We start from the raw sequence: 57,671 nt of genomic DNA on the forward strand, positions 1-57,671 counted from the left end.
GACAAGAAGGGCAGTCCCATTTACGTAGGTTTAGATTTTTAACGTCTTTGTTTTGATATCCACAACAAGAACATAATTGGCTTGAAGCAAATGTTTTCGATACGACAATGACTTGTTTGCCATACCATTTTGCTTTGTATTCTAACATGGCTCGAAACTGTGACCATGATACTTCACTAATGGCTTTTGCTAACTTATGATTCTTTAACATATTCGATACTTGCAAATCCTCTATACCGATAACATCGTGGTTTTTGATGATTTCAGTTGAGATTTTGTCCAAGTAATCTTTTCTAGCATTTGCCATGTATTCATGAATTTTAGCTACCTTTACTCGCTGTTTATTCCAGCGAGAAGAACCTTTCATTCTTCTAGAAAGAACATGCTGTGCTTTAGCCAACTTCTCTTCTAATGATTGAAAAAACTTCGGGTTTTTATAGGTTGTTCCATCTGACAAAATGGCAAAATCTTTTAGTCCTACATCCATTCCAATGTAAGAATGTGTTTTCGGAAGTTCTTGCACTTCTGTTTCAACTAATAGTGACACAAAATATCTACCAGAAGGGTTCCGCCTAACTGTAGCATTTAAAATGCGTCCCTTTACTTCACGACTTTTGGCAAATCGAATAAGACCTAGTTTTGGCAATTTTATTTTGTTTCCTACAACGGCAATGTTTTCATTTGTTTGTTTTGTGGTATAAGATTGTACGTTGTTCTTCTTAGATTTGAAACGCGGGGCATTGTTTTGTTTTTTGAAAAGGCGTGTATAAGCATCCGCAAGGTTGCGAACAGACGACTGAATCGCAATACTATCCACTTCTTTTAGCCAAACAAACTCTTTCTTCATGGAAGGGAGTTTGGCAGAGCATGTACCATATGTCAAACCTTTTCCGGTTTCTTTGTATGCATTATCCCATAGGGATAGGAAGTGGTTGAATACAAAACGAGAACAACCTATCGTTTTATTGATTAGGATCGCTTGTGCTTTATTTGGATAGATACGAAATTTATATGCTTTATTAATCATCATTCATTTCACCTCCATTTCGGTATGCGTCTATTATACAACGAACATACATTCGGTAGGTAGTGAAGTAACACTTTATGTATGTCGAACAATTAAGGTGGCTTCCTGCCATCCTTTGTCCGAGGCCAATTCATCTCCCACCTACTCACTTCGCGCTCCTTGAGGAAGGAGTCTTCTTGGCTAAAATGATAAATTTAGAAATGAACTATTTTTCAATTATATGCATAACGGCAATTGGTGGTAATAGTGAAGCCCAACCAACTGCATAAACGTTTAATTTTTTAACTAATTTGTAGTTTTCGCTATTTGAAATAGGTAATCCATTGTAATAGAAATTGCTGTATAGAGTGATGGAAACGAATATGTTTAAATAATTAGATAGAAAGAGGGGCTTATGTTAAGGATTACTTAAAGATAAGCCCTTTCTTTTTTTATTATTTCCTGACATTCATCCCAAAATTCTAAACGATGTGAAAGTAGGGGTAGTTCAAGATAATTTGTATTTAATTTTTGACAATTTCAATAAATTAATTTTTACTATCGTATGAATTAGGATAAATTATTAAAAGTTATGTTTATTACTTAACATTTTGTTTTACTTGATCTTTTAATTCATTAAGGGTCTTACCGCTAATATTGTCAGTAATAGTTTCATGTATTTCATTTTTCAATACAATTGTTTTACCTGCAATTTCTGCCTTGGAAGACATCTTACTTTCATTAATAGTTTCTATGTTTGTTTGAAGGTCAGCTTTGTTATTTTCATCAAAAGTAATTGCAAATGGTTCAATTGCTCCGTAGTAGTTTCCAAATAATTGATCTTTCTTTAAAAACATCATATATTTTTTATTAACTTTAGGTTCGATATATAAAGGATCCTTATTTTGAACCTCTTTAGTAGTTACCTTAGTAGCTTGTTTTGTAACTGTGCCATCTGGTGCAACAACTGCATTAGAATCTTCAAGCTTAACTGTTTCAGCAAAACGATGATTGATTTTTATTTGTTTATTTTCATTAACACCTTTAATTGTTTCGGAAATATTGAAATTATATAGATGTCCTTCAACATAATTTTCTGTATCCTCTTCCGATGGATTATTTGGATTACGTGCCATATTCCACTTAGAGTCAAGACCTCCATATTCACCAATTACAACTAGATCGGCTTCATTAATCATTTGATTTAAATCACTTGTAGCAGGGAAATCTTTACTGAGAATGATAGTTTCAGCATTCTTATCTTCGCCAGCAATATTGGAGAAGTGACTATTATATGCTGAATATCCTCCGAAACCAATCACTGCAGCTAAAGGAATTGCAATTACTAAATTTTTTGCTTTTTTATTTAACATTAAGAAATCATCTCCTTTTTCTGTTAATAGATTGCATTTACACCATTCTTATCGTCAGTTTGAGGAACATGCATAGTAGTACGATTACGATTGCTGTTCATAATTGAAGTGCCACTGTTGTGACCTATTCCTATTGCATGACCAAACTCATGTACTCCTGTACTTTTAGCAACATTAGATTTTGTAATATTTGTATTCCCTGCATTAATATCACCAGCGAATTTCGTTACTTTTTTAGTGGATGTATTATAAGTTGTGTTCATTCTTCCATAATAAGTAGAGGAACTTTCAAACCAAGAGTTTAATTTGTTCACAGAAGAAGAAGAAACTGTAAAGTTAATACGAGAAGCAGTGTACCAGGCTGAATCTGCAGCTTGCCAACCGGATTTAATGATACTGGAGCCATCGTCTAATCTGTCTCCCCACTTATATGTAGCTGATTTTGAAGGTAGCTTCCATCCTTCTTTTACATAAGCTTCTGAAACTCCAACGCTGGAAAAGACAAACACACTACCTAATAAAAATGCAGTAATCCCTTTTCTAAAATTCATATTATCCCTCCAAAGATTATTTTTAACAAGAGAATTATAGCATCATTATCTTGTTTTGAATTAATATTTTTTTAAAATTCGGAATATTTATATTGAGAAAATGGTATAAAATATCTTTTAAGGAGACGTTATTATAATGTATAAACATAAAGTAATAAAATGGAGTCTATGTTTATTAATATTTACTTTTTTAATTATTATTGGTAAAACAATTTGGTCAAATACAGACATAGCAGAAGTGTCTAATGTTTCATCGAATTCTGAAACTATAGTATTAAGTAAGACATTCAAAACTACAAATCATTTAAGTGAAATGGTAGAAGAAGCAGATGTAATTGTACTAGGTAAATATGACGGTTTACACTCTAAATGGAATATGGCAAACAATTCATCATATGAGATTCAAGATGAAGATGTCGAAGGCCATCTGTTTAGTTTTCATGTTAAAGAAATTTTAAAAGGGGACTCTGTAGAGAATAAAATTTTAATAAATCATAGATACTCAGAAAGTCTCGTATTAGAGGAAAGTAATGAAGTTATTGATGACAATGGAATAATTCTGAAAGGTGCTACGAAAGTGTTTACAAAAAAAGTAAAAAACAAAGATCCATTGTATATAAAACCTAAATCTGGTGACACATATATAGTTTTTTTAAAAGAGAATAGTAAACTTGGACATTTTTATCCAGCTTTAGAACCTTTTATGATTCAGTTTGATTTAAGGGATATTGCGCAACTAAAAAGCAATTTAATAGATTGGGATAAAAATAAATATAAATTTGAGGTAAAGGTTAAAGAGAAAACTTTTTATATTGAAAATGAAATAGATTCAACCATCAAAGATAATATTAGTGGAAAAAAATTAAAGGATATTAAGGATTTTGTGAAGAGGTCTTCAAAAATGAAATAACATTTTCACAGGCTATAAATCTACCCTGCATTAAAGGATAGAATTTGCGTAGATTTAAAATAATAAATTGCATTATGAAAAGAAAAGAGCCCAAAAAAGGAGTCTAATCTTTTTTTGAGTTCTCTTTTGCATTCTTTATGCAGAATATGAATTAAGAAGATGTCTTATTTGTTCTATAAAATAATGATGGTGTATATTATTTTTTCATACTCAACTAGCCATAATAGCTTCTTTCATTGAAGAAGAAAGGAAAGAAGCAAGTGACATAACATCTATATCATTTTTAATTTCATTTTTTTCGATTCCTTCTTTAATAAGAGATTCCAGGCTACAAGTTGATAGAAAAGCCGAAAAAGGCCAAAGGTAAGTATGTAGAAGGAGCAACGGAGGTCATTTACGTTTATGAAAAGGTGGAAGAGCTGAATGTCCCAATGGATTAGTAAGACTCAGCTAATCCTAAGTAACCATTAAAGGATGAGTATCTGAAAAAAGAAAAGCCTATATTACGAAAATGTAATGTTAGTGTAATGTTAATGGATTTTGGTAGTAAGAAGATTAGGATATAATTTTTGAGAGAAGAAATATGAGGTGAATAATATGAAACGAATAATGCTTATGTTTAGTGTTTTTGTGATGTTTACTGTGTTTTTATCGGGATGTAACTTAAATCGACTTGGTACAGATAAATATTATGTTCAAATTACTAAGGATGGCGAACAATTAAAAGAGAAAAATGTTAATGGTGATACGACTTACCAATATAAATTGTCTGGAATTGATAAGGACGGTAAGGAAAAAGAAATGGAGTTTACAGCATTAAAAAATCTTCGTAAAGAAGCATTTTTACTTATATATTACTCTGAGGAAAAAGGTGTGAAATCTTGGGAAGAGGTTAAGAAAGACGAACTCCCTACAAAAGTAAAAGAGAAATTAAAGGTGAATTAACATATAAAACACTGACAGTTATTGTCAGTGTTTTACAGGGATAAGCACGTAATTTTGAGGTGCTTAAGTACTAAGAAGGTTTAAATTTGTTTATGTAATTGTTGTAGATTAATGGATTTCGTAATGGTTATGATATAATAAAATTCAAGTATAATAAGGGGGATTAATTAAATGATTTTTCAAAGCATGATAACAGCTATTATAGAAAAATTACAAGAGACGGTGAATCCCTATTGGATAATTGTATTTGGATCAACGGCTGAGAACAGAGAACGGGAAGACAGTGATATTGATATAGCTTATTTAAGTGACACAACTTTAGGGAACTATGAACGTTTTTTATTAGCACAGGAGTTAGCTAACATTGTTCATAGAGATGTTGATTTAGTTGATTTATCTGAAGCTTCTACAGTTTTTCAAGCTCAGATTATACATACAGGAAAGACAATATTTTGTTCTGATGAAGAACGGAAAATCATTTTTGAAATGAAAACTTTAAAAATGTATTCAAAATTGAATGAGGAACGCAAGGTAGTATTCGATGATATAAAGAAAAGAGGGTCTATATATGAAGAATGAGGTTATTTTAAATAAAATTTCCACAATAGAGCGCTGTATAAAAAGAATCCAAGATGTATATGGAAATGACCCTGAAAATTTGGAGGATTACACAAAGCAAGATTCAATAATATTGAATATACAAAGAGCTTGTGAAGCGAGTATTGATTTAGCAATGCATATTGTTGCTGGGAAAAAATTAGGACTACCCCAATCTAGTCGAGAGGCTTTTGATTTATTGGTTACAGCAGGATTACTTAGCGTAGAGCTAGCAAATAAGTTAAAGGCGATGGTGGGATTTCGTAATATTGCTGTTCATGATTATCAAAGTGTAAATTTAGATATTGTTCGTCAAATTATTGAAAAACATTTAACTGATTTTAAACTATTTACGAAAGAAGTTATGGGGATATTGGAATTTTAAGCGAAAGAACAGAATAATAGAGCTAAGAAAGTAAGAAATCCTGAGAGCCACGAATTAGCTATTGATAGTAATGTTAAGAAAACGCTATATACAATTTTATACCTTACAATTTCAAAACCAAAAAGCAATGAAACTTATATGTAGAATAAAAAAGGGACCTATTTAGTAGGTCTCTTTTTTTATTTCGGAAGATATTAAATAAAAACCAGTCTCCATTCTTCACAGATAAACACACTAAAACAATATGATTTTAAAATATCAATAAAATAAATATCCTTTAACACCTATTTTTTTCCTTTTGCTGTTAACAAGTACTAAACATAATTTATAAAGTTCATTAAGGGTGGTTTTTGCTCATCCCCTCGAAAAGGGGGAATAAGAAAAAAGCAAGCTTCCCTTTTAAGAAGATTTGCTTTTTTCTAAGCTATATTCATATTCTTTGACTCTTCTACATTTGCTATGGTAAGCGCTTTTATAAATACAACATATTTATTGATTAACAAAAATATAAAACCCTTTTTCCCATCGATCTTTGAGCCATTGCAATTCTTCTTTCATATTGGGAACGTATTCGTTTGTTCGTTCCATCAATTTATAGGTTTCCACTAGTTCCAAACATCGATTTGGACTAGTAAGAGAATGTATAAAGAGCATATCACGTTTTGTTACCGATCCAAAAGAAATCCCTTCACGGCTCACCGATAATAACTCTTGAATTTCCTCTTGATCCATATTTGTTTTCTTTAGGTAATTATTCATATCGATGAATGTAGTGTAACTCCATTTCATATTGTCATAATCATTTTCTTGTAGGAGCATTTCACGATAGGATTCCATATCATGTATGAGGAAATTACGAATCGCGTCTATAGAAAATTGCATGTACCAAACTTCCTTTACTGTATAGGGTATGTGTGAGTTTTGAGGTTCCTTTAAAAAAAGTATTCTCTTAATATGTAGGGAAATACTTTTTTACTTTACCATATATTTAAGCTCTTAGCTGATTTTAAAACCTGGTAATTTTGAAGGGAGAATCTTCATCGCTTCTACTGTTTTTGGATTACGACCGTTACGCTCTACAAGTTCCTGGACTTCGGATGTCCTCAAAAACCAAGTAACTGTACTTCTTCTCCATGTTGTAAAGATTTTGCGATTTGGTCCACTTCTATTTTTATTGCTGAAAACGCATCTTTTATATTAAGTCTGTTTCTTGTTTAATTAGTTCCATTTTTTCATCTATCACACCTATTATATTCCGGCAAGATTTCAGTAATCATTATAACGTGTTTGCTATATGTAAAACGAGATTCTTGCTTGCATTATCATATTTATACTAGAGAAAGTTATGCTGTCTTCAAAAATTTAATCAATATTTAAAAAATGTCAGAGAAGGATTTATATCTGATATACTGACAGGCTTGTTGTTTTTTTTATATCTTCAATGTTCTTAATATAGCTACTTTACTTGTTTTATTAATAATTTGTATTTTGAAATTCAAGGCTGATATTGATGTACATTTGCGTAAATGAATAGTTATCTGTTGATTTTATAATAGGTGAAAAAAACGATCAATAGTTGGGGTACGGAAAGGATTCGAATTTACATCCTTTCTCAATACATATCATGGATAAATAAAGTAAAATATGGGTTGGAGCTATGTCTCATGTTGTGTTAATCCTAACAATAACTAAGGGTACATAATATGCTTTCATACCTTTGAATAATTTTGTTATAGAAGGGATGGAGATTTAACTGGCTCAAATTGTTGGTATTGATAGATACCTTTTAATCTATATGCGTCAGGGCCTTTCCCTAAGTCTTGTCAGGAAGTAAGGAACAGTAAGCAAACACTTATACAATATGAATAGAGGAGAGGAATGCCTTATGAAAACACGTAGTCAAATTACATGTGCAAGTCTTGCCCTTTTAATAGCTGGAAGTTCCCTGTTATATACAACACCAGCCTCAATTGTAAAAGCAGAGCCCACTCAAAATGTATCTAGTTCGTTACAAACAAATACTCAACGAGATCGTACTTCCGTCAAGCAAGCAATGCGGGATACATTGCAACTTGGATACCCGGGGATACTTGCTAAAACTTCTGAGGGTGGAAAAACGTGGGGGTATGCCGCTGGAATAGCGGATCTGAGAACCAAGAAACCAATGAAAACAGATTTTCGCTTTCGCATTGGGAGTGTGACGAAGACGTTCACCGCAACAGTTGTACTTCAATTAGCTGGAGAGAATCGCCTGAATCTAGACGACTACATCGAAGACTGGTTGCCTGGTGTCATTCAAGGAAATGGATATGATGGTAACCAGATTACTATCCGGCAGATATTGAACCATACAAGTGGTATCGCTGAATACTCAAGGTCAAAAGACGCTGATTTTACGGATACAAAAAAATCGTATACGGCTGAAGAGTTAGTGAAGATGGGGGTTTCTCTGCCTCCAGACTTTGCCCCAGGAGATGGCTGGTCTTATTCAAACACAGGATACGTATTACTGGGCATTCTTATTGAAAAAGTAACCAGAAACAGCTATGCGGAAGAGATTGAAAATCGGATTATTGAACCACTTGAATTGTCGAATACATTCCTACCAGGCAACTCAAGTGTTATTCCAGGCACTAACCATGCCCGTGGATATGTCCAACCAGACGGAGCAAGTGAGCTAAAAGACGTTACTTATTATAACCCAAGTGCAGGTAGCTCTGCTGGAGATATGATTTCTACTGCTGACGACTTAAACAAATTCTTCTCTTACTTGCTCGGTGGCAAATTACTGAAGGAACAGCAACTAAAACAAATGCTTACTACAGTTCCTACAGGAAAAGAAGGAATCGATGGATATGGTCTTGGAATCTATGAAACTAAGCTTCCAAGCGGTGTCTCGATATGGGGACACACCGGTGGCATTCTAGGGTTTACAACTCTTGTTGGAGGTAAACTTGGAGGCAAGCATACGTTGGTCGTCAATTGGAATAGTTTGGGTAGAACTGACAGTCCTAATCCTTTTAAAAATATTTTACTTGCTGAATTTAGCAAGTAGGAAAAAAGGAAAAATTTATCGTAGTTTTCATAGTTAAAAATATACTTTTCTGGTTCAAAAGCCCCAACTTATTTTCATGAAAAATTTGGGGCTTTTTTGTTTTGGTGGCGTTTATTCTCCTTAAGTTGACGGATGTGGGGTAGCACCACATTACTATCAAGCTAAGGTTTTAATATATCTCCTAAATGAACATTTTCTTTTTCTACAGGTAGTTACTTTGAGAAGGTAGTTTATTTTTTCGTTTTGAGGGCGTTTATTTTTCTTAAGCTGATGGATATGGAGTATCTGCCCTAAGTTAAATAAATTTTGACTTAAAAACAAGTGATTTTAACAACGTTAGGAGTGTTTCATGCAGCACAATGTCATTTGTGTTGTATTGCAAGAAGAAAAATTACATTAGAAAAGAGCCAGAATTCATCCTGTTAGGGGTAAATCGGCTCTTAATATTTAAAAGGATGAAAAAAAGAAACACAGAAGTAAAAAACCTCTGTGTTTCTTTTTGATTAATATATTTACTGAACCTTCCGGCACAGATGCTCCTTCTACCCTAGTATAAAAGCGATTTTGAACGTAAGTAATTTGTAAGAAATGGGTAAGAAAAAAGAAATTTTCATTGTGTATGATAAAAATATAAAGAGGTGTGAAAGGCGGAACAGATATGACTTATATATGAAAAACAGACCAGTAACAAGAGTGTTTCAAGGAAAAGAAGTAATTTCTGTGGTTAACATATATGTAGAAAAAGAGGGATTTACCCAGGATAGAATGGCGTTTGTAAAAATAATAATTATGAAGATGATTACGAATTCAATGTTGACCTTTTTTCATTGGTGGAGATGGTAGCTGTGTGGTTAATACGAAATAGCAAGAAACCAACTATACAATATGAATAGAGGAGAGGAATGCCCTATGAAAACACATAGTCAAATTACATTTGCAAGTCTTGCCCTTTTAATAGCTGGAAGTTCCCTGTTATACACAACGCCAACCTTAATTGTAAAAGCAGAACCTACTCAAAGTGTATCTAGTTCGTTACAAACAAGTACTCAACGAGATCGTAATTCTGTCAAGCAAGCAGTGCGGGATACATTGCAACTTGGATTCCCGGGGGTACTTGCTAAAACTTCTGAGGGTGGAAAAACATGGAGTTATGCCGCTGGGGTAGCGAATCTGAGCAGCAAGAAACCAATGGAAACAGATTTTCGCTTTCGCATTGGTAGCGTGACGAAGGCGTTCACGGCAACAGTTGTACTTCAATTAGCCGAAGAGAACAGCTTGAATCTAGACGACTCTATTGAAAAATGGTTGCCTGGTGTCATTCAAGGAAACGGGTATGATGATAAACAGATTACTATCCGGCAATTATTGAACCACACAAGTGGTATCGCTGAATACACAAGGTCAAAAGGCTTTAATCTTATGGATACTAAAAAATCGTATAGGGCTGAAGAATTAGTAAAGATGGGGATTTCGATGCCCCCAGATTTTGCTCCAGGAAAGAGCTGGTCTTATTCAAATACAGGATACGTATTACTAGGGATCCTTATTGAAACAGTAACCGGGAACAGCTATGCGGAAGAGATTGAAAATCGGATTATTGAACCGCTTGAATTATCGAATACATTCTTACCTGGCAATTCAAGCGTGATTCCAGGAACCAAGCATGCCCGTGGATATATCCAACTAGACGGAGCAAGTGAGCCAAAAGATGTTACTTATTATAACCCAAGTATGGGGAGCTCGGCTGGAGATATGATTTCTACTGCTGATGATTTAAACAAATTCTTCTCTTACTTACTTGGGGGTAAATTACTAAAAGAACAGCAACTAAAACAAATGCTTACTACAGTTCCAACAGGAGAAGCTGCATTTGGCAGATATGGTCTTGGAATCTATGAAACTAAGCTTCCAAACGGTGTCTCAATATGGGGACACGGAGGTAGCATTCCAGGGTTTGTTACTTTTGCTGGAGGCACACTTGGAGGCAAGCATACATTAGCTGTCAATTTGAACAGCCTTAATGCTGATAATCATGATCCTTTTAAAAATATTTTACTTGCTGAATTTAGCAAGTAGGCCAAAAGGAAGAACGGATAAATTTTATCATATTTTCATAGTTAAACAAATAAATGATGAAATTGATCACTTATCTAAGGAGGCAATTCCCTCATGAAAAATAAACTAACTGGTGTATTAGCCGCTACATTAGCGCTAACTATGATTCTACCAACAGGGGCGAAAGCATTTTCTGACGGTAAGACTACAGTTGTATCTAACGCAGAAGTAGCTAGCCAAGAACTGAAGAAGATTGCAGCAGAAAAGGCTGCGCTACTCACGAAGTCCCATGGGACGACTAGCGTGCAGTATGCGCTAATTGATAATGGCAAGCTTACTTTGTCGGGGCAGGCTGGAAAGAACGATATGGAAGGGGAACAGCCGCTAACCAAAGATACTCTATACGGGATTGGTTCAGTCAGTAAAATGTATGCAACAGCGGCTGTAATGAAATTGGTCGACGAAGGAAAAGTCGATTTGGATGCTCCTGTGGTCAACTATGTTCCTGATTTTAAGATGAAAGATGGGCGGTACAAACGCATTACCCCGCGTATGTTGTTGAATCACTCCTCCGGCTTGCAAGGTTCCACGTTAAGTAATGCATTTTTATTTAACGATAATGATACCTATTCCCATGATTTCTTGTTGCAGCAATTGTCCAACCAGAGCCTGAAAGCAGACCCTGGCGCGTTTTCGGTATACTGCAACGATGGCTTTACGCTGGCCGAAATTTTGGTGGAAAGAGTCAGCGGTATGAGCTTTACCGAATTTCTACATCAACGGTTTACAGAACCCTTAAAGATGAATCATACAAAAACGCCGCAGGACAAATGGAGAGACGAAAAGCGGGCTGGACTTTATTTTCCGGCGTACCAAGGGCAGCTTCCAATTGAATCGGTGAATGTGATTGGTACGGGAGGGGTCTCTTCCACGGCAGAAGATATGGTACGATTCTCACAATTATTTATGGGACAGGGAAAAGGGATCCTCTCTGATAAGGTAGTCAAGGCGATGGAGCAAGAGGAATATAAAAAAGGAATGTGGCCGGGGGATGGAGATAATATTTTTAACTATGGTCTTGGCTGGGATAGTGTGAAACTATACCCATTTAGTGAATATGGGATAAAAGGCTTGGCTAAGGGCGGCGACACGGCACTGCAACATGCTATACTGGTCGTGCTTCCGGAACAGAAAATGGCAGCGGCTGTGTTGTCATCCGGTGGACGAAGCTCTACAAATCAACTACTGGCAACTGAATTGCTGCTCGCCGTGCTTAAAGAGAAGGGTACAATTAAGAACATCAAGCCGAACAAATCTTTTGGCAAGCCGGTCAAGGTCAAGATGCCTCAAGACGTGGCAAAGAAAGCGGGCTTTTATGGCAATAGCGAAACTCATTTCAAAATTGAAATTACGAAGAATGGAGAACTGTTCTTACCATCTAATCGAGAAGAAAAATATGTATATACTGCGGATGGAAGCTTTATTAATGAGAAGGGTACTTCTAAGCTCAACTTTGTCACTGAGAAGAATGGAAGAACTTATTTGAGGGAGAGCACATATAAATCGACACCAGACTTAGGGCAAGGTGCGATGACTCACTATTTGGCCGAGAAACTAGAAGACAATGTGCTATCGAAGAAAACCGCTGCCGCATGGGCGAAGCGGGAAGGCGTCAAGTTCTATCTCGTGAACGAGAAATTTAGTTCTATTGAATATCTCGTTCAACCGAAACTTATTACCACACAAATTACTCGCAAGGAAGGCCTGGCGGGCTATTGGGATGGCAGAAAAATTACAGGTCCGAACACCGCGGCGCATCAGCTCCAGATTCCCGTGATGAATGGCCGTGATACGACGGAAACTCATTTCTATACAGAAGGCGGCAGTGAATATATGGAGATGGCCGGATTGTTATACGTAAGTGGATCCAGCGTAAAACCGCTTGATGCAGGCCAATCATCCAAAGTTACGCTGCAAGCAAATGGGTATGCGAAATGGTTTACGATCCCACAAGCGGCAGCGGGGAAAACGATGACCGTGGCGTTGCCATCGAAGAGTTCGTTCGCGGTGTATGATGAGAAGGGAGTATGTGTCAATTTTACCGTTGTGAGCGGCAATAACAAAGTAAAACTGCCGAAGAACGGAACGGTTGTATTTGCTGGCGCGCCGAACTCGGAATTTGCAATCACGTTGAACTAGCTACAATTCTAGATGGACTTCAACAAAACCAGTACGACACAGAAGAGGTGTTTTGCTGGTTTTGTTTGTATTTACGTATGATCTAGACGAAGAGGCTTTCCATGAATAATATCACGCTCAAACTCTGCAAGAACAGCCAGCATACCAGTTCTGGGTAATCATCTTTTGCCCCACTCACCTTCTCGGTGTAAATACGTTCGCAGCCGGTATTATGATGTACAAGCCCTATACGATACAGGAATTATCCGAGGTGTTTCAGCTACTAAGTTTACGCCATATGGCACACTCACACGTCAACAGGCTGCACTTATGTTAGAACGAACTCTAGAATATCTAGGTGTAGAAAAAGAGTCAAATATAGGGCCCTACCACATCGCTATCAAGCTAAGAAAAGTAAATACCCCCAGAACGAAATTTTGTGCTAACTTGTAGCAAAAAAGCTCATTTTTTGTTTTGGGGTAATTCTGAATTCTTAAGTTGATGGGCATGTGTAGAGAAGGCCATTTTGATTAATCTTTATTCGAGATGCCTTCTTTTTGTTTGTAAAGAACCCCTTTATAAATAGTTTTTATTTTCATGCATCTTAAGATAAAAAGAATCCTCAATACGTCTGTGAAGTGTTTCGAAAGATACAAATTTTAAAACATGTATAACTTTCATATAGTGAAAATTAGTTTTTTAAAAGTATGAAAATAACAAATTATTATTATATATTTGTGTTTTCCTGTTGCAGAATCCTTATTATAAGGGTTCTTTTTTGTATTAAAGGTCTACAGCTCTCGATAAACTCCCGATTATCTCCATGTACACTCCAGATGCAGGACTTATAGTGAAAATATAAAGATGGAAATATCCAAGTGATATTAAGGGAGAAAGGAGTGTTCAAAATGGGACACTATGATACAAATCAAACAAGAAAAAACATGAATAGAGACGGTAAAAAAACAGGTTATTTTTTTACTGGAATAATTGGTGCAATGATTGGTGCAATTACAATCAGCTTGACCACTCCTTATATAGATGAAATTAAAGGAGGTGCAGGTCAATTCACTAAAAATAACGAGGTGAATCAGGTTACTCCTGTCTCGCACAAACCAGAAGGTATGAGTAGTCTTCAAAATATGATTGAAGATGCAAAAGAAGTTGTAGTAGGTGTCATTAACTATCAAAAAAATTCAAATCCATTTGCTATGCAAGCACAATCAGAAGAAGCTGGTTCAGGATCAGGCGTCATATATAAAAAAACAGGTAATAAGGTTTTCATTGTCACAAATAATCATGTGATAGACGGTGCAAGTAAAATAGAAGTGAAGTTGAATAATGGTAAAAATCTTATTGCTAAAGTAGTAGGGAAAGATCCATTATTAGATTTAGCTGTACTAGAAATTGATGGAACAGATGTGAAAAACGTAGCAACTCTGGGAGATTCAGAAAAAATTCGTACAGGGGAATCTGTGATAGCTATTGGGAATCCATTAGGGTTAGAAGGAAGTGTAACAAAGGGGATTATTAGTAGCAAGGATCGAGTAATACCTGTTAGTACACTTGGAAATCAGCAAGTGGATTGGCAGGCACAGGTGATTCAAACAGATGCAGCTATTAATCCTGGGAATAGCGGAGGAGCTTTGTTTAATGAGCAGGGTGAGGTCATTGGAATTAATTCAAGTAAAATTGCACAACAAGCAGTTGAAGGAATCGGATTCGCAATTCCGATTAATATAGCTAAAACAGTTCTAGAGTCTCTTGAAAAAGAGGGGATAGTTAAACGTCCAATGATAGGTGTACAGCTATTTGATGTAGAGAAAATTACAAATTCTGCACGTGATCAATTAAAATTGCCAAAAGAGATAACAAATGGTGTTGTTTTGGGGAATATCTCAAGTCAGTCACCAGCAGAAAAAGGAGGATTACAACAGCATGATGTTGTGAGTGCATTGGATGAACAACAAATAGAAAATGTTGTTCAATTCCGCAAGTATTTATATGAAAAGAAAAAATCGGGGGACACAATTAAAGTAACAGTTTATCGTAATGGTGAAAAAATAACAAAAATGGTGAAATTAACGGATCAAAAATAGTCTGATTTTGATCAGACTAATCCGGTAAATTGATTAAACCTTTTTTGATTATATACACATGAATTCAATTCTAGTTCAAACTATTTTAGGATCATCTGAATCTGGTAAAGTTAAAACTCATAGCTAAGTTTGTAGGTTGGATACATCTAAAAATGGGTATTCGTATTTTTCCAATCGAGTAATCTATTCATCTGAAAATGTTCTTCAGAATGTACTAATAGCAATGGGAATTACAGGTGTAAAGGGTACAAAATAAAAAGGTAAGCGCACTAAAATTGTTAGAGAAACTAGTAGTAAGAGATATTAGCAAACTCTAATAAACAACCTCCCGAATTGGTAGGTTGTTTATTGCTCAGATATTGGAATGCTAACAACAAATTGTACACCTTGTTCTACATTATTAATAACGTACTCTAAACCTAGTGCTTCAAAAATTTGTTTTACAATATATAATCCTAAGCCACTCCCACCAGTATTTCGATTTCTTGATTTTTCAATTCGATAAAATGGTTCGAAGACATGTTGTATATCATTTTCTTTAATTTGTACACCTGTATTGATAATTTGAATTAAGATACAATTTTGTTTTGAGTCCTGAGTTAGCTGTATATACCTTCTCATTATTCGGTGAATACATAATTGCATTATGAATAATATTTTTAAAGGCTTTTTCTAAAAGAACCCGATCTGTATAGACAGAAAAGTGAGAATCAATCTGTTTTATGATTTGAATGTCTTTTTGAGAAGCAAAAAAACTGAGATCTTTTGTGATTATATCTATTAATTCGGAGAGATTTATTTCTTTTAATTGTGGTTTAAATGTATGTTGTTCTAATTTCGACATGCTTAGAATCTCACGAACCAGCTGTTCCATTCTTTCAATAATTTGGTGGTTTTTCTTTAAATATTGGTCACGATCCTGATAGGGACCAATATTATATATCATCCCTTCTAAGTACCCTTTCATAACAGTAAGAGGGGTCTTTAATTCATGTGATACAGTTGCAAAAAATTCTCTGCGTTTTGTTTCTATTTCTCTTTCTTTTTCAATATCACTTTTTAATTGCTGATTTGCTTTTTGCAAATCAAACATAGTTTGTTGTAAATTTATAGACATATCATTCAAGCTATCGGATAGTTCCCCTAATTCATCCATAGAACGAATCTCAATTTTTTCGGAAAAATCTAAGTCCGCCATTTTTTGTGCCCCTCGATTAATATAAATGAGTGGTTTTGTAATGAACCTTGAAAATAAATAAGCACTTCCTATCCCAATAATAACTACAATAATACTGATATAGGGAAGGAAACGTACCAATATTTTGGAAGCTTCATCAATAGGTTGAAATGTTGCGTAAACTACGACTGTTTGGTTACCATCCTGAAATGGAATATCATATGATTTGTTCAGGCTATTCGAACTTCCTATACGTGTTGCTTGAGTAGTACTTCCTTGAGTAAAAGAAAAAGGAGAAGAATAAACGATTACTCTTTCGTAATTTGGAAAGTTGAGTATTGCATTATTTTTTTGCATATACTCCTCCAAAAGTGGTTGTGCATTTTGAAATGTAAGATTCTTAGATTTATCAATTATTTCTTCCATCCCGTTTTCAAGTTGCTCTGTTTTATATTGCTCATAAAATGTAGGGAGAAAGAAGTATAAAGTTAAATAAATTAGGACTGCAAAGGCTAACAAAATGAGGGATGTAGTCATAAAGAGTTTATAAGTAATTCGCTTCATCTTCAGGATTTTTACGATCCTATTCATCGATTTTATAACCTATACCCTTTATGGTTTTAATATAAGGGATATCTAATTTCTTTCGTATGTTTTTAATATGCGTATCGATTATTCGTGATTCCCCAATATAATCGTAGCCCCAAACTTTTTCTACGATGCTTTCTCTTAGGAGTACTTTTCTCTCATTTTGTAGTAGTAGTTGCAGAATTTCGAATTCTTTCATTGTTAAGGAGATTTCAACTTCATTTACATATACTTTATAGGCGTCGACATCGACACGCAATTCTTTAAAGACGAAATGATTATCTAAGCTTTTATCATTGCTTCTTCTTAGTACTGCTTCGACTCGTCTAATCAAAACATGAAAAGAGAATGGTTTTGTAATATAATCATCGATTCCAAGATCAAATCCTTTCATTTGATCTTGTTCTTCTTCTAACGCAGTCAGCATAATAACTGGCACATTTGATTGACTTCGAATCATTTTCGCAACTTCAAATCCGTTAAGGTTTGGCATCATCACATCCAAAAGAATCAAATCAAAGGATTGCTTATTAAATTGTATCATTCCTTCTAATCCATCTGATGCAACTTCAACTGTATACTGTTGTGTCAATAAAAATTGTTTAATTAATTCCTGAATTTCTTGGTCGTCTTCTATTACAAGAATATGATGGTTGATCATTATATCACCTCTAGTTGCCATTATAACTTTACTATCTGGAGTTTGTATGGAGAAGTACTAGTAAACAATTTAAAGACTTCACAGGAAAACTATATATATTTCAAATTGGCTCCAGATTCAAGAGATATAATACCTACATAACCTATAAGAAAGAAGGAGGTAAGCAAAATGTCACTTGAAACAGACATAATTCTTTCTTTATTTGATATAAAACTGTGGATGGCCCATCATTCGGAAAATAGTCGCTTAAAAATAAAAAAACAAAAATTAAAATCAGAACCGTACCTCAATAAGTCTTCAAGTGTTAATAAAAGAAAACTATAAAAGCTGAGGGAATAAAGATTCAACACCAATGATTATCAATAATTCAAATGCTAATGATTATAATAAAAAAGAACCTTCAATAGGTTCTTTTTTATAATTGGTAAATATGTTATCAACAATAGATGGTAATAAAGATAGAAATTCAGACACTTTTTATTAATTGGCTAAGTTTTCTTAGGAAGAAATCTTTTTCTCATTACTGATCGCTAGATATAACAGGACATATCATTTATTAATTTGGGTGGGTGATTTAGCTTTTTGAGTTTACCACGCTAAAATGTAAATTTTGCTTAGGGACAAAATGTTAAAGTTCTACATTCTGAATTAACAGAAAATTTAGGTGGTAAAAATCCCATTGAATCTTTTATCAAGTAACTCATATTTCTTTGGCCTTATTTTCATGGTATTACCGAACGTTTATATGTCTCTAAGGGAAAGAAATACTATTACCATCTATTGTTTGATTAAGATGGTAACACGAAAATAAAACGTTTACAACAAAAAAATAAAGAAAAGATATGAAAATTCGACTTTTTTCGACAAAATGATTGAGTGAGAAAAAATCTAAATTAAGTAAATCTTATATGTAGAGAGATTCTTTATCTCATAAATAACAGTTATAACATATGTAAATGTTCTATAAGTAATTAAAACGTCKAAGATAAAATTATATTGTGACAATTATAAACAAAACATACTTAATAATTCATACTTACACTAACAGATCAATTCATAATAAGTTAAATACGCTATATTTAATAGAGTATAATATGGAATATTCAACTATAATATTCCATATTATATATAATTATAAATCATTTAACATATTAGTTGCGGGAAATTTTGACATAAGATATTTTAAATATTAAGCACAGAAACATTTTAAAGAAAAAGAGCTATTTTAAAATGTACCCTAAAAACGTTTTTCCTAAAAAGTAGTAAGAATTTTTAAATTGTTTCTGTGCCTAATTAGATGAAAATAATATAATAAATTGTTTAAAAAAGATAAAAGCAAGTTACTTTTACGGAGAAATATACATTCCATACCATTAGAATTATGTCAGATCGTAGCATACAAATTACATTCTTCTATCTTACAAACTGCACAACTACCATTATAGGTAACTTGTCTTAGTTTTAACATCACATTCATCATTATTTTGTCCAATAAGATTAATATGGTTAGAAAAACGTGCCGCCATCTACTATGAAAATATTAGCAATTAGGAAGAATTATTTATAAAGTAATATAGAAATAAAATTATCCGGTTGTTTATAAGTGAATTTTTAATATTTTTGGCGTTTTTCAAAGGGCTTTCACTTATATTTCATATCATGAGGACAATTGTTGTGTTGTTTGAAGGGAAGGGTATAGGTGTTAACAGTTCATTTGTATATAAAAAATAAACAACCTGTTGAGTGTATAATAAAATATTCTTTAAAATAATTTATGAATACACACAAGTGATGTTGAGTTATTTATTCAAAGTAGAACCTTTAATAATCTATAAATTGTTATATAAAGAAATAAGAATAGAGGTATTCATTATGAAATTTATAAAAGGGATATTTGTTTCTACGATTGCACTTACGGCCTTTACAGGATTAGAGCTAATTAAATTTCATGAAAATCCCAATGTAGTGTATGCAGATTCGAAAGGTCCTGTAAAAAATATAAGTCAATCTGAGGCAGATATTAAAGAAGAAGATCAAATTATTGTAAAGTTTAAAAGTGAAGTGAATTTCCCGTATAAGGATGGACTTGAAAAACAAATAAAAAACGAAGATAGCGATCTGGAATTAGTAAAAATCTTTTCTGAATTTCCACAGCTAACATTAAAACGTTTATTTACATCTGTGGACCCAAAAGAGATTGAAAACATCGATAAACATACGAGGGAAACTGAAAATAATTCATCTTCTAATTTACTAGATTATTATATTGTAGAAGTGCCTAATAAAGTAACAGCTGAAACATTGATGGACAAGTTTAAGAAATCTTATCTTGTTGAAGAAGTATATATGCAAGAAAAACCAACTCTTTTACCAGAAGTACAATTACCTACTGTATCGCTTAACCCTTACGACGATCCAAGATTTTTAAACCAGGGATATCTTAAGGAAGCACCATATGGGATTAATGCATCTTATGCATGGAGCATTAAAGGTGGAGATGGAAAAGGAACTACTTTTGTAGATATGGAGTATGGGTGGTTATTAGACCATGAAGATTTAGTAAATCAAAAAGTTGAGCTTATATCTGGTAGAAATATAGATCAACACGTTGGGCACGGAACATCCGTTCTTGGGATTGTTTCTGCTGAAGATAATAAGGTTGGTAACATAGGAATTGCATCGAAGGCTAAGGTTAAAGTAGTATCCCAAATAAGAGGTGATGGGTCGTATAATACGGCTGATGCGATAATAAATGCTGTACATAATTTGCAAGCTGGGGATATTTTATTATTAGAGGCACAAGCTTCTTATGATGGATATGGAGATAAATATTTACCTGTTGAAGTACAGCCAGATATCTTTGATGCAATACGAGCTGGAACGGATAAAGGAATTATTGTGATAGAAGCTGGGGCAAATGGTTCTAATGACCTTGATCAATTTAGAGATCGGAATGGAAAACAGGTATTAAATCGCAATAGTCCGGACTTTAAAGATTCAGGAGCTATAATGATTGGAGCCGCATCGTCAACTGTTCCTCATAAACGTTTATGGTTTTCAAATTATGGTAGTAGAATTGATGTTTATGGTTGGGGAGAAAACGTAGATACAACTCGTGCTGAGCCTAATAGGATTACTAAAAATCTCTATACAACAGGCTTTAGTGGTACATCTAGTGCTTCTCCAATTATCGCTGGAGCAGCGACTTCAATACAAGGTGTGGCTAAAGAACATTTAGGTCGTCCATATAAACCAGCTGAATTAAGAAATATACTTAGTAATCCAAATACAGGTACCAAATCTCAAAATCCGTTAACAGATAAAATCGGTGTTTTGCCAGATTTAAAGTCAATCCTGTCAAATTTGGGATATAGTCCAGATATATCAAATAATGTTTTAGAGGGAAACCAATTTGTATGGTCAATGAAAGGAATAGGAGATTTTGAGTTTGCAAAATTGGATTTTAATAAGACAAAAGAAGAAATGCAAATTCAATTAAAAGCAGGTGTACCACATCATTACTTTGATAGTACATATGCGAGTGTGAAAGTCCAAAATTCATCTGGAAAAGTGGTATATAATAAAGATATTTATGGAAACAGGCAACAAAATGCTGAAACACAAAAAATTTCGATGAAAGTCGGAGACTATATTGAGTTTACACATTTAGAGGGTGGAAACCGGGCGACTCTTATAAATGTGGATAAAAATATACAGGAGAGCTTTGGTAAGAAGATAGTGTATCAAGTTACAGTTAATGGTCTTAAGAAAGTTGATCAAATTATTAACCCTAGCCCAGATACGGAAGCTCCTACACGGCCTGAAGGATTACAAGCAGCCAACATTACTGCAAATAGCGTAGAGTTAAAATGGAATTCATCAACAGATAACGTAGGTGTGAAAGAATATCAAGTATTACGTGACGGGAAATTCATTCAAATGGTACAGGGAACCACATTTACTGATAGTAAACTGACTGCTAACATAGAATACAAATATACTGTGAAGGCTATAGATGCAGCTGGAAATCAGTCTATTCAAAGTAGTGTTCTTAGTATAAAAACAAAAGAGCAAAATACCTCTTATGAAAAATGGGATCCGAGGAAAGCATATACAAAAGGGGATAGAGTAGAGTATCAAGGGAAAATCTATGAAGCTGTTCAAAGTTACCAAGGAAATGGAGATTCGAATTGGATATTCTCGTTATCCTTATGGAAAACAATTTCAATAAGTTGATGATATCGTCTATTTGAGAGAATAATTATTTCATAACTAGCTAAATAATTTTTATCTCATAAGAAGAAGGCGCCTTTTAGGTGCCTTTTTCTTATGAACTATATTATCCCTTAATAGTGAAATTTCTTGATTTAAGTAGCTCTTTAAGGTATTGAGTGGAAGGTATTTTAAAATGCTAAATAGTATCAATATCAACATTTATAATGTAAGTTTTTTTCCGAAATATCATATTTTGGAAAAAACTTACATTATAGTAGTAATATTTAGGATTTTACAATAACAAACTGGATATTCCATAAAATGTGATAAAATGGAATAAATTAAATGTTATTACATGAGAGCAAAGGAATTACTCTAAAAATAAAGATACATTTTTATTTTTAAACTGTGTAGAAAATTAATTTTCAGCCAGTATGTTAGTTGGGATTTTTAATATTGCTAGAAACAGAAATTTTATAGATTTGGAAGAAGATTCATTTGATACAGGGCTTGATAATAAAAGGGCAAGCACACTAATGTCTATTTGACTTCTTACTACTACCTTAAGAATAAGTAGAATTCAACCCTGCATGACAATCTTTATATACATAAAAAAGATCTATGACCTGAACATGTCAGTAAACTGCTCGATAAATTACTTAAATCTGAAAGTAACACAAGTAAAGATTTTTTATCTTTCTACGACAGAACGTTAAGTCGAGAGTAATTCAAGTTTTATTATCACGTTACAAAATACTATAAACCAAAGTAGTATGTGGAAGTAAATATTTACCACTAATTACACGAAAGAAAATTATGAAAATGTTTTAAAAATTAACGGCGAATATTTAAAGATTAATAGGAGGAATTTTAAATGAAAACATTTGGAAAAATATTGTTAACAGGGACTTTAGCTCTTGGTGGATTAACAGTAATGAACGTGGAAACACCTAAAGCTCAAGCAGAGGGAGCGAGCGAATTTTGCCGATATATTTGTGGTCCTAAAGAAACATTGAACAATTTTACAATTCAACTTTCAGATACGGAATACAGAATGGGACAAAATATTATCCTACGCGCAACAAATGATAACGCATATGATGTAACATACAAAGCAACTGTAGAAAAACAATATGCTACTGGCTGGGGTTATGTTGAAACTGACTTTAATTATCAATCAATGTTGCCAGCTGGAACAAATGAAGATTTCAATGTTTGGACTTTTGACGGTAACAGCGCAGGTAATTTGAATGAGGCAGGAACATATCGCATGAAAATTGAAGTAACACATGCTGATGGGAAAACTGACACAGTTTACACTGCGCCAATTACATTATTAGCACAATAATAATGTAATTGGCAGGAATTTAAAGTGTAGTTTTGATAGTGAAGCTATCGATTTTATAAAATGCTGGATTGATCTTAGTAGTAAATGTTCCTTTTATAAAAAGATGTTACCAAAGTTGATTAATCTTATTTACCTTATAAGAATTATAAGGTATGATAAATGTAGGTGCAAAGATGCACTATTTGAAAAAGAGTGTAAGACAAAAAAGGAATCTATAAAAGATTTCTTTTTTTTTTGCGTGTAGGTTCGCTTCATAAAAAAGAACAGCTAGCAAAAGCTAACTGCTCCAATCATGGAAATGAGATTGTATAGAGTATTGACGGAATATTTATTTTAAATTTAATTTCTTTAAAGTAAACATTCCAGTTGATATAATGGCTGCACCAACTACAGAACCTAACCAGTCTCTCCAACCTAAGGCATTAAAAGGTGTATCTGTTAAGCCTATAATTAAGAAGATAGCAAACGTCAATACACCGAATGCTAAGCATCCCCAAAATGTTTGTAAAGATTTTATCATCTTCTTTCGAAAATTTATCCTATAATATCATTATTGAAAAAAATAGATGGAACGAAGGTGGAAACGTATTAGCGAGTGCTAATGAGGTTCTTTCTCCGACATTGCTTGCTAAAGAAAAATTAATAGGGTATAGAGACAAAGAGCCTAATAATGCATTATATAACGCAGCTATCAATATCAAAAATGAAGCAATACGCCTATTAGCGTTAGCATAAATAGCAATAAAATAACCTTTGGAACAAGGGAGTTAGCTCGGCTGTCTTAGGACGAATTCGTTAGCTATCAAAAGTAACGACTAACCGAGAAGCCCCCACTTCAAACAGTCCGTTAGGACGTTAAGTGGCGGGTAGTTCACGAACTTATGGAGAAGAAAAATATTAAAAGAAATATAGGCGGATAATGGAAAAATGCTTATTCTATTAATGGAATAAGCATTTTTATTTTATTTTTTATAGAGCATAAACAAGTTATTACAATTAATTTAATTTAGAAAGAGCAAATTTAGCTGTAAAATTCATTTTTTTCATGAACGAAGAATTTGCACCTGCTTGGAATTGTACTGAAATATTACCATCTTTTTGTGCTGTAAATACGCGGCCATATGGCGAATTAGCATTGTATGTGCCAATTACTTGGTTATCTGCGTCAAAGACTGTATAAGAGATTGGGAATCCTGAATTTGTTATAAAGACAGTAAGTTCTTCACCCTTTTTAAGGTTAAAAGATTCCTTTTGAGACACTTCATAAGAACTCATAGAGTAATATTTTGTAATCTCTTGAATTTCTAAATTCGTAGATGCTGCACTCGCTTTTGTTGCTTCTACCCCTGGTAAATTCATACCTGAAAGTACTGCAATTCCTAATGCGCCTGCTAAAATGACTTTTTTCATAACGTTAAATCCTCCTTTAATATTTTTGAAATTTGAAAGGTAAATGAAAATATAACCTACTGAAACCATTATAGTTACAACGATAACTATTATCAATACGAAATACTATGCAATTTTGCATACATGAAGTACAGCAAAAGGCCAATCAATTTAAATTTTGAATTATTCTTAAAAGAGGAAGTACATATTTTTAAGGTTCTCCGTAGGAATGTAGTTAATTTTTGCTCCTTATGGGAAAATGCATAGTTGAAATTTAATAACAATGTAAGATAGGTGAGAGAAAAAGCCTTAGATGAGGCGTAATAAAGGCAGCTTTTAAGGTAAAACAAAATTAAATGAATAGGGATTAATACGAATAAATGGCACTTTAAGAAGAGAAAATAGAAGAAGGCATGTATATGTATCTTTATGAATCTCATGGTGTTTTTTGAGAAGCATGTTTTTTACTTAAGAACATTAAAAGATGAGTAGTTTTTAATAGATTTTTAAGGGGAAAATATAAGAAAAAGGAAGGTGTAATCCTTCCTTTTATTATCCAGTATGTCCATGTGAATATTTGATAATATTTACCGTACTTTGAGTACCTGTTGAAGAACTCGATCCAAAAGTTACTGTGACAACAATTAAGATACCAAGTAAGCTAACCGCTAATTTTCTCATTTTAATGCTCCTTTTATATAGTTTTTTTCACTGGCTTTGCTAGCTTCATAAAAGTAATAGCTTGCTTTTACATGATTATTTTCTTTGTAAAATTGGGTTGCTAATTTTTCAGTATATTCATTTATATATTCATATAGTTCTTCGCGTTCAAAATAGGAAATTCCTTCTAAGATAGCTTTTTCTACATCAATTGCACAACTATTTAGGTTCATTTTTTTCAAAATATTAAAGTGATGTATATAACTTTCGATACCTAACTGAGTGGAAAGTTGTAGCCCTTTTTCGATTAGCTCTTGAGCTATTTGATTTTCTCCTAATTTATAATGTTCTCTTGCCTCAATAAATAAAGCTTTATAATCACTGGCTAGCTTTTGATTAATCTCAGATAAATATCGTAATGCTAACTCAGAGAGGTTTTGTGTAGCATACATAAATCCTAGGTTATGACGGACAATTAAAATATTGTATTCTAAATTTTCTTTCTGGAATGTATCCATCGCTGAAATATAATGTTCCTCTGCTAATTCCCATTCTCTTAAATGAGTACATGCCAGCCCGTATAAGTTATTGCAAAAGGCAACTTTTAATTCATATCCCATGTGTTTTGAAAAAATATCTTTAGCTTTCATAACATGATTAATACATAGGATTGATTTATGTGTATGGCAGTAGAAAACAGCCAATTCATAATGAAATTCAGCGTATTCGATTTCGTCAGGTATTGTCGATAATAAACTTTCAGCTTTATCAAAATGTATTCTTGCAAGACTATGATTACCCATAACATTTGAGTGGATTGCTTTAAAGAAGTGATAATAGTATGAAAGGAAGTCATCCGTAGGAGTCTCGTAAGCATCACTTTTTTTAAAACTATCTTTAGAAATACTCAAACTATCAATTAGATATTGGTGTCTAAAATCTAGAAGTGAGTAGTATAATAGTATGGTTTGATTTTCTTCTATATCGTGGATTTTGTTTTCAATTTCTTGCTTAAGTAAGTGAGCGGCGTCTACATGCCTAGCTCTAATTTCTTGATACCATTCATTTAATAAATGAGTTATTTGTTCGTTCCCCTTTATTTGAACATTCATTGTTCAGTCTCATCCTCTCCATAGATACTATACAGTAATTAGTATCATAGCAGAGTTTTACTCTATTAAAATCTACCAAACAGTATTTTTCAACACAAGACGGAATATTCTATTAATTTATTTGTTTATTTGAATTAATTTCGACTTAAATAGTATTTATTATTGTTATTTTCAAAAAATAATCACTTGTTTAAGCTATAAAGCAGATATGAAATATATTTTCTCAACAGGATAAAAGGTATTCATCTATAAGTACTATGTATAAGGATAATAGGAAAATAGAAATAAATAATAAAGGGGAATGTGAAATGATAGCATTAAAAAATGATCGAAATGTAAAAGAAATTTCGGAAGAGAACGTAGATTTATTAAAGGTTATGGCGCATCCAGTACGATTACAAATTGTAAATGAATTAATGCATCATAAAAAATGCAATGTTACACAGTTAACGGAAATATTAAGACTCCCTCAATCCACTGTTTCACAGCATTTATCAAAATTGAGAAGAACCGTACTCCGTACAGAAAGAAGAGGATTAGAGGTGCATTATTATATTGATAATGCTAAAGCTCGTCAGATTGTAGGAATTTTGGGTTTGTAGGTTAATAATATGCAAAAAAGTTTCCTGTTATAAAGCAGGTGACTTTTTTATATTTATATATAGTAATTTTATTTTTGTGAGGATTACTGTGTAAATAAGAAAATATTGCTCATAGAATTTCTGTACATTTGAAAGGAGTGTAATGAGATAAGGTCTACTTATTTATTTTCGATAGAGCTTATAATTATGTTTATGTTATTAAATTTAAAAAAAGAATTGACTTCTGTTTTAGTTGTAACTATTATAGTTACATAAAGGTTGTAACTTAATTGGTTACAATTCATTCTGCTTTATGTAAAAATACGGTTAGTATATTTATTTAAGGAAGGTGGCCCACACATTGTCGCTCAGTCTAGAAAGTCACTAAAAGATTAAAGGAAATGCATATTCCAAACTATAGTATTTTCTGCTTTGGGGCAATAATGTGTAGCGTTATCTTTTGTTAAAAATCTTAGTTGATTTTTTTGAAAGGGTTAGTTTTGGGGAAATATAGTAAGGTAGCTCATAAAAGAACAAGATATAAAAAAGATGTACTTATATAAACCAAAAAGTTAGCTGAGAATTTTAAGTGATAGCTGGACTGGTTAATAAAAATAAAGGTAGGAGATTTAAATGAAGACGAAACAAGATAATCTTATATACGTATGGGACGCATATTGTGGATGGTGCTATGGATTTTCAGAAAGTATTAAAGGATTTTACAAAGAACACACTGAAGTGCCGTTAACAGTTTTATGTGGAGGATTATTTTTAGATGATTTACCAATAAAAAATTTCTCATATATAGAAGAGGGGAATAAAAGAATTAATCAACTTACAGGTGCAGAATTTGGTCCTTCATATCAAAAATTGGTGGAAGAAGGGACTTTTAAAATGAATTCGAAAGATGCTGCAATTGGCTTTTCCGCTTTACGTTCATTAGCGCCAGACCGTTTGTTAGAATTCACTTCGGCTATGCAAAAAGCGTTTTATTATGAGGGGAAAAGTCTAAGTGACCCTGAAACATATCGTAAGATTGCAATTGAGCATGGTGTGGATCCTGAACAAGTAATAGAGCGTTTAAATGCTCAAGAAACAATTGTAGATGTACAAAATGATTTCAATAAGGTTCGACAGCTTGGTGTTAATAGTTATCCTTCATTACTTTTACAAAAGGATAATCAAATTATCCCTATTGGTGGCGGGGTAATGACGCCAGATAAAATCGAAGCACGTTTCAAAAATTTATATTAAAAAACTTTAAGTTAAAGTATATAACATTTAACGTTTTAAAAAAGACTAGAAGTGGATGGACTTAAATCTTTCTGATAACAGTTATAGTTTCTATTTGTTATTAAAGAAGGTCCAATTATGATTTTACTATAGATCACAGTAGCAAACATGTTAGCTTACGCCAACCGACATACATCTCCTATCTATTTGCTGGTGCGATTAACTATGCAGGGGAATTGAGGAGGGGCTTTCTGTCGGAACAAGATAAAAATGTGTTATCTATTCAATAACTTTAACAAAAGGAGAATAACATTCTATGTTTAAAACAATCGATACAAATCTAAATGATGTAAAATTGACGGTGTTTAGTTCGGATGAAAAAAGTTTTATGGTAACTGCAACCTTAGTTGAGAAAGCAGGACATGCATTTTTAATAAACTCAAAATTTACTCAATCTGATTCGAAAGAAATTGTGGATTATCTGAAAAACAATAACTTATCCCTAGATAAAATCTTTATTATACATGGGGATCCTGATTATTACTTTGGGTTAGAAAGTATTAAAGCTGCTTACCCAGGAGCCATAGCGTATGCAACAGAGTCTACTGTTGAACATATTGTTCATTCTGTATTAGGGAAATTAAAAGTTTGGAAAGATGTACTAGGAGAAAATGCACCAAACAATGTGGTATTACCTCAAGTTATTAAAGAGAAAACAATTGATTTTCAAGGTTTAACATTTGAACTTGTAGGCTTAGATGATTACAGAACTAGCTTATTTAATAAAGAGCTAAAATTATTGATTGGAGGCATTGATGTATTTAACGAAATCCATGTGTTCTTAGCAGATACTAGCTCAAAAGCAGCAATGGAGGCATGGATTGAGAACTTGAAAGTATTACAAGCGTTAAATGCTGACATTATTGTACCAAGCCATGGATCAATCGAAAAATCCTTAGATAATCAAGCGATTATTGCAACTATGGATTATCTAAGAACTGCAATTCAAGCTTCTGAGGAAAGTAAAACTTCAAAAGATTTTGTAGCAAAACTTGAAACAGCATATCCAGGCTATGCTAATAAAGGTGTATTGGAATTAAGTGCAAAAGTTGTAACAAAAGAAATGCCATGGGGTTAATGCTATGAATAAATATCAAAAACTATTACATGAAACGTATGTATTGACTGGTGAAGGGAAAATGGATGCTTTCAAAGCGTATTTAAATGAGAATGTATCTTGGACAGAAGCTGCTGGGTTTCCATATGCGGGCACTTATATAGGTCCTGATGAAGTAGTGAAAAATGTACATGAACGTCTTGGAACTGAATGGGATAACTATAGCGCTAAAGATGAAATTTATGCTTTTAATAACAATACTGTTATCGTGTATGGAAAATATAGTGGAACATATAAAGTAACAGGGAAATCATTCATAGCAGATTTTTGTCATCTTTATGAGTTTGATGAGAACGATAAGGTTAAGAAGTTTATTCAAATTGTGGACAGTGCAACTGTTAATGAGGTATTAAGTTAGAGTTACCAGTTTCAAATATGCCTCGTATAAGGAGTATTGTTAGGATAGATGGATTTTCCTAACAATATTTCTTACATCACATTCTGGGAAAGATTTTTCCTTTATTAAGCGTGTTATCGAAGGTGAATTATAAAATTAAAAGAGGTAGATATATATGAAATTAGAGAAAAATTTAATAATAATAATTATTTCTGTGTTTATTTTAGGAATTGTGTCGACTTTGACATTTCAATCCTTCATTGGTAATGCCAAAGGTAACTCAATAAAGAGCGAGAATGTTGCACCAGTATCGAAAGATGATGTGGCAGAAAAAGAAAAGAATAAAAAGATGGTAGTTGATTTCTATAATGAAGTTTTTAACAAACATAATATCGATATCATCCCTAAATATGTAAGTGAAGATTATAAGCAACATAATCCTTTTGTGGCTGATGGACGAAAAGCTTTCATGGATTTCTTTAAGGAGGATTTTGTTAAAAACCCTAACTCCTCTGCAGAAATTAAACGTGTAGTAGCTGAAGGAGATACAGTTGCTCTTCATGTACATTCTCGTGCTAACTCTCAAGATAAGGGAGTTGCTATAGTGGATATATTTCGTATAAAGGATGGTAAGATTGTCGAACACTGGGATGTAATTCAAGAGATTTCAAATGAAACAGCTAATAATAATACTATGTTTTAGATAGGAGATATATCTAATTATTATTTAATTGATAGAGATGTATAGAATTTAGAAATTTAGAGAAGTTATGTATATATGATTAAAATGAAGGGGTGTCCTAGTAGATATGGTACTAGGACATCTTTTTTTGCTTGAACTAGATTTGTTTAAATTAAAGGTTTGTTATTAGATTATTAAAATGAAATTGTATGTTTATAAAAGTCTTGTTTCTTTAATTTTTGGCTCTGTTAATGTTGAATGTTGATAAAAAGTATTAAATATGGGAAGACACCTTAGAGTTGGTGCTTCCCTTAGTTGTTGATTATTCATATTCAAATCTAAAATAGGTATTTTCTAAGCCCATTCTTTGCTTTAATGTTTTACCCAAAGCATAATTATTCGGCAATTCTTTTTCAATGACACAAATAATATAACCTGCTTTTCCTGTTGTTAAATTAGTTAGTTGTAAGTAGTTATCGTTGTCGTAGATATAAGAAATAATGTATTCGTAGAAATCATTTTCTTTGTCTTCTCTATTCATACCAACATTGTACAACCTAACTCTTGCCCCTGCCCAAATTTCCTCCTCATCATTAACATTACTTAAAGATATCCATTTCGAGTTATCCAATATTTCACCCTTTTCTTAATTCGTTCGTTTATACACTGAATTTTGACAGACGCAAACTATCATAAGTATCAGTCATTTCAAATACAAATGATGTGAGTAAGAACTCTTTAATGTTGTGTTTTGTGCTTTCGTTACTTTTTCTATCTATAAACAAGAACCACGCAAGGTAGTTGTCTAAATATTTTGTAGCCACACCTTTAAAACGGTCTATCCATTGTTTCATACGAGAATGGAGACCATTTACATTCTGGATATGGTACAAGCCTTTAATAACGTGCTTACCATCGTTTGATTTAATTCTGTAATGCTCTATTCCTTTTTCTTTTGCATACGTTTTGTAGGCTCTCCAAGCATCTGTAACAAGTACATTATCCGATGTTAATTTAGAACCAATCATACTATCAACTTTTGTTTTCACAACACGCCCCATACAAGCAATCTTGGAGACAGTCGCTTTGGTACGGTCTCTGGCAACAAGAACACAAACTTGTTCGTGGCTGATACCTCTGTGTTTAGATTTTCCACCACGCCTACGAGGTTTGCGTTCTGAAATACCACGTTGACCCTTTTGAGAGTATAGGAAATAGGTCTCGTCAACTTCAACGATACCTTCAAATTTCTCAAAATCCAATTGTTTTAACGCACTTAACAATTTATGTCTCCAATAAAAAAGTGTAACCCATGTAACCCCCACGATTTCAGCGGACTTTCGCAAGGAATATCCTTTAAACATACAATCAACAAATGTAATCCATTCGTTTCCTTTTCGAGTACGGTAAAGAACAGTATTCGTTGTATCAGTGAATGTCTTACTACAACATTTACAACGATAGCGTTGGCGATTATTGTGTTTACCGAAACGAACAACGTGTTCGGATGCACAATGAGGACATTCAAACCCTTCCTTGAAACGAGTTTCTCTCATTTCATTGATTAGACGACCACCGACAGAGGAAGAAGGTTCAACATAGCGTTTTACCCATTGAAACACTTGCTCTTTCTCTGTGTGTGACAAATTGCCAATATGTTTCAATAGATTACTGAACGCTTTGCTCAACCTTAACACCTCTCGAATGTTTGTTCTTATACAATTATACGAAGATTTCGGATAGGTTTCAAATATCAACATTTACCTTTAACAAAGCCAAAAATTAAAACAAGGTCCCTTAATCATGTTAAAGGGACCTTGCTCACGCAAATGATCTGTAAATCAATTTATCTTTGATATACAGATCATTTGTATGATAATTTTTGTAAATAATTGCTAAACAGTGAACTTACATAAATGCTTTTAGAAGTTCTTGAATTAATGGGATTGCTCCACCTATAAATTTTAAAACTGCCATTGCGATTTCCATATTATTCTCTCCTCTTTTTTCGTATTAAGATGTGATAAATCTTTATAATCTTATTATAGTAAGCGCTTACAATTATAACAATGAATTTTTGTATGCAATATTGCATATTTATACATTAGATCTCTATTATTCATTTTCTAATGGTACTATAGCGAGGTGAGAGTCTTTAAGGGTTCTCCTTAATAGGAGGAAATATGGAAAGAGTGCAGGCGATTTATAGTAATCAAAAATTTAAGAGTTGGGTTAAACAGGTATTAGCTGTAGGAGGAGTAATAGGGTGCTGCTATTTGGTGTTATATGTTTTCTGTTTCTTAGTTATCATGTAAATATTATACAACTAAACTAGTAGAGTCTTGCCTAGAGAGGTAAGGCTCTTTTATTGTAGTACCTGGAGATGGGCAAACAATATACAATACTTCTTAGGTTTGTCAGATTACTTTGTATCGTGCCTTGTTTCTCTATATTCTAGAACACTAACTCCTATCATTGAGAGTTAATAAACTTCTATTTAAAGTTTCCATTTATATTGAAAACAGAATTCTATTGATAAAAAATATGTTTTTACTAGATACATATTAAAAAGACAAGCATAAATTATATTAGATTTTAGCAAAATCTTTTTGCCTTGGAAAAGGATTTAAATCTTACTTATAGATTTGATCCCTTTTTATATACCATAATCCTTATATTACTACGTAAATATAATACAGTAATAATGATTTAAAAGCAAGAATATTAGTAGGGGTACGTTCACACATCCATCAACTTAAGATTTTAAATTTTTAAGATTATGTAGTGATTTTTTAGAAATGTAAGTTTAGAAAGATTTTTTGGGAATTTTACATAAAAGGGTAATGTTTTTATCATTATATATAAATTGTAGGGAAGTGTTTAAATATGAACATGAAAACATTTGAAATGCGTGAAAAACGATTAGCAGAACTACTAGGTGCAAAAGTATTATGGGAGTTTATAAGTGCTGTCACAGAGGAAATTGAAAAGCAGGAATTAGAATCTACACCTGGTTTATTAGAAGATCTATTCATACATGTGAAAGAGACAATTCAAATTCAGAATATGAATCAAGGCATAACAAAAGCCCCTGTAAAAACAGAGGCTGATGGTATAGATAAAGATACATTATTTATGGAAGCATATGTAGAATTAATCAATCATAAATTTGTTATTTCTGAATTAGTTGTAGAGCTTTCATCTGTTCTAAAAGAATTAAATTGTTTTGTTCAATCATCTTTGCCACTGCTTCAAAATAAGCTTGATTCTCAAGAATCTCAATCTGCTTCTCTTTAGGGAACGTTTGAAGGATTTCCTTCATTTCTTTACACTCGTATATATTATTGTCTGCTTCTTCGATTAATTTATTGCGACGATTTGTGTATTCAAGTGCACCTAAAGTCGCTAATGCGCGTGTATCTAGTCCTAGGATTTCCATGCATTCATCTCCTTTCCCTCTACAATAATTCGATAGGGGAAAGGAGATTCCTTTAATGATTTGGTAGAGTTTTTATATAGTTATATAACATGCTATTTATTAGCAGGAATACAATAGAATTAGACTTAAAAGAGCTGCTTAAAAGGAAGAAAGGGGAATCCAGTAATTCTCACTCTTTTTTATTAAATGCTAAATATGACACGTTTGTTTCCTTTTATCATGAATTTCACATGGGATTCTTTAAGGAAGATTAGATAGCTATAGGGTATGTAATATGAATAGATAAACGAAATGAAAGAAAATGGTAACCATCAGTATTATAGGGGATATTAAGGGGTTCTCAAGTAATATGTCTTAAAGTGTTTAAGAGTGGGAATCTATGTAACACTCGTTACTTAAAAAATAAAAGATTAGACATTAAAATAGGTAAAAGTATTTAAGTTACTTGTATAGATGAAATAATGGAGCGAATGAAATTAAAACATGATGAAACATGTTGAAATAAATAGAAGGGGATCTTTAGGTAGGTTAAGCAGAGAAATAAGGCATGCTGAGAAAGTGGCTATTGAATTCGAAGAAGTTAAAGTGTGAAAGGTGTCACTTATGTTAGAATATCTATTACTAATTTACTCTATATAAAAAAAGCAGCTGCACAAAAATACAGCTAGCCTTCTTCACAAATTTATATGGCCTTGATGACGAATTGGGATTGAGGTATATATAGTAATTGAGCTGCTAAGGAAGTTGTTGTGTTAGCAAATGGGTATGCTTCCTTATAAGGAAAATTACTATACACTATTTCATTCATTTCCAAGGTCGTAAACAGTTTTTTAAGGATTTTTTGAGAGATTTTATTTGTACAAGCAGCAATAAAATCAAAATCTTTTTTACTTATTTCTTGAATGGCATGTGAAATAAGGCTGGTGACTATCCCACTTCCCATCCAATCTGGATGACAAGCGCCCATATCTAGATAGACCAATTTTTCTTTATCTAAATGAGAAAACTCAATAGATTCTGTCTCTAATGTATCTAAAAGTTGAAAAATAGGTTCCATTTGTGGGCATAGTTCAGTCGCTTTATCTGTATCTATTAGTGGCTGGGTTACTTTTTTTGTTAAAAGAACTCCAACAATTTGAAAATTTTCTATTGCTACAAATGACATGGCTTGAGATACAGCTTGTTTCATCATTTCTTCGCACATTTTGTGAAAAGAAGCAAAAGGAATTTGTAAACTGCTTACAAGAGGTTCATTATTCACAAAAGAATGTGCAAGTAAATGTGCTGCATCTTTCACGTGATGTGTATCTAGTAGCTCTATATTCATATGTTTTTCCTCTTTCCTGATATAGTGAATAGTAATTAAAAGGATTAAAAATTTTATTTAATTTAGTTAAGTTTAACTATTAAAGCGCTAACAAAAATGGTTATTAAACATATGAATAAATCTGTTTAGTAGCAATCGAAATATGTTCATAAAGAAATTCTACGATCTCATCTATACATTCAACAGTTGTATATGGAGAGATAGAAAAGAATTTTAATGTAGAAATCGGATTTCTATCATAATTGTTTATTACATCTACTACACAAGAACGAGTTGTATCACCAAAAAATACTTGATCGCGATTTTTTCCTAGGTAATTAAATAGTTCTATATTTAATCGGTTTGTACCCTCAATCTCTTCCTTTGTTGCAAGGCCTATTCGTTCTTTTTCCCAATTTTCTTGGCCATCTCCATTCATATAGAAACGGAAAGTTGTAATTGGTCCATATGTAAAATCATTTGTGATTGCGACTTGAGGGAGGGCCTTGCGCAACCTTTCTCTAAATAATAGATTTACACGAATATAATTTGCTAGTAATTTTTGATATCCTTCAACACCAAAGGCTAAAAGATTGATATACATCGGAATAGCACTACCAGCTCGTGAACATTCTAAGGTATAGCCAGTATGATAACTTCCATATGACCTATTGCCTAGATAAGGTGTGTCATCTTGTTCAATATCCATCAGTTGTAAATCAGTATGATTTTTTACGATTAATATACTTGAAGCATAAGGTGTTTGTCCTAATTTATGAAAATCAAAACATACACTATCAGCAAGTGCCATGTATTGCATTTTATCTTGTACGTATTGTAAAGCATTTTTTAAGCTAGGTTCAAATGAAAGTGGATTTTCTTCGAAACTATAATTATTAAAGAAACTATAGAATCCGCCCATTGCAGAATCAGCATGGATATAAATAGGTTTTAATTTATATTTTTTCTGTATTGTTTCAGCGCTCTCTTTAATTTTTTTTATATCATCAATGGTAAATGTATCTGTTGACCCCATAGTAGCTAGAATATAAAGAGGGATACCGTCATTTTTAATAACTTGTATCATTTTATTCTCTAAATCTTCTATATCCATAGAGTTTGTATAAGGATCAGTTTTCACTTTTATTAAGTGATTTGTCCCAATGCCAGTTGCTTCAGCTGACTTTAATAAACTATAATGTGCATTTTCAGAAGCAAAGCAATATACATTTTGTGGAGCGCCATGTTCTTTTGCTGATGGGAATTGTTTAGAAATTGCTAAGCGCAGGCTAGAAAACACGCATCCTTGTCCACCCCATGTTGTATAGCCGCCGCTATTATGTGGATTATAACCTATTAGTTTTGAAAGCATGGATACAACTTTTACTTCTGCTTCAGCTGCCCCTGGACCATATACATCCCAAACACCATTACCATTTAAAAGGGCCATGGTTATTACACCTAATAGTGAAGGTATACTTGGTAGTGGTACAGCGTTAGACAAGTAATATTTATTTGGATAAGGATGTCCATTCATAAATTGTTTTAGCTCTTCTATAACCTCAGACATAGTGATTCCAGCTAGTGGAATATGACTTTGGTGAATTAAGCCATTGTAGTATCCTTCTGATTTTTCCTCACATTTACCTAAAGTAGCTCGCTCTTCATTTTTTAATTGGTCAAGATTTTTAATTATTTTCTGCATAGATTCTAATAAAAGTTGTTGTTTTTCTTCATTTCCGTCAACGCTCGGAAATAGTTTTAAAATATCTTGCATGCAGTCACTTCTCCTTGTGAAAAACTGGATTTTTATTTTACTTGGTTAAACATAAGGGTATAATAATTTGTAATTGCCCTTTTGAATACTTAGAAATGAGGAGCTATTTAGAAAAAAATGTAATTCCATAGAAGATTATATGAACTATGGAATTTAAAGTAAAGAAAAATTTTTTGATTAATTTTAAAAAAAGTAATTGTGAGATAATGGAGTTTCTAAAAATATATCTGAATTAATTGTTTATTTAATTTATATGTTGTTCTAACATGTATTCAACTAGTGTAGTAGATATTTTAATATAATGTAGAACTATTATAAGGTAGTTGAATATAAGTGCTCAACTACCTTATAAACTATAGATATTGTTGGGAAAAGAGAAAAAATAGGGTGGAAGTGTTAAAGAAATGTTCTGGTGGAGAAGAAGTAATGGTATGGATTTGGTAGCTAAATCAGTTTGATTTTTATGGGAGAATAACGAGCTGATCAAAGCTTTTTAATGAATTCAATTTCATTATTTAATGATAATGGACGAGTTAAGTGTGAAGAATTTTCTTCAACCTGAGTAGAATTTTTTGCACCAGGAATCGCAACTGAAACGGCTGGGTGGCTTAAAACATAACGTAAGGCAATTTGAGCTAGACTTCGATTTGATCGTACAAGTGAACCTAATTTCTCTACTTTGTTTAATCTATCTTTAAACCACTTCTCTTTTGGCCAATCTTTTCTTAAATCATCGTCTGGAAATTGAGTTTCATGATTAAATTTCCCCGTTAAAATTCCCATTTTTAGTGGACCTCTTATCACAGCACCTAAATTATGTTTTTCAATATAAGGAAGGATATCTTTTTCAGGCTCTTTATTTAAAATACTGTAATCGAATTGCACAACATCTAAATCATCATTCTGATTAAAGTGTTTAATATAATCTAAATCATTAGTAGAAACGCCAACAGCTCTCACTTTGCCAGATTTTTTTAAGGTTTGGAAAGCTTGTAGAAAGGCTTCTGTTTCTTCAGGTTTATCTCACCAAATATGACAAAAGTACACATCTATATAATCAGTTTTAAGCCGTAGTAAACTAGCCTCAAACGCATCAATAATCTTTTGAGGATCTCCAAAAACTGCTGGTTGATTTTGGTCATAATGATGACCGATTAATCCACCCTTTGTAGAAAGAATGATATCCTGCCTGCGATTATTTATAGCTTTTGCAACGAGTGTTTCAATATGACCTAGTCCATAAACATCAGCAGTGTCAATAAAATTAACCCCTAGGTCAATTGCTTTATTGATTGCATCAATGGATTCATTATCTTTTACTGCGCCCCATTCATCTCCACCAATCGCCCAAGAACCGAATCCTATCTCAGAAACTATTAATCCGGTGTTGCCTAATAATCTATATTCCATTATGTACGGACTCCTCCTTTTCAGTTTATATTATTAGAAATATATATAGTGACCTGTTGGAATATCCTTGAATTTATTTTCGGGGTATAAATTAGAGTATATATTTTAATAAATATATATGAGATTACTTTATAAAAAGTAATTGGAATTATTAGTAAAATGATTTTTTATGCTTAAATTGAATAAAAGTATGAACTTTCACGGTATAAATATGAATATTATTCATAATTTTAATAACTATGCAATAAGTGAAATAAACGTTGAATTTAGTCGAAAAAAATACATTTACAAATCGTAGAATATGTACATATAGTTGTAACTGTAAATATTATCCGTTTTGAAATATTTATAAAAGGAGAAATTCATATGAAGGAAATACAAAAGCAATATGAAATTGTAGAAGAATTGGATGCAACAGTAGGGCAAGAAGCATTATGGATAGCTCATCAAATGGAATTAGAAAATGGAATGAACAATGAAGCTACCATAATAAAGCTAAAAGGAAATCTTCAAATAGATACTTTTAAGAAAGCGCTTACTTTAATAGTGCAATCTCATCCGGCGCTGCGTACACTATTTATTAAAAGGGACGAAAAAATTAAACAATTCATTCAAAAGAGTATAGATTTTGATATACCAATTAAGGATTTAACTGCTTTTAAAAACACAGAACAAAAATTTATTTTAAAAAAATTCTTAGACTCTATAGTGAATGAGAAATTTAATTTAGAAGAAGGGCCTTTGTTTAAATTCCACATCATTAAATTGTGTGAAGATGAATTTATTTTACATATGATTTTTCATCACATTATTTATGATGGATGTAGTTTAGGAATTTTTATCCAACAATTGTCTCATACGTATTGTGAATTACTTCAAGAAAATACGGGTTTAGTATTAGAATCTCCTTATAAGAGCCTTGTAGAATTTGAGGAAGGTTTTATTGACAGTGCAATATATAGAGAAGGATCATCCTATTGGAAAGATTATTTACAAGGTGAATTACCTCCTACAGAGTTTCCTGCTACTATTAATAAAATGAATGAACCGATATATACGAATGAAAATATAAGTAAGAATATTGATGCCGATCTATTTTATCAAATACAATGTTTTGCTAAAAGAAATAACATAAGTGTCTATCGGGTTATGTTAAGTACTTATTGTGCCTTGCTTCATCAAATGACAAACGCTGAAGAAATTATTGTAGGTATTCCAATTAATACTAGACCACACACGGAAGAAGGGAATGCTTTTGGTTATTTTGTTAATACATTACCTATACGTATAACAATAGAAAAGGGGGATACATTTAAGGGAATACTTAACAAGGTGAATAAATCTGTTCATTTGGCTATTAAGTATAAACATAATCCATATTCACATATAGTAAAAGATTCAAATCTAAATAATAATACACATCATAATATGATATATTCAACAGCATTTAATACGGTAAGGATACCTCAATTGAAAATTCTAGATATTGAGTCCACAGTTTTAACAGATTGTAAAAGAGTAAATCCTTTTAACATGACCTGGAGAATAATGAGATATGAAGGGGAAACAGAGAATAAAATTGAGGTTGACTATAATTCAGCGTTATATAAAGCAGAGAGTATTAGTGATTTAGTTGAAAGATATATATATTTGTTACAAGAACTAATGAAGAATGTAAATGAGCTTATCCATTCATTGGATTTACTTTTAAAAAAGGATCATCGTTTATACAAAGATATAAACTCAAATACTCTTGCATATCCTAATTCAAAAACACTAGATCAATTAATCGATCTACAAGCATTAAAATCGCCAAATCAAATAGCGATTTCAATGGGGGATAAATCGATTACCTATTATGACTTGCAGCAAAGGTCAAATCAAATTGCGAATTATTTACGTGAAAATGATATAAAAAAGGGACAGCGTGTAAGTATTACTATGGTGAGAGAGATTGATACAATTGTGTGGATTCTAGGCATACTAAAATCAGGTGGAGTTTATGTACCAATCGATCCAAAGTTTCCTGAAAAAAGAATAGAATATATATTAAAAGATAGTGAAAGTCAAATGATTATTACAAAGAAAGAATTCAGGGGATTAATTGAAAGTTTTGCGATTCATACAATTTATCTAGAGGATTTTCATTACGCTAATTCTATAGAAAATATTGTACCTACACATACCATAGAAGATACAGCGTATATTATCTACACGTCAGGTTCGACAGGTTTACCAAAAGGAGTAGGTGTACCACATAAAGGAGTAATTAATTTATCATATTCATTAATGAATCAATTTAATTTAGACAAAAATGATGTATTTTTACAATTTGCAACGATGATTTTTGATGCCTCCATTATGGAAATATTTCCGATTTTGTTATGCGGAGGGAGAATGCATTTAATTTCTGAAATGGAAAAACGTTCTGCAGAAGAATTTATAAATGTAATTAACAAGAATGGTATTACATATGTTCTTTTACCAACTGCATTTTTTAAATTAATAGCTGATATGCCAAAAGAAATGTTACTTACATTAAATTCTTTAAAATGTGTATTTGTGGGAGGGGAAACCATACCTGCTGAATCAGTTCGTAAATGGCAAAGTAAATTAGGATTAAAGATTCCAGTTCTTAACGCATATGGTCCTACTGAAGCTACTGTATGTACAACCATTTATGAAGTAAATCATGAGATAAAAGAAGAAAATTCTAATATCCCAATAGGTAAACCAATTGCTAATAGTAAAGTTTTCGTGGTCAGTCCGTTCAACACGATATGTCCGTCAGGAGTAGTAGGTGAGTTATTCATTGGTGGTGATGGGGTTGCCAAAGGATATATAAATCAAAAGGAAAAAACAGAAGAGGCATTTATTTCTTTCGGGGAATCCTATAATCGCGATAAAAAAATGTATCGTACTGGGGATTTAGTACGTCTTTTACCAAGTGGGAACTTAGAATTTATCGGAAGGAAAGATAATCAAGTAAAACTACGTGGGTATCGAATTGAGCTTGATGAAATTGAAAGAGCATTATTTAAACACCCAGAGGTAAAAGATGCAGTAGTAGTAACTTATCAAAATGACAAAATCGCTAGCTTTTATTTATCAAAAGACAATACAGAGATAAAACAAGAGGACTTAAAAACATTCTTAAGTGAAAGTTTACCAGATTTTATGACTCCAAATTATGTATTTCACCTTAAAACATTTCCATTATCACCAAGTGGTAAGATTGATAGAAAAAAATTAGAATTACAAATCCCATCTTTACTTGAAAATATGAAGAATCAATATGTACCACCAATAAGTGAAACAGAAAAAAGGTTGGTAAAAACATGGTCAGAGATTTTAAATTTAGGGAAATATAGAATCAGCAGAGATGATGACTTTTTTAAACTTGGGGGACATTCATTAATTGCTGTGCAAGTGTTAAATCAAATTCAAAAAGAGTTTCATTTGAAAATAGAAATTAGAGATATTTTTGAGCATACAACAATTGCTAGTCTATCTGCTTACATTGATAAATTAATGGAAGTAAATACGGATAGAGAAGAACATGATATGCAAGTATTAAAGGTTGCAGATAAGGAATGTTATAAGTTATCCAGTGCTCAAAAAAGAATCTGGTTTTTAAATAAGTATAACGCTATTAATAGAGTATATGATACACAACTACACATAAATATTGAGCCAAGTTTAAAAAAGAATATTTTACAAGACGCCATAAGATTTTTAGTTGAACGACACGAGATGCTACGAACAGTGTTTATTGAAAAAAACGGGGAGCCTAGACAGGTCATATTAAAATCAATATCTATTGACCTTATTCACGATGATATTGAACACATAACTAAAAAGGAACAACAAGAATATATACGTAGAACAATAAATCAAACGGATCATACACCATTTGATTTGGAAAATGGACCACTTTTCCGGATTAGAATTTTTAATCTTGATAAGAAAAGATCCTATATATATATCAATTTACACCATATTATTACCGATGAGTGGAGTGTAAGGAATTTATTAGATGAATTAATGAAGGTATATAATGCCTTTGCTAATCGAAGAAATCCTGATTTACCAACTATTTCCAATCGATATGTGGATTATGTTGAGTGGGAACACAAGCAGCTAAAATTAGGCCGGTGGGATACAGAAAAATCTTATTGGATGACCGAGCTTGCGGCGCCTCTTCCCATACTAAATCTTCCGTTAGATTTTAGTAGGGATCGTCAAAGTACAAATAAAGGTAAAGTCTTTGAAATGAAGTTAGATAATAAAATGAAAGAGTCTTTGAAACAAGTATGTGAACAAGAGAATGTGTCTATGTATATGCTATTTTTGGCAGTATATATACAATTGTTACACTATCTAACGGATCAAAAAGATATTATTGTAGGTACACCGGTTGCCGGAAGGAATTATCAGGAATTTGAACAAATACAAGGATTTTTTGTAAATACTTTAGCTATTAGAACACAATTAAATGATGTGAAAAATTTAAAACAACTAGTACAAGTCGTTAAAGAAAAATGTTTGAATTCTTTCCAAAACCAATCGTACCCATTTGATAAAGTAATTGAGCAAATAAATCCTGATAGAAGTTTTGGAAATAACCCTATCTTTTCTACAATGTTTAGTTATCAGAAAGATATTTTGCAACAGCATGATGAGCACAAGCTTCAATTGTTAACTAATAAACAAGATGTTAGTAAGTTTGACATTTCTCTATCTGTTGAAGAAGGCTTGGATTATGTAGGTATTTCATTTGAGTATGATATTAATTTATTCAAGGAAGAATCAATTAATAGGTTTACTCAAAATTTACTTAATATACTGGACGCATTTATTCATCAACGAACAGTAGCATATGAAACTCTTTCATTCCTATCACAGGAAGAAGTATCTCTATATAGAAAGGTAAATCATACAGAAAGACCATATCCTTATTTTCAAAATATACAGGAGCAATTCTATAAGCAAGTAGATAGACAATCAAATCGGATTGCTATAGCTACAGAAACAGAGTCTTTAACATATAGACAATTAAATATGGATTCTAATCAAGTAGCGCAACATTTACTCGAAAAGGGTATAAAAACAGGTGACAAAGTAGCCATATTTTTAGATAGAAGTATTAATAGCATTGTCTCTATGATTGGAATATTAAAAGCTGGTGCTGCCTATATACCAATCGATGTAAAATACCCCGAGGATAGAATTAATTATATAGTAAGTGACAGCGAGGCATGTAGAATTATAACGAATAACAAATACAAAAGTCATTTGAATTCAAGTAATTATAACGTTTCAATAATAGAGGATATATATCGTACGACAATAAATGATGATGTTAAAATTTTAAATAAACCAGATGACTTGGCATATGTAATTTATACATCAGGATCAACAGGCAAACCAAAAGGTACATTATTAACTCATAAAGGAGTATTAAATTTAGCTGAATGGAGAAATGAAGTATTTCATATTTCCCCAAATGATAAAGTAACACAGTTTTATTCCCATAGTTTTGATTCTTCTGTATCGGAAATTTTTTCTACCTTGTTAAATGGGGCGGAACTATATTTATTAAGTGATGAACAGCGCTATTCAACTGTAGCATATGCTCAGGCTATCCAAGAAATACAAGCAACTCTTTCTGACGTACCAACAGTATTTTTTAATGAATTATCGACTTCATTAACTAAACTGGATAGTGAGAAGATACGTTCTTTAAGATTTATGATAATGGGAGGGGAAGCTGCATCAACAAATGCTATTAGGAGTTGGCAAAATACTTTTAAAAACCAAGTACAACTGGTAAATGAGTATGGCCCTACTGAAGCAACTGTTTCAGCAATGTATTACTTCATACCAATATTAGAAGATGAGAATAGTCTTTTAGGAAATATACCGATTGGTATTCCAATTTCTAATACAAAGGTTCATATATTGAACTCGTATATGCAACATTGTCCGGTAGGGGGCATGGGTGAATTATATATTGAGAGTTTAGGATTGGCCCAAGGGTATTGGAAGCAGGAGGAGAAAACAAATCAGGCATTTATTTCAAGTCCATTTTCAGAAGATAATAGTAAAAGGGTATACCGAACAGGTGATTTAGCAAAGTGGTTACCAAATGGAAATATAGAATTTATGGGAAGAAAAGATAAGCAGGTTAAAATTAGAGGGCATAGAATTGAATTAGGGGAAATAGAAGATGCACTATTACAATTTGAGGGGATAAGTCAGGCTGTGATAACACAAACGAAAGATGGAATGCTATTGCAAGCTTACTATAAAACAGTGGACGGTATAGAAATAGAGAAAAATAAGTTAGCAATACATTTATCAAATGTATTGCCAGAATATATGATTCCTAAATATTACTCTCATGTGTTAGAAATACCAATAACGGCTAATGGGAAAATTGATTTCGAAAAACTTCCAGAAATAGATTTTGATAATGAGCAAAAGGATGATTGTATACTTAAGCCTCAAACTAAAGTGCAAAAAAACATTGCAAAAGTATGGTCTGAAGTTTTAAACATAAAGTCTATTGGTTTAAAAGATGATTTCTTTAATTTGGGTGGACATTCTTTAAAAGTTATGCCGGCATTAGTTAAATTAAAACCGTTATACCCTAACTTGAAAATTCAAGATTTCTTTAAGTATAGAACAATAGAAAATTTAGCCTATCATATTGAAGAGATGGAAGATATGTCGTTAAAGAATGAGAAAAATATTAATGTAGCATGTATTGAAAATGAAACGAAAACGAATCCGGTTTATAAAAGAACTAAATTAGAAGAATGTGAGTTAGATATGGTGAATTATCCAAAAGCAGTTTTCCTTACAGGAGCAACAGGATATTTAGGCGCACATATTTTAGAACAATTATTACAGTTGCCATCTACGACTATTTACTGTTTAGTAAGAAAAAATGAGAATCAAGTAATTGATGAAAAGTTAAAAGAAAGAATGAGATTTTATTTTGGTAAAGAAATTCTTCAAAAGTTGGAGGAGAGAGTAGAATTAATTGAAGGAGATTTATCTTTGATAAATCTAGGTCTTGATCCAAAGAAAGTGGATCATTTAAAGAGTAACGTAGAGTCAATAATACATTGTGGTGGAGAAGTTAGACACTATGGAGAACGTGAGCATTTTCAAAAGGTAAATGTTCAGTCTACAAAATACTTATTGGAATTAGCTAAGAATACAAATGCACGCTTTCATTATATATCGACTTTAAGTGTGGTAGGACAGGCTGAAAGCGATCCAAAAGAATTTAAATTCTTTGAGTCTAATTTTGATAGAGGGCAAAATTTAGATAATGTATACTTAGAAAGTAAGTTTCAAGGCGAGAAAATGGTCAGAGAGGCAATGGAAAAAGGAGTTCGTGCTACTATATACCGTGTGGGAAATTTAGTGGGTAACTCTAAAACGGGTAAATTTCAATTCAATATTAATGAAAACGCTTTTTATAGATTATTGAAAGGTATATGCTTATCTAACATAGCACCTGAAATCAATACGTATGTAGATTTAACACCTGTGGACTATGGAAGTTTAGCCATTACTGAACTATCTTATAAGGCCAACACAGTAAATAAAACCATGCATATTTGTAATCCAACTCAGCTTAAATGGGACCAATTTATTAATAGTTTACAAGTTTTTGGATACGATTTAATGTTAATGAGGCAAGAAAAGTATATAGAGAAGTTTTTTAATACTAATCTAACTACTGATGAACAGAAAGCTTTAGAGCTCATAATGCCTTTATTAGAATCTGTAGAAGAGCTATCAGTAGCTATACCATCTTGTTTGTATACGCAAGGATATTTGAAGAATGTACATTGCTTAGAACCAAATCAAGAGTATATCAATTTGTTATTAAATTATGCCATGAGTATAGAGTTTTTACCAACCATTAAAGAACCAATATTGTTATAGAATATACTATCAATTTTGAACAGATTGGTCTATAAATATGAAGTTTTGAATGTTCGTTTACTTCTCCTTAACGTTTGGAAAATTAAAAAGAACTTGTAGTTTTATCTACAAGTTCTTTTCGATTAAAAGGTTTATACATTTAGTTGGTTGGATAATATTTCAATTCTTCATATTACTAACAGAAGAAATTAACTAAAACAAATAATTCTTTTCAATAAGAGAAAAAATACAGTTTTATATTAAGACCAAACCCATTGATCATCAGTTAATGTTTGAGAATCATTAACTTTTTCCGGTGGCCATTTTTACGTAGATTGATATTAATGCTCAGGATAAATTCTTCTACATGCCATGCGACCTAATTCTGGAGAAGAAGCAATCATTGCGGCAGAAGCCACGGCAGTCATCCCAGAACTTCCAACAGCAGCAGAGGCTCCAATGGTTGCAATAGTAATTAAATATATCAAATTAATTTTGTATTAAACTTTTTTGGTGAAGCCTTAGAAAACAAAAGAAATTGAGTTAATAAATCCCTTTTTATGGTGAAATTAACTTGAATGATATCTTCTGTAAATCTGATTATACGAAAATCGATACTTAATTTCATGCGGGGATGAGAGAGAGAGGGACAAAATGAAATTAGCAATTCAAACTAAAAATTTAACAAAGTCTTTTGCAAATCAATCCATTGTAAGGGATATAAACTTATCTGTTCCAGAAGGAAGTTTATATGCTTTTATTGGACCAAATGGTGCAGGGAAAACAACAACAATGCGAATGTTATTAGGATTAATTCCATCAGATGAGGGAACGATATTGTTTGATAATAAAGATATAAAAGAATGGAAAGAAGAATTATTTGAAAATGTGGGTTGTTTTATTGATTCACCTACTTATTATCCTAATCTAACAGCATATGAAAATTTAGCCTATGTACAAAAAATGATTAATAAATCTTTAGATGAAATAGATAGAGTATTAAAAACTACAGGAATATATAAAGCAAAAGATAAAAAAGTTAAAGATTTTTCTTTAGGAATGAAACAAAGGCTAGGTATTTCCTTTGCTATTCTTAATAACCCTAAAATACTAATTCTTGACGAGCCAACAAATGGATTAGATCCAGAGGGAGTACATGAGATAAGGCGTTTATTACTTCATTTGGTAAAAAATGAGGGGAAGACTATATTTATTTCTAGTCATAATTTAGCTGAAATTGAAATGATAGCAGATCACATAGCATTACTACATAAGGGTAGCTTACTCTATGAAGGGAAATTAGACAGTATTATTACTTCTGGAGAATATATCATTCATGTTAATACTACTACTTCTACAGAAAGAATTTTAAGTAATGAAGGTATACCTTATAGTATTGAAAAAGAAGGGGTATTCAGAATAACAATAGATCAAGATAGTGTTCCTAGTTTAACCAGAATATTAATTAGAAATGATATAGATATTTTTGAAGTTAGCCCTAAAAAGCCAACATTAGAGGAAGTTTTTTTATCTTTCACTAAACAAAAGGAGTTATTATAATAATGCAATTTATCTTTAAAAGTGTAAATAGTGAGATGAGAAAAATTGGTGGGAGAAAATTATTATTAATCTCTTTGTTTTTTTCGTTATTATCAAGCTTTTTGTGTATAAGTTATTTTATTTTTAATAAGAATCATCCCGACATGTTTCAATCTACAAATCTTATAGCAATTACAGTAAATTTTAATACACTAACGTTAAGTATTTTCTCTGCTTGTATGTGGTATTTTATCATTTCTTCGGAAAATAAATATGGTACTTGGGCCATTATTTATACACAGCCCATTTCGAAACTTAAATTATTGGTAACTAAAAATTTAATGTTTATACTGTTCTATTTGGTCTTTAATATTTTGAATTTTTTGGTTATGGGTATCTATACTTTTATAAATGGATATGAAATATCAATACTTTATTTTTTAAAAATGTTGATACTTTGTACGATTTTATCTCTAGCAATACCATATTCTCAATTGCTTTTTCATTTAATTATAAAAAAGGGAATTCTTGCGGCATCCTTGTCAGTTGTTTGGCTTTTTTTCTTTATAACATATGGATTATTCCCTTTAATATTTACAAAGACATTTCCAATCTTTTATTCATTGAATATAGTAAGTGACGTAGCGTTTAAAGAAACAATTATTTTATTATATCTTGCAATTTCTTCAATATATATTTTAGGAATTATGTTATTGTCTGTGAGTTTTAAATATTATACATATGAATAATAAAGGGTGAAACAAGTGGGTATTTTAGGTGAATATAAAAAAAGTCTTCATAATGGATTGTATATCCTGTTACTAGTATTTCTGTTGATTCCAATTAGTTTTCAAGTTTTACTAACTGTATCGTCTCAATTAAAAGATGGCGTTTTCATGCATATAGCGATTCTGAGCCTTTTTTGTAGGTTATTTTTACCTATTGCGATAGGTCTATTAGTGTCATTTTCTTTTGTAAACGAATTCAGAAGAAAAGGATATATGTCTGCTATTTATCACGGGATCACTTTAAAAACTATATTAAGTAATAAGTTTTTATTTTGCTTAATAATTACTTTTGGTTATTTACTATGTGCTTTAATCATAACGAGTATACCTATAGTATTAACGGTTGATAATCTCGGGACTGTTTATCAAAGTTTAAGTTTTTCTATACTTTTTATGGTAATTAGCTCTTTAATTATTGTGAATCTACATTTTTTAATAAATATAATATTTTATAAAATCCCGTTACTTTCATTATTAGTAGGGGTTATAGGTGGACTTGGTAGCTTTTTTATCTCTCATACAAACTATTGGATACTATTCCCTTGGTCATATCCAATTATGAGTCTTTATATTGATAGCATTGAAACAAAACAATTGTATATTATTCTCTTTGTATATCTATTATCATTACTAAGTTGTATATTGATGTTGTCTACTTTATATAATAAAAAATCAATGAGATGGAATTAAGGTTACAATGAGGAGTGTAGCATTAGTAATAATAAAACATGTTGTAGTTACTACAATATGGATCTCGATACGTTAAGCCAATTAATAAGACATGCGGATCAAATGTTATTGAATTCGAAGAAGCTAAAGTATGATAGATGTCACTTATGGTCACTCGAATATCTATTACTAATTTACTCTATTTAAAAAAAGTAGCTGCACAAAAGCGCAGCTACTTTTTTTCATACAAACATTATTATGCAAATAAAAACCTTAACGTAAACTTGCGCTTAATGGTACTTGAGAATAAAATTTGAAATTACTACCATAAGTACCGTGTTGAGAAAATGAGGAAGAAATTGAGCTGTTCCAACTTTTGTAGGTAGATCCAGATGTATCTGCTCTTAGAAGTACGTTTGAAAAGCTAGCTTGGCTAAAAGAATTACTTCCAGTATCTTCAACGCCCTGAACCATTTTTACTGGTTCATATTGAGAAAACGTACCATATACAGGTTGATTTACATATTTAGGACTTCCATTTACATACATAGTAACCGTACCATTTCCGTTATTAACTAGTTTAAGGTTTACTCGATCACCATCTTTAATTGATGTATCATACTGTGTGTTCCAATACTTACTGTTTTGACCTGATTCATTATATCCTGAATTAAGAAATACTTTATATCCACTTGATGTTTTTGAAATACCACCCTCAACTTTAGATGCTCCAATACCTAAATACCAATTCACATATCCATCCTTAACAACAACTGATTTTGGTATATTTATATCAGCTGCAATCCCGGTATAGTTACTATTTGTAACACTTTTTACAGCACCTTCTGTAGCTGCAAAACTTGTAGTTGCAAACATTGATAGAGCAATTAGAAGTGAACCAACTAGATATATCATTTTTCTCTTACTTTTCCTTAATACTTGTTTCATTTTAGGTCCCCCTTAATTTTTATTATTAAATTGCATGGAAAGTTGGCCAACTAACCACGACTTACAAATCAAAGATACATTAGGTTTCATTTAATGTATATATTTTCCTGTTATAAGTCATTGAAATGTCAAATAAATTGAATATTTCATATTTATCAATATAGGGGGAGTTGACAGAATAAAATAGTCCTTCTATTTGAATTTAGGAAGGTTTTGTAATTAATATTATTAAAATCTATAAACTGGTTGGGTATAATACGCAATACCATTCATTTGTGAGAGATAGAAATGGAATTAATGCAGGGGATTTTCAAAAGGGGATATCAGAAATTTTTAGAAATGGAATAACAACAAATGAAATAAATTAAAGGCTGTTGTAAAGGCATCTATGTATGAGAAGGTAGTAGGAATGAGAAGTAAACTTTGTAGTTACTTTGCCTTGGATGAAAGAAGATTTAATAATTGTTTAATAGGGTTCGTTTCCTAGTTAATACGTAGTTCCTGGGGGGAGGGGAGAATGCCTAAAATAGAGAATAGATTTGTTTTAACCAATCCTTTTCAAAATAAAAATAGTAACGCGAATAGTCCGAAACACATTTGTTTCGGACTAGGGATTCACAATTTCTCTCATTTTGATTAAACAATTTTGTGGATTAAAAGTTGGATATTTTGACTATTTAAGCAGGACAAATGATATTACGTTAATCAATAGATACTTCAACAGAGACACTCGGTATTGTGGGTGATGGTGTATCTCCACCATTAAAGGAAGAAGGTTGTGATACATGTAAACTAATCATGCTACATGCTAATGCACTTACTACTACCATACTTAATACAATTTTTTTTATTTTTTTCATTACTTTAACGCTCCTTTTCTCAAATGATTCTTATTGGCATTATTGCTAATGTAGAAATATTTGCTCGCCTTAACATGATTATCTGCCTGGTAAAATTGGAGTGCTAAAATCTCTGCATGTTCTTTTACACAATCCCACATGCCCTCTTTTTCAAAATAAGAAATTGCATTAGTAACTACTTTTTCTAGTTTAATTCTAGGCAGTTCTGTGATTAGTTCATTTAAAACTGCGAAACGGTGCTTATATTCMTCATTTCCGGATTCATTTGTATATTTCATTCCCTGTTCGATATATGATTTTGCTGTTTCAACGCCTTCTAATTTATAATATGCTCTTGCTAAGACAAATAATGCTTTAAAATGGTTCGGTATTTTATTTATAATTTCAGAACTCTGTCGGATCGCCAATGGATATAAATCTTGAATATTATATAACCAGCCCAAATTGTAACGTACTCTTAATAATAAATGTTCTTTATCATGCTTCTTAAAAACATCAATAACCGTATTGAGACATTCTTCAGCTCTTTCAAACTCTCTTAGATCTATACAAGCTAAACCATATACATTGTCGCATAAAGCAATATTGATTTCATATCCTACATGATTCAGGTATATTTCTTTCGCTTTTACTACATGTTGAATCGCTTCAAATGGTTGATAAGACTGATAAAAGTAAGTTGAAATTCTATACTTAAACTCGGCTTTTTCTACTTCATCAGGTATATCAATTAAAAGTTCTTCCGCCTTTTCAAAATGTGTTCTCGCTTCAGTATAATTTGCTATAATTGTAGAGTGGATTGCCTTAAAGAAATGATAGTAGTAAGCTAAAAATGAAAATTCATCTTTGATATTAGGGAGCTCTTCTATTTTATTAAAAGAATCTTTAGTAATACTCATTCCATCTACCAAGACCTTATATCTAAAATTCAGTAGTGAATAATAGAATGATAAATATTGGTCTGTTTCTATTCCTTTTAAATTTTCTTGTACTTTTAGATATGTTTGTTTTGCTTCTTTTACATGATATGAACGGATTTCTTCATACCATTCATTTAATATTTTCATCAATTGCTCATTGCTTTTTTCTTGAACAGTCATAATATCCCCCTTTTCTCCGTATAGGCTTATTCTGATAATAACAGGAATTAGATACTTTAAATTTCACTATGAGTTTTTTTCATAAATATACAGAATATTCTGAATCGATCGAGTGTCCATACTTTATTTAATGCGACAAAATATAAGAAAGTATGAGTTTCGTCGATGGATTTTTTAGATGTTTAAACCGTTCCTACTGAATTTTTCTTATAGGAGGTGGCGTAGAATTATGACAGAAACGGAGATGGTATACACCGCTAGTGTATTGAGAAATATATAGCGATATTAAACTTCAAGGGATTCCACGAAGATAAATAGAAGTATACCTATATCTATTTATAATGAAAAAGGGGCGTTGGTTAGTATGATAAGTTTTGGGATTAATTTACGCACTATCATTAGTTATACACAAGAGAGTAGGAATCGTAATAATATAAAGATTATAAGTCAGTTAGGAATAAAGTTGTTTGATATATACGGAGAACCGTTACCAGTATCAGATGTTAATCGAGAGTTAGTGACGGCTTTAAAACGTCAAGACATAAATAAGCAGCGATATATAATAAGTCATTTAGAAGGATAAAAAAACTGATATTATGGGGCGTTTCTTTACAGGAGGCGTTTTTATTTTGCGTAGAAATGAGGATGTAGCCTTTGCTTCAAATAGAAAAATGATAAAATACTGCAAAAATAGTAAAGGAGAAGGATGGCGAATGAAAGGAATCGTTATTTTAGGCAAGGAGAGAGGGACTTAATACTATTTGTTTGACAGAAAAAGATTCATTTACAGGAAAGCACCGACAAGTGAAGAGAAGAGGCATCATAATTCATTGTAGGTCGTTTTTTCTGGTTTGAAATATATTATTTGTGACAATTAAATCGTACATTGATATTGCAATTTTTATGTGGACAGGCATTACCTGACCACAATTGTCGTACTAAATGCGAGTACGTACACGTATGTTGAACAAAACTTAACATGTACAGAGATAATAAGGTTGTTTAATTTACAATAAAGTCGTTTAAAATAAGGTTTTTTAAAAAACGCCAGTCATGTTATTCAACAATCGGGCCATATAACGGAATGGAATGTTGTGAAAATTTAAAATGTTTGAAATAATTATTATTAAGTTAAAGGACAGCGATTGTAGAAAAAGGTGATACGATTTTCTCTTACTTAAGAATTGTGGAAGGGTAAAAAATCCGAGTAATTATATTCCGAAAGGTGTGTTTAATATACTATCAACTAACGTTTTTACTTATAAATCTAAGGACGGAAAAACAGTAACAATTAGAGAAGCTAAAGAACAGGATGCAGAAAGAATGTTAAATTGTGCTTCAAGAGCTTTAATAAACGCTCCATACATGCTAAGTACGGTTGAGGATGTAAAGCAGATGAGTGTTGATGCTATTCAAAAAACGTTAAAAGCTTATTATGAAAATCCAAATTTTGTACAGTTTATTGCTGAAGTGGATAGTAAGTTAGTCGGTGCAATAGATTTTAAGAACGGAAACAAAGAAAAAATTAGTCATCAAGGGTTTTTTGCGATGACCATACTACCTGAATATCGAAATTATGGTATTGGAAGAGCTCTTCTAGAAACGTTAATCAATTGGGCTAAAAATAACTGTAAGATTGAAAAAGTTTGTCTTGAGGTAATGGAAGATAATTTAGGTGCAATCAAGTTATATAAGAATCAAGGCTTTTTTGAAGAGGGTAGAAAAGCAAAGGGTGTAAAATTGGATGGAGGCTATCAAGATTTAATATTAATGGCTTTATTCGTTTGAAATTGAACATTATTCAAGAACAGGGTGCTATTTTTGCACCAGAACCGTATCACGTGTATGGAATCATTAATATCAAAAAAGCCATCACGCAATGATGATTGCATGATGGCTTTTGTTGTTTTCTTATTTCTTTGTCTCATTGACCCATGTAGCGATGTCCTTGATGACATACGCAGGAACATTGGAAGGGACTTCGTATTCACTAGGGTGACTTAATTCCCCGTCGCCCTCCGTGAAGAAGTGATTCAATTTCGGATATTCTTTGAAATGAACATTACTGCGGCTTGAAAGCCCTTCTTGCCATTTCGTAAACTCGTCTTTTACTGTTACTTGATAATCACGTGCGCCTTGCAAAATCAGTAATGGTTCTTTTCGTGATTTCGCTTCCTCAACTGGACGCCAACGAGTCACATCATACATGAAATGTGGAGAAAGATAATTATAACCCGCTGGTGGGTGATCTGGATCAAAAGTAGGGTCCTCAATGTAAGCGAATTGTTTTTTTATTTCATCAATATATTCCTTAGGTGCTCCGAGGTACTGATACTGATCAAGGAGCATGTCAGTAAACGGACGTGCAGGTGGTGCCATTAAAATACTTCCTCTTACAAGTGATGAAGGTGCTTTGCTTAGTATGCGCGGCATGGTGCCAGCACCTTGGCTATGTCCGAGAATGAAAATGTTATCTGGGTCAATGCCTTCCTGCTGCGCTGCTGATTTTGCTGCATATATGGCATCATCTGTAGTATCTCGGTCTAACGTTACAGGTTCTGCACTCATTTTAAAACCGTGTTCTAAGGAACGTTTCTCGTAACGTAACACTGCGATACCGCTTGATGAAAGACCAGCTGCAAGGTCTCTAAAGATTTTAGCTCCCATAAATGTACTGTCACGATCTTGCGGACCAGAACCGTGAACAAGAACAACAACAGGTACTTTTTCGCCAGGTTTATGTTTTGGAACCGTTAATGTGGCTGGTAACGGGTATGTAGCATTTCCAATGACGATTTCTCGTTCTTGGTAGGAATCAGGTTGGTCATAGCTAGGATGCGGGATGGTATAAGATTTCTCTGGCGCCGTCCTTACGTCAACCTCATCAATTTTGCCGCCAGGCGTGAATTTAAGGAGTAGTGGAATAGTAGTTCCTTCGATAGCTCCTGGAATTTCAACCGTTTGATGGACCAAGTTTCGTTCTTTTATAACAGGTGTTCCCATGCTTGTAATTCTGCTCCCGCCACTTTGTATCCACCAGCTTTGTAATATGTTTGCCGTAAACTTGGATTGAAAAGCTACAGACGTCAACTGGAGTGCCTCTGCATATTTACCTTGTTGGAGATATGCAAAAAATAAAGACGTACGCTCCGTTAATGAGACTTGTTTCTTTTCTGCAGTTTGTGTCCCTTGTGTATCCCCATGAATAGCTGTTGTAAGCGGAAAAGAAGAAACACCTAAAGAAAAGAGTAGGGTAAAAGAAAGTGCTGATTTTTGTAACTTCTTTTTTTTCATCCTGGTTAACCCCCAAAATGTAATGGTATGAAATGGGTATGGTAATTGGTGGAATGTTTCCCTATTGGGGTTTCGTTACATGTAAGGGGGAATCCTGCATACATATCATAAAAAGCCCGTTTGAAAGAGTGGAGGAGTTAAGCAATGGATTTATACATAAATCGTTGCTAAATCATAGAAATCGATCGTTTTTCCAACAATGATTCCAATCCCGTTATGATGTAGGGGAAGAAAAACAAGAAGAGAGTGAGGCATACGATGAAGAAATTTTTATGGTTCATTTCTACATTGTGCATGTTTGATTGGTAACAGGGCGTAGTAGCAAAGATGACACTGGAATTTCCATTACCCCATACCGAAAAAAAAGGGTATAGGTATACTTTCCTGTTTAAAATRTTGTTCGTATAGGAAGCGAATAAGCTTCCTATACGAACAACATTACATATTAATAATTTRGAGGGTTTTAAAAAKAAAGAGGTGGTTTTTAAATGTATAATRATTCAATATATTTTCCTTATATAAATTATGATCAATGCTTCGATCGTCAATTCCCTGGTCCTCAGATTCCAGGTATACCTGGAATGCCAGGTTTTCCGGGTGTACCAAGTTTTCCAGGACAGCAAAGTTCACAAGCTCCAACATCTCCTCCCCCATCATTTATTCCTCAACAATCAACTGCTTCACCATTTGCTGTTGATCCAGGAGCAATTTCATTATGTTTATTTCGAAATACTTATATATGGCTTAGTAATGGTGAACARTTTTGGTATTTCCCRATTTTTGTAGGACCAAGGTCTGTTGCTGGTTTTAGATGGAACGGTAGGTTTTGGGTTATTTTTGGAATTGATACGAGAAGGATTATTTCATTTACATGTTTTTAAAAATTATAGAGTAACGATAGRGGTTTAATTATATAAACAAAAGAGGTATTTGAATGAAAAAATTTCAATCATTTGATGGTACAATAACTATGATTAACGATTTTGTMACAGGRTYAAACGAAGAWATAGGATGTAATAAATTAATGTCCGTAGATAATGGTTATGGGAATCTAATAAATTTTGTAGTAAAACCAAATACGTATTTTATCGACTATGCAACGGTAGTAGTAGGAGATAAAGTAACTGGGTTTTACGATGCYAACGCTCCTGCTCCTCTYATTTTCCCACCACAATTTCAAGCGATTGTTATGGCAAAATATACACCGCATCAAAATGTAAAAGTAGACTATTTTAATGAACAGTTGGAGAGTAGTGATGGAAAATTAAAATTAAATATTTCTCCTTCTACTCAAATTTTATTAACAAATGGTCAATTCTTTACAGGTAATCTTGTAAATCGAAATTTAATAGCTATTTATAGTTTTACAACAATGAGTATACCAGCTCAAACTACACCATATAAAATCATTGTTTTGTGTCAAAAGTGATTTCTATTCTAAAGGGTCTCTCGGTTTATCAAACTAYAATCCATTGTAGAATCAAAAATTTTAGCCATCTTATTGACCAGRATCATAGGCATGTCAAGAGACGTTTTGCTAAATCTGCAGGATTTCAAAATCTTCGTCATGCTTCACGTACGATAAAAGGTATCGAGACCATTCATGCCCTATATAAACAAMGGCGAAGTCTTCAAAGAGACTCCGCCTTTTCAACGTACAATAGTATTCCTTTCTAAATATGAASATAWAAGTATCWTAAATACATCAATATCATGAAGATACAGGAACCTAATATGTAATATTGCATATTAATRAATTTAYATRAGTATATATAACATGAAAATCACTATAACGAACATGCAGGTTTCCTTTTTTATTTGTTATTTTTATCAGTAAAGTAGACCACATATCAGCTTCAGATACTTGTTTTATGATACAAGTAATCAAACAAAAGGAGGGCCATACAACATAATTACACCATTATTAACAGGGCACTCTTTTAAGTACAGGAGATTATTAGCRGGTGGAGAAAATGTTGAAGATRTACAGACAGATAAACATATTCCATATGAAAAAAATGAATTGCAGCAAACTCTAGAAAAGTACGATTCGAAGGAGTTTGRGTTATAAAAAGAAAATAGATAAATTGACAAGAGAAAAGCACTTTGTGTATATCACAGGTGTTTTTTATTTTCATTTTGATATAGGGCTTGAATTAAATTCCCATGTTTTTTTGCRGCCATYCAATAMTRMATATGTACATATTCATTATTGAAATTAGTAATAATAAAATGTATTATTGAAAAGCACTATTTATAATTCAAGTAATCAAGGCTATGTAT

At 32.3% G+C, this 57,671-nt stretch carries 49 protein-coding genes and 6 pseudogenes; 32 read left to right on the forward strand and 23 right to left on the reverse strand.

Translation table 11 applies throughout. From position 1 onward, the window contains the following. The 4 genes and pseudogenes from tnpB to AC1DS7_RS24265 all read right to left on the reverse strand — a co-directional run. Nucleotides 1-1,030 (reverse strand): IS200/IS605 family element RNA-guided endonuclease TnpB (gene tnpB / locus AC1DS7_RS24250; RefSeq protein ID WP_476999252.1); only part of this gene is annotated, 1,030 nt, incomplete at its 3' end. 202 nt (nucleotides 1,031-1,232) lie between these two features. After that, a pseudogene (locus AC1DS7_RS24255) lies at nucleotides 1,233-1,346 on the reverse strand (DUF3221 domain-containing protein); the annotation flags it as partial. Between the two features lie 259 nt (nucleotides 1,347-1,605). Then, on the reverse strand, nucleotides 1,606-2,379 hold the full coding sequence (locus AC1DS7_RS24260; protein WP_476999253.1) for a cardiolipin synthase: 774 nt from the start codon (nucleotides 2,377-2,379) through the stop codon (nucleotides 1,606-1,608). Nucleotides 2,380-2,402: 23 nt separating this feature from the next. Further along, nucleotides 2,403-2,930: a matrixin family metalloprotease gene (locus AC1DS7_RS24265; protein WP_001011319.1), complete on the reverse strand. Its 528-nt coding sequence runs from the start codon at nucleotides 2,928-2,930 to the stop codon at nucleotides 2,403-2,405. A gap of 136 nt (nucleotides 2,931-3,066) precedes the next feature. Between AC1DS7_RS24265 and AC1DS7_RS24270 the strand changes: the two genes are divergently transcribed. Beyond that, entirely contained in the window at nucleotides 3,067-3,840 is a 774-nt protein-coding gene (locus AC1DS7_RS24270) for a hypothetical protein (protein ID WP_215601344.1), read from the forward strand. A 135-nt stretch (nucleotides 3,841-3,975) separates the two neighbouring features. Here AC1DS7_RS24270 and AC1DS7_RS24275 read toward each other — a convergent pair. Next, a pseudogene (locus AC1DS7_RS24275) lies at nucleotides 3,976-4,167 on the reverse strand (TetR family transcriptional regulator C-terminal domain-containing protein); the annotation flags it as partial. Between the two features lie 8 nt (nucleotides 4,168-4,175). Between AC1DS7_RS24275 and AC1DS7_RS24280 the strand changes: the two are divergent. The 4 genes from AC1DS7_RS24280 to hepT all read left to right on the forward strand — a co-directional run bounded on the left by AC1DS7_RS24280 (nucleotide 4,176) and on the right by hepT (nucleotide 5,767). Beyond that, nucleotides 4,176-4,280, forward strand: coding sequence for a hypothetical protein (locus AC1DS7_RS24280; RefSeq protein WP_369689502.1), 105 nt, complete (start codon nucleotides 4,176-4,178; stop codon nucleotides 4,278-4,280). A gap of 157 nt (nucleotides 4,281-4,437) precedes the next feature. Further along, nucleotides 4,438-4,785 (forward strand): YxeA family protein, encoded by a 348-nt coding sequence (locus tag AC1DS7_RS24285; protein WP_002090450.1) that lies wholly within the window; start codon nucleotides 4,438-4,440, stop codon nucleotides 4,783-4,785. A 171-nt stretch (nucleotides 4,786-4,956) separates the two neighbouring features. Next, complete coding sequence (mntA, locus tag AC1DS7_RS24290) at nucleotides 4,957-5,364, forward strand: type VII toxin-antitoxin system MntA family adenylyltransferase antitoxin (protein WP_215601343.1); 408 nt, start codon at nucleotides 4,957-4,959, stop codon at nucleotides 5,362-5,364. Further along, entirely contained in the window at nucleotides 5,354-5,767 is a 414-nt protein-coding gene (gene hepT, locus AC1DS7_RS24295; protein ID WP_215601342.1) for a type VII toxin-antitoxin system HepT family RNase toxin, read from the forward strand. The genes mntA and hepT overlap by 11 nt, the downstream gene beginning before the upstream one ends. A gap of 489 nt (nucleotides 5,768-6,256) precedes the next feature. Here hepT and AC1DS7_RS24300 read toward each other — a convergent pair whose 3' ends face one another. Together AC1DS7_RS24300 and AC1DS7_RS24305 are read right to left on the reverse strand one after the other, a co-directional pair. Continuing rightward, nucleotides 6,257-6,649: a hypothetical protein gene (locus tag AC1DS7_RS24300; protein WP_097953838.1), complete on the reverse strand. Its 393-nt coding sequence runs from the start codon at nucleotides 6,647-6,649 to the stop codon at nucleotides 6,257-6,259. A gap of 114 nt (nucleotides 6,650-6,763) precedes the next feature. Next, nucleotides 6,764-6,874, reverse strand: a complete 111-nt coding sequence (locus AC1DS7_RS24305; protein WP_197228058.1) for an HU family DNA-binding protein — start codon at nucleotides 6,872-6,874, stop codon at nucleotides 6,764-6,766. Between the two features lie 778 nt (nucleotides 6,875-7,652). Here AC1DS7_RS24305 and AC1DS7_RS24310 point away from each other — a divergent pair. The 6 genes from AC1DS7_RS24310 to AC1DS7_RS24335 all read left to right on the forward strand — a co-directional run bounded on the left by AC1DS7_RS24310 (nucleotide 7,653) and on the right by AC1DS7_RS24335 (nucleotide 15,154). Next, entirely contained in the window at nucleotides 7,653-8,822 is a 1,170-nt protein-coding gene (locus tag AC1DS7_RS24310) for a serine hydrolase domain-containing protein (protein WP_215601341.1), read from the forward strand. 588 nt (nucleotides 8,823-9,410) lie between these two features. Further along, complete coding sequence (locus tag AC1DS7_RS24315; protein WP_476999254.1) at nucleotides 9,411-9,665, forward strand: hypothetical protein; 255 nt, start codon at nucleotides 9,411-9,413, stop codon at nucleotides 9,663-9,665. 66 nt (nucleotides 9,666-9,731) lie between these two features. Continuing rightward, nucleotides 9,732-10,898: a serine hydrolase domain-containing protein gene (locus tag AC1DS7_RS24320; protein ID WP_113710494.1), complete on the forward strand. Its 1,167-nt coding sequence runs from the start codon at nucleotides 9,732-9,734 to the stop codon at nucleotides 10,896-10,898. Between the two features lie 93 nt (nucleotides 10,899-10,991). After that, entirely contained in the window at nucleotides 10,992-13,076 is a 2,085-nt protein-coding gene (locus AC1DS7_RS24325; RefSeq protein WP_215601340.1) for a serine hydrolase domain-containing protein, read from the forward strand. Between the two features lie 165 nt (nucleotides 13,077-13,241). Beyond that, entirely contained in the window at nucleotides 13,242-13,508 is a 267-nt protein-coding gene (locus AC1DS7_RS24330; RefSeq protein WP_215601339.1) for an S-layer homology domain-containing protein, read from the forward strand. A gap of 446 nt (nucleotides 13,509-13,954) precedes the next feature. Continuing rightward, nucleotides 13,955-15,154, forward strand: coding sequence for a S1C family serine protease (locus AC1DS7_RS24335; protein ID WP_476999255.1), 1,200 nt, complete (start codon nucleotides 13,955-13,957; stop codon nucleotides 15,152-15,154). Between the two features lie 345 nt (nucleotides 15,155-15,499). Here AC1DS7_RS24335 and AC1DS7_RS24340 read toward each other — a convergent pair. Both AC1DS7_RS24340 and AC1DS7_RS24345 read right to left on the reverse strand, forming a co-directional pair. Continuing rightward, nucleotides 15,500-16,922: pseudogene (locus tag AC1DS7_RS24340) on the reverse strand (sensor histidine kinase). After that, nucleotides 16,915-17,580, reverse strand: coding sequence for a response regulator transcription factor (locus tag AC1DS7_RS24345; protein ID WP_476999273.1), 666 nt, complete (start codon nucleotides 17,578-17,580; stop codon nucleotides 16,915-16,917). The pseudogene AC1DS7_RS24340 and the gene AC1DS7_RS24345 overlap by 8 nt, the downstream one beginning before the upstream one ends. Nucleotides 17,581-17,748: 168 nt before the next feature. Here AC1DS7_RS24345 and AC1DS7_RS24350 point away from each other — a divergent pair, with 168 nt between their 5' ends. The 3 genes from AC1DS7_RS24350 (at nucleotide 17,749) to AC1DS7_RS24360 (ending at nucleotide 23,143) form a co-directional block, all read left to right on the forward strand. Continuing rightward, entirely contained in the window at nucleotides 17,749-17,904 is a 156-nt protein-coding gene (locus tag AC1DS7_RS24350; RefSeq protein WP_172805470.1) for a hypothetical protein, read from the forward strand. A 1,548-nt stretch (nucleotides 17,905-19,452) separates the two neighbouring features. Next, nucleotides 19,453-21,816, forward strand: a complete 2,364-nt coding sequence (locus tag AC1DS7_RS24355) for a putative mucin/carbohydrate-binding domain-containing protein (RefSeq protein WP_012259803.1) — start codon at nucleotides 19,453-19,455, stop codon at nucleotides 21,814-21,816. Nucleotides 21,817-22,669: 853 nt separating this feature from the next. Next, nucleotides 22,670-23,143, forward strand: a complete 474-nt coding sequence (locus tag AC1DS7_RS24360; protein ID WP_012259804.1) for a hypothetical protein — start codon at nucleotides 22,670-22,672, stop codon at nucleotides 23,141-23,143. Between the two features lie 328 nt (nucleotides 23,144-23,471). Here the strand turns inward: AC1DS7_RS24360 and AC1DS7_RS24365 are convergent, their stop codons facing one another. Further along, complete coding sequence (locus AC1DS7_RS24365) at nucleotides 23,472-23,663, reverse strand: hypothetical protein (RefSeq protein ID WP_012259805.1); 192 nt, start codon at nucleotides 23,661-23,663, stop codon at nucleotides 23,472-23,474. On the opposite strand from AC1DS7_RS24365, the gene AC1DS7_RS24370 reads away from it, so the two are divergent. Continuing rightward, nucleotides 23,624-23,878 carry a hypothetical protein gene (locus AC1DS7_RS24370; protein ID WP_476999274.1) on the forward strand — a complete coding sequence of 85 codons (255 nt, stop codon included), beginning with the start codon at nucleotides 23,624-23,626 and terminating at the stop codon, nucleotides 23,876-23,878. The two genes, AC1DS7_RS24365 and AC1DS7_RS24370, sit on opposite strands and share 40 nt — an antisense overlap. A gap of 261 nt (nucleotides 23,879-24,139) precedes the next feature. On the opposite strand, the gene AC1DS7_RS24375 is transcribed toward AC1DS7_RS24370, so the two are convergent. Both AC1DS7_RS24375 and AC1DS7_RS24380 read right to left on the reverse strand, forming a co-directional pair. Then, nucleotides 24,140-24,553 carry a hypothetical protein gene (locus AC1DS7_RS24375; protein WP_012259807.1) on the reverse strand — a complete coding sequence of 138 codons (414 nt, stop codon included), beginning with the start codon at nucleotides 24,551-24,553 and terminating at the stop codon, nucleotides 24,140-24,142. Between the two features lie 656 nt (nucleotides 24,554-25,209). Beyond that, nucleotides 25,210-26,304 (reverse strand): response regulator aspartate phosphatase, encoded by a 1,095-nt coding sequence (locus AC1DS7_RS24380; protein WP_476999256.1) that lies wholly within the window; start codon nucleotides 26,302-26,304, stop codon nucleotides 25,210-25,212. Between the two features lie 308 nt (nucleotides 26,305-26,612). Here AC1DS7_RS24380 and AC1DS7_RS24385 point away from each other — a divergent pair, with 308 nt between their 5' ends. The 5 genes from AC1DS7_RS24385 (at nucleotide 26,613) to AC1DS7_RS24405 (ending at nucleotide 30,335) form a co-directional block, all read left to right on the forward strand. Continuing rightward, nucleotides 26,613-26,906, forward strand: a complete 294-nt coding sequence (locus tag AC1DS7_RS24385; RefSeq protein WP_002169559.1) for an ArsR/SmtB family transcription factor — start codon at nucleotides 26,613-26,615, stop codon at nucleotides 26,904-26,906. A gap of 612 nt (nucleotides 26,907-27,518) precedes the next feature. Next, nucleotides 27,519-28,139 carry a DsbA family protein gene (locus AC1DS7_RS24390; RefSeq protein WP_012259809.1) on the forward strand — a complete coding sequence of 207 codons (621 nt, stop codon included), beginning with the start codon at nucleotides 27,519-27,521 and terminating at the stop codon, nucleotides 28,137-28,139. Nucleotides 28,140-28,434: 295 nt separating this feature from the next. Further along, a complete protein-coding gene (locus AC1DS7_RS24395; RefSeq protein ID WP_012259810.1) occupies nucleotides 28,435-29,256 on the forward strand; it encodes an MBL fold metallo-hydrolase in 822 nt (273 codons plus the stop codon). A 4-nt stretch (nucleotides 29,257-29,260) separates the two neighbouring features. Further along, entirely contained in the window at nucleotides 29,261-29,653 is a 393-nt protein-coding gene (locus tag AC1DS7_RS24400; RefSeq protein WP_012259811.1) for a nuclear transport factor 2 family protein, read from the forward strand. Between the two features lie 154 nt (nucleotides 29,654-29,807). Further along, nucleotides 29,808-30,335, forward strand: coding sequence for a nuclear transport factor 2 family protein (locus AC1DS7_RS24405; protein ID WP_012259812.1), 528 nt, complete (start codon nucleotides 29,808-29,810; stop codon nucleotides 30,333-30,335). Between the two features lie 301 nt (nucleotides 30,336-30,636). Here the strand turns inward: AC1DS7_RS24405 and AC1DS7_RS24410 are convergent, their stop codons facing one another. From AC1DS7_RS24410 to AC1DS7_RS24440, 7 genes and pseudogenes are all read right to left on the reverse strand, one after another. Then, nucleotides 30,637-30,927 (reverse strand): hypothetical protein, encoded by a 291-nt coding sequence (locus AC1DS7_RS24410; protein WP_040963219.1) that lies wholly within the window; start codon nucleotides 30,925-30,927, stop codon nucleotides 30,637-30,639. Nucleotides 30,928-30,973: 46 nt separating this feature from the next. Next, a complete protein-coding gene (locus AC1DS7_RS24415) occupies nucleotides 30,974-32,002 on the reverse strand; it encodes an IS1595-like element ISBwe1 family transposase (protein WP_012259814.1) in 1,029 nt (342 codons plus the stop codon). A 220-nt stretch (nucleotides 32,003-32,222) separates the two neighbouring features. After that, nucleotides 32,223-32,409: pseudogene (locus AC1DS7_RS24420) on the reverse strand (hypothetical protein). Nucleotides 32,410-33,486: 1,077 nt separating this feature from the next. Beyond that, a complete protein-coding gene (locus AC1DS7_RS24425) occupies nucleotides 33,487-33,753 on the reverse strand; it encodes a hypothetical protein (RefSeq protein WP_002090487.1) in 267 nt (88 codons plus the stop codon). A gap of 682 nt (nucleotides 33,754-34,435) precedes the next feature. After that, a complete protein-coding gene (locus AC1DS7_RS24430; RefSeq protein WP_012259816.1) occupies nucleotides 34,436-35,080 on the reverse strand; it encodes a GNAT family N-acetyltransferase in 645 nt (214 codons plus the stop codon). Between the two features lie 103 nt (nucleotides 35,081-35,183). Next, nucleotides 35,184-36,836, reverse strand: a complete 1,653-nt coding sequence (locus tag AC1DS7_RS24435) for a pyridoxal phosphate-dependent decarboxylase family protein (RefSeq protein ID WP_012259817.1) — start codon at nucleotides 36,834-36,836, stop codon at nucleotides 35,184-35,186. Between the two features lie 483 nt (nucleotides 36,837-37,319). Continuing rightward, nucleotides 37,320-38,246: pseudogene (locus tag AC1DS7_RS24440) on the reverse strand (aldo/keto reductase). Between the two features lie 366 nt (nucleotides 38,247-38,612). On the opposite strand from AC1DS7_RS24440, the gene AC1DS7_RS24445 reads away from it, so the two are divergent. The 5 genes from AC1DS7_RS24445 to AC1DS7_RS24465 all read left to right on the forward strand — a co-directional run bounded on the left by AC1DS7_RS24445 (nucleotide 38,613) and on the right by AC1DS7_RS24465 (nucleotide 49,207). Beyond that, the gene (locus AC1DS7_RS24445) at nucleotides 38,613-46,211 is read left to right on the forward strand and encodes a non-ribosomal peptide synthetase (RefSeq protein ID WP_476999257.1); all 7,599 of its coding nucleotides are present in this window, start codon (nucleotides 38,613-38,615) and stop codon (nucleotides 46,209-46,211) included. A 351-nt stretch (nucleotides 46,212-46,562) separates the two neighbouring features. Then, nucleotides 46,563-46,694 carry a hypothetical protein gene (locus tag AC1DS7_RS24450; protein WP_002016818.1) on the forward strand — a complete coding sequence of 44 codons (132 nt, stop codon included), beginning with the start codon at nucleotides 46,563-46,565 and terminating at the stop codon, nucleotides 46,692-46,694. Nucleotides 46,695-46,844: 150 nt separating this feature from the next. After that, the gene (locus AC1DS7_RS24455; RefSeq protein ID WP_002204111.1) at nucleotides 46,845-47,750 is read left to right on the forward strand and encodes an ABC transporter ATP-binding protein; all 906 of its coding nucleotides are present in this window, start codon (nucleotides 46,845-46,847) and stop codon (nucleotides 47,748-47,750) included. 2 nt (nucleotides 47,751-47,752) lie between these two features. Further along, nucleotides 47,753-48,478 (forward strand): ABC transporter permease, encoded by a 726-nt coding sequence (locus tag AC1DS7_RS24460; protein ID WP_012259819.1) that lies wholly within the window; start codon nucleotides 47,753-47,755, stop codon nucleotides 48,476-48,478. 15 nt (nucleotides 48,479-48,493) lie between these two features. Continuing rightward, a complete protein-coding gene (locus AC1DS7_RS24465) occupies nucleotides 48,494-49,207 on the forward strand; it encodes an ABC-2 family transporter permease (RefSeq protein WP_002204109.1) in 714 nt (237 codons plus the stop codon). Nucleotides 49,208-49,459: 252 nt separating this feature from the next. Here AC1DS7_RS24465 and AC1DS7_RS24470 read toward each other — a convergent pair whose 3' ends face one another. Then, a complete protein-coding gene (locus AC1DS7_RS24470) occupies nucleotides 49,460-50,134 on the reverse strand; it encodes a hypothetical protein (protein ID WP_476999258.1) in 675 nt (224 codons plus the stop codon). Nucleotides 50,135-50,651: 517 nt separating this feature from the next. On the opposite strand from AC1DS7_RS24470, the gene AC1DS7_RS24475 reads away from it, so the two are divergent. Continuing rightward, the gene (locus tag AC1DS7_RS24475; protein ID WP_256508295.1) at nucleotides 50,652-50,774 is read left to right on the forward strand and encodes a hypothetical protein; all 123 of its coding nucleotides are present in this window, start codon (nucleotides 50,652-50,654) and stop codon (nucleotides 50,772-50,774) included. Between the two features lie 61 nt (nucleotides 50,775-50,835). Here AC1DS7_RS24475 and AC1DS7_RS24480 read toward each other — a convergent pair whose 3' ends face one another. Together AC1DS7_RS24480 and AC1DS7_RS24485 are read right to left on the reverse strand one after the other, a co-directional pair. Continuing rightward, complete coding sequence (locus tag AC1DS7_RS24480) at nucleotides 50,836-50,994, reverse strand: Phr family secreted Rap phosphatase inhibitor (RefSeq protein WP_002144187.1); 159 nt, start codon at nucleotides 50,992-50,994, stop codon at nucleotides 50,836-50,838. Then, entirely contained in the window at nucleotides 50,994-52,094 is a 1,101-nt protein-coding gene (locus AC1DS7_RS24485) for a response regulator aspartate phosphatase (RefSeq protein ID WP_476999259.1), read from the reverse strand. The genes AC1DS7_RS24480 and AC1DS7_RS24485 overlap by 1 nt, the downstream gene beginning before the upstream one ends. Before the next feature lie 364 nt (nucleotides 52,095-52,458). Here AC1DS7_RS24485 and AC1DS7_RS24490 point away from each other — a divergent pair, with 364 nt between their 5' ends. From AC1DS7_RS24490 to AC1DS7_RS24500, 3 genes are all read left to right on the forward strand, one after another. After that, a complete protein-coding gene (locus AC1DS7_RS24490; protein WP_002144183.1) occupies nucleotides 52,459-52,677 on the forward strand; it encodes a hypothetical protein in 219 nt (72 codons plus the stop codon). A gap of 46 nt (nucleotides 52,678-52,723) precedes the next feature. Further along, nucleotides 52,724-52,849: a hypothetical protein gene (locus AC1DS7_RS24495; RefSeq protein ID WP_256508296.1), complete on the forward strand. Its 126-nt coding sequence runs from the start codon at nucleotides 52,724-52,726 to the stop codon at nucleotides 52,847-52,849. Between the two features lie 472 nt (nucleotides 52,850-53,321). Then, nucleotides 53,322-53,882, forward strand: a complete 561-nt coding sequence (locus tag AC1DS7_RS24500) for a GNAT family N-acetyltransferase (RefSeq protein ID WP_012259822.1) — start codon at nucleotides 53,322-53,324, stop codon at nucleotides 53,880-53,882. Between the two features lie 123 nt (nucleotides 53,883-54,005). Here AC1DS7_RS24500 and AC1DS7_RS24505 read toward each other — a convergent pair whose 3' ends face one another. Beyond that, entirely contained in the window at nucleotides 54,006-55,388 is a 1,383-nt protein-coding gene (locus AC1DS7_RS24505) for an alpha/beta hydrolase family protein (protein ID WP_476999260.1), read from the reverse strand. A 488-nt stretch (nucleotides 55,389-55,876) separates the two neighbouring features. Between AC1DS7_RS24505 and AC1DS7_RS24510 the strand changes: the two genes are divergently transcribed. From AC1DS7_RS24510 to AC1DS7_RS24520, 3 genes and pseudogenes are all read left to right on the forward strand, one after another. Continuing rightward, nucleotides 55,877-56,269, forward strand: coding sequence for a collagen-like protein (locus tag AC1DS7_RS24510; RefSeq protein ID WP_476999261.1), 393 nt, complete (start codon nucleotides 55,877-55,879; stop codon nucleotides 56,267-56,269). A 53-nt stretch (nucleotides 56,270-56,322) separates the two neighbouring features. After that, entirely contained in the window at nucleotides 56,323-56,817 is a 495-nt protein-coding gene (locus tag AC1DS7_RS24515; protein WP_476999262.1) for a hypothetical protein, read from the forward strand. 23 nt (nucleotides 56,818-56,840) lie between these two features. Then, a pseudogene (locus AC1DS7_RS24520) lies at nucleotides 56,841-57,065 on the forward strand (DDE-type integrase/transposase/recombinase); the annotation flags it as partial. Nucleotides 57,066-57,671 lie beyond the last annotated feature (606 nt).

It is taken from the genome of Bacillus sp. P4_E1, from assembly GCF_056401715.1.

What these genes read in the sequence shown, in the direction of transcription:
- AC1DS7_RS24265 (WP_001011319.1), bottom strand. Translation starts at nt 2,930, where the DNA reads ATGAATTTTAGAAAAGGGATTACTGCATTTTTATTAGGTAGTGTGTTT.
- AC1DS7_RS24315 (WP_476999254.1), top strand. Translation starts at nt 9,411, where the DNA reads ATGGGTAAGAAAAAAGAAATTTTCATTGTGTATGATAAAAATATAAAG.
- AC1DS7_RS24270 (WP_215601344.1), top strand. Translation starts at nt 3,067, where the DNA reads ATGTATAAACATAAAGTAATAAAATGGAGTCTATGTTTATTAATATTT.
- AC1DS7_RS24350 (WP_172805470.1), top strand. Translation starts at nt 17,749, where the DNA reads ATGTCACTTGAAACAGACATAATTCTTTCTTTATTTGATATAAAACTG.
- AC1DS7_RS24480 (WP_002144187.1), bottom strand. Translation starts at nt 50,994, where the DNA reads ATGAAAAAAATAAAAAAAATTGTATTAAGTATGGTAGTAGTAAGTGCA.
- AC1DS7_RS24370 (WP_476999274.1), top strand. Translation starts at nt 23,624, where the DNA reads ATGCTAAGCATCCCCAAAATGTTTGTAAAGATTTTATCATCTTCTTTC.
- AC1DS7_RS24475 (WP_256508295.1), top strand. Translation starts at nt 50,652, where the DNA reads ATGCCTAAAATAGAGAATAGATTTGTTTTAACCAATCCTTTTCAAAAT.
- mntA (WP_215601343.1), top strand. Translation starts at nt 4,957, where the DNA reads ATGATTTTTCAAAGCATGATAACAGCTATTATAGAAAAATTACAAGAG.
- AC1DS7_RS24380 (WP_476999256.1), bottom strand. Translation starts at nt 26,304, where the DNA reads ATGAATGTTCAAATAAAGGGGAACGAACAAATAACTCATTTATTAAAT.
- AC1DS7_RS24505 (WP_476999260.1), bottom strand. Translation starts at nt 55,388, where the DNA reads ATGAAAAAAAAGAAGTTACAAAAATCAGCACTTTCTTTTACCCTACTC.
- AC1DS7_RS24435 (WP_012259817.1), bottom strand. Translation starts at nt 36,836, where the DNA reads ATGCAAGATATTTTAAAACTATTTCCGAGCGTTGACGGAAATGAAGAA.
- AC1DS7_RS24490 (WP_002144183.1), top strand. Translation starts at nt 52,459, where the DNA reads ATGATAAGTTTTGGGATTAATTTACGCACTATCATTAGTTATACACAA.
- AC1DS7_RS24300 (WP_097953838.1), bottom strand. Translation starts at nt 6,649, where the DNA reads ATGCAATTTTCTATAGACGCGATTCGTAATTTCCTCATACATGATATG.
- hepT (WP_215601342.1), top strand. Translation starts at nt 5,354, where the DNA reads ATGAAGAATGAGGTTATTTTAAATAAAATTTCCACAATAGAGCGCTGT.
- AC1DS7_RS24400 (WP_012259811.1), top strand. Translation starts at nt 29,261, where the DNA reads ATGAATAAATATCAAAAACTATTACATGAAACGTATGTATTGACTGGT.
- AC1DS7_RS24310 (WP_215601341.1), top strand. Translation starts at nt 7,653, where the DNA reads ATGAAAACACGTAGTCAAATTACATGTGCAAGTCTTGCCCTTTTAATA.
- AC1DS7_RS24260 (WP_476999253.1), bottom strand. Translation starts at nt 2,379, where the DNA reads ATGTTAAATAAAAAAGCAAAAAATTTAGTAATTGCAATTCCTTTAGCT.
- AC1DS7_RS24360 (WP_012259804.1), top strand. Translation starts at nt 22,670, where the DNA reads ATGAAAACATTTGGAAAAATATTGTTAACAGGGACTTTAGCTCTTGGT.
- AC1DS7_RS24405 (WP_012259812.1), top strand. Translation starts at nt 29,808, where the DNA reads ATGAAATTAGAGAAAAATTTAATAATAATAATTATTTCTGTGTTTATT.
- AC1DS7_RS24320 (WP_113710494.1), top strand. Translation starts at nt 9,732, where the DNA reads ATGAAAACACATAGTCAAATTACATTTGCAAGTCTTGCCCTTTTAATA.
- AC1DS7_RS24430 (WP_012259816.1), bottom strand. Translation starts at nt 35,080, where the DNA reads ATGAATATAGAGCTACTAGATACACATCACGTGAAAGATGCAGCACAT.
- AC1DS7_RS24390 (WP_012259809.1), top strand. Translation starts at nt 27,519, where the DNA reads ATGAAGACGAAACAAGATAATCTTATATACGTATGGGACGCATATTGT.
- AC1DS7_RS24355 (WP_012259803.1), top strand. Translation starts at nt 19,453, where the DNA reads ATGAAATTTATAAAAGGGATATTTGTTTCTACGATTGCACTTACGGCC.
- AC1DS7_RS24470 (WP_476999258.1), bottom strand. Translation starts at nt 50,134, where the DNA reads ATGAAACAAGTATTAAGGAAAAGTAAGAGAAAAATGATATATCTAGTT.
- AC1DS7_RS24395 (WP_012259810.1), top strand. Translation starts at nt 28,435, where the DNA reads ATGTTTAAAACAATCGATACAAATCTAAATGATGTAAAATTGACGGTG.
- AC1DS7_RS24385 (WP_002169559.1), top strand. Translation starts at nt 26,613, where the DNA reads ATGATAGCATTAAAAAATGATCGAAATGTAAAAGAAATTTCGGAAGAG.
- AC1DS7_RS24325 (WP_215601340.1), top strand. Translation starts at nt 10,992, where the DNA reads ATGAAAAATAAACTAACTGGTGTATTAGCCGCTACATTAGCGCTAACT.
- AC1DS7_RS24285 (WP_002090450.1), top strand. Translation starts at nt 4,438, where the DNA reads ATGAAACGAATAATGCTTATGTTTAGTGTTTTTGTGATGTTTACTGTG.
- AC1DS7_RS24345 (WP_476999273.1), bottom strand. Translation starts at nt 17,580, where the DNA reads ATGATCAACCATCATATTCTTGTAATAGAAGACGACCAAGAAATTCAG.
- AC1DS7_RS24375 (WP_012259807.1), bottom strand. Translation starts at nt 24,553, where the DNA reads ATGAAAAAAGTCATTTTAGCAGGCGCATTAGGAATTGCAGTACTTTCA.
- AC1DS7_RS24365 (WP_012259805.1), bottom strand. Translation starts at nt 23,663, where the DNA reads ATGATAAAATCTTTACAAACATTTTGGGGATGCTTAGCATTCGGTGTA.
- AC1DS7_RS24455 (WP_002204111.1), top strand. Translation starts at nt 46,845, where the DNA reads ATGAAATTAGCAATTCAAACTAAAAATTTAACAAAGTCTTTTGCAAAT.
- AC1DS7_RS24445 (WP_476999257.1), top strand. Translation starts at nt 38,613, where the DNA reads ATGAAGGAAATACAAAAGCAATATGAAATTGTAGAAGAATTGGATGCA.
- AC1DS7_RS24460 (WP_012259819.1), top strand. Translation starts at nt 47,753, where the DNA reads ATGCAATTTATCTTTAAAAGTGTAAATAGTGAGATGAGAAAAATTGGT.
- AC1DS7_RS24450 (WP_002016818.1), top strand. Translation starts at nt 46,563, where the DNA reads ATGCGACCTAATTCTGGAGAAGAAGCAATCATTGCGGCAGAAGCCACG.
- AC1DS7_RS24425 (WP_002090487.1), bottom strand. Translation starts at nt 33,753, where the DNA reads ATGGAAATCCTAGGACTAGATACACGCGCATTAGCGACTTTAGGTGCA.